The organism is Ureibacillus thermosphaericus (genome assembly GCF_012396605.1).
Classification (GTDB): Bacteria; Bacillota; Bacilli; order Bacillales_A; family Planococcaceae; genus Ureibacillus; species Ureibacillus thermosphaericus.
Genome location: NZ_JAAXPW010000002.1, coordinates 115,344 through 173,014, shown reverse-complemented (window position 1 = coordinate 173,014; position 57,671 = coordinate 115,344). Strand labels below are relative to the sequence as shown.

Below are 57,671 nucleotides of genomic sequence, written 5' to 3'. Positions count from 1 at the left end.
GGATGAAGCGACAAGTAGCATTGATACTGTAACGGAAAAGAAAATTCAAGAGGCATTAGAGGAGTTAATGAAAGGACGAACTAGCTTTGTCATCGCCCATCGATTAAATACCGTTCGTCATGCAGATATCGTGTTTGTGATGAAAGACGGAAGAATTGCAGAATCGGGGTCTCAGCAAGAATTAATCGAAAAAGATGGAATTTATGCAAATATGTTAAAACAATCAAAAGGAGGGGGTGTTTAGAAAGGTGTAACTTTCTAAACACCCTCACATCATTATCATAATCTTTTATCAATTTTTGATTCTGCGGTGTGTGAAATCAGTTTCCACCATGCTTGTCAGAATTTGTATAACCAGTTTTGGGTTAATTACAATTTAAAATCACACCCTAAACATGCTATATATGAACTTTTACTCAATTAAAATATTTCTCCCAAATCAATCGTAATTTGGTTAAGATAGATTACTTAAAGCTATATACAAATCCTACCTCACTCTTAGAATCTAAGGATAGTAAATTAATATGAAAGGGGATTATTGACATCAACTCTGCTCTAGCCTATGTTGATGAAAAAACGGCAATTGAAAATATGAAAGTGGCTATTAATACTATTCGTGAGGCTTATGATAACAGAGTTTCAACAATTGACAAAGCTTATTTAGAAAAATAGAAAGAGGTGAACGATATGGATAAGGAAATATATCCAAGATATGAGCTGGGTAAATTACTAAATATTACGTACCAAACTAAAATCCTCCCAAATTCCATCAATCTTTCTATAATTTGGTATCCACTCTGTTGCTTCAGATATAGTAAAAAATATCTGTGACAATAAAAATACTCCAATAGCAGATACTATTTTTAAAAAACGGAACCGATTTTTGATTATCAGCCTATCAATATCCCTCTCTGTATTAAATAACATTTAGGTTAATAAAACATAACTAACAATATCCTTATATAAGGATGTAACCTGATTTCAAACATTTCCATAATTTTATTTTCAGGACCTTTTAGATGTTACGTTAAATTTTAAAAATCCTTTTAACAATCGTCTCTAAAAAACTTTTCTACTATATATTCGAATCGAGAGTATCCACGAAAGAACATAAAGAAGCCCAACCGATAATATTATGCCAATATAAAACAAGGAATTATCCAAAGATAGTACCGTTTGGACTACCTCTCTTACTCTATCATTCAAATTAGGTATAAAGCTTAGGGTAACCATATAAACAACAAACACACCACCAAATCCAATCAATAAATATTTACTGTTAAATAGATAAGAAAATGGGAAAGCAAATGAAATTAAACCCATTACAATGCTCGTAATGAACAATAATACTTCCCATTGCATGATTTCTCTATGAATCATCCAATTTCCTATAAAAATAGTCAGCAGAGTAAGAAAAATAAAAATTAGCGCACCAATATACTTTGAACTGACAATTTCCTTTCGTGTATATGGTAAAGAATTTAAAAGCAGATTGGCTGACGATGTTTCATCCGTTTGAAAAGCATTCATGATGATTACAATACAAAAAACGATAGCCACCCAAGAAGTAGAAACATTTACAAATAAATAGATAAACAAAAATAACAACATGAATGGCAATGTTTTCTTCTGTAATATCATATCTTTACGAATAAGATTTAGCATCTCTCTCTTCTCCTTTCTTTGTATATAGCATAATATCCTCAAGTGTCGGTTTCTCTATAATGACCGTATCACCAAAAATATTTTTTGTACGTTGTTTATTCGCTGTCAATGCTCGGAATCCGTGATTAGTTTTATGAATTCCGATAAATTCTTGTTCTGTATCACGATCTAATAGATTCGTTCCTCCTTTTACTATTGCGAATTCCTCTTCGATTTTATAATACTCTTTTGTAAAGATATGTTGCCCATTATGAATAAAGGTTATATAATCTGCTATTCGATCTAAATCTGTCGTAATGTGCGTTGAAAAAAGGATTGTTCTTTCTCCATTCTGCATAAGGTTGTGTAGGATATTTAATAATTCACTGCGAATGATTGGATCTAATCCCGATGTAGGTTCATCCATGATAATTAACTCAGCATGGTGGGATAATGCGATGGTTAATGAGGCTTTCATCTTCATCCCTTTTGAAAAGGTTTTTAAATTTTTCTTTAAAGGCAGTTCAAACATATCTACATATTGATTAAATAAGGTATCATCCCATTTACGATAGGCAGGTTTAATAATTTTCTTCATTTCAGCCAATGTAATATTTTCATAAAAAATATTACTATCGAACACAAAGCCGATTCGTTGTTTTATTTCTTTTTCATTTTTTTTATAATCCATACCAAAAATAGAAATTGTTCCACTATCCGGTTTTAACAAATTCATTATCAGCTTGATGGTTGTGGATTTTCCTGCCCCATTACCACCAATAAACCCTGTAACAAAGCCTTTCTTAACTGAGATAGATAAGTCTTTCAATTCAAATCCTTTAAAAGCCTTATATACATGCTGTAATTCAATTACATTTTCCATCATGTATCCTCCTTATATAACAATGTAAGAAGTTCTTTTAATTCTTCTAATTCTATCCCTACTTCTTTACTATTTTGAATTGCAGATAAAAGTTGTTCTTCAATGACTTTCATTTTCCTTTCCAGAATCATTTCATTATTTTGTTCACATACAAACGATCCTTTTCCAACTATTGAGTAAATAAAGCCATCATTTTCAAGTTCTTCATATGCTCGCTTTGTTGTAATGACACTTATATTTAAATCCTTCGCTAATTGACGCATGGAAGGCAGGGACTCGCCAGGTTTTAGTTCATTCGTTAAAATTTGTTTCTTTATTTGAGCATAAATTTGCCTATAAATCGGTTCTTTAGATTGGTTCGAAATTATAACTTGCATGCAAAAACCTCTCTCGAAAAAAATGTATATATTATATATATACATTTTACACATTATTGAATTGGCAAACAATACCTTTTTAGGGTATTTCCTTATGAAAAAAATGGGTGAAATTCGTCCAAGCTATATATCTAAAGGGGAGTTGAAAAACGCCCGAAACTTTAACGGATACAACTGCACTCGGCTGTCTCAACATGACTTTTCAAACGGTTACTTTTAGAAATATTTGACGTTTTATTAACGAAGAATGGATGAAGCGATGAAACTTGAGAGAAAAGGTGAAAAAGAGCGAATGACGTAATTTATGGGAATGTGATGCAGCTTGTTGCAGTGGGCGAATGCTTTGTCTAAAATGTTAAAAGTAAAAGAAATAGATCGGAGTATTAAAGATGAACATTGCCTTTATGACCACATCGTTACCTATAGATGAAGAAACATATCAAGAAATTCAAAATTTATCTCGATTTGCAACAGAAGTGGACCAATGCCCTTATTCCTATGCTTTAAATCTACCTTTATTAAATAAAACATATAGCAGGGGATTTTGCATCCTTGCTTACGATGAAGAAACAAATGAGTTAGTTGGTCTTATTACGGCGGTAGATCGAATTGGTTTGGATACATATGAATGGACCATGCTAGTTGATCCTATGTACAGACAAACAGGCATAGATGATGCATTACTTAGTTTATTATCAAAAGCTTTTAAAGATCGACACGCTGTTGGAGAATTAGTAGTTGTCCTAGAAAATGACCTATACGGAAGAAAAATCATTGAAAAATACGGATATACATATAGCTTTTCGGAAGCGACTTTTGAAGCGGAAGCGGAAATGGTTGAAATGAATGATTCTATATATATAAGGCCGTATAACGAATCTACGGATTTGGAACCCCTTGTTGAAATATTTAGAGAAACATTTGGCGACCTCAGGGAAGAAACAATCGAACTCATTGAATTGAATACAAAAGTTCCAGGAAGAGTGATTTGGGTTGCAGAAAAGGATGGAGAAGTTGTCGGAACTGTAACTACTTCAAAGGAAGAAATGAACCAGTGGATTACTTCCTTAGCAGTACATCCCCTCCATCAACGAAAAGGGATTGCGACAGCTTTATTGAACTGGGTGAAAGACTTTGCTTATCGAAGCGGAGCAAAACAAATTTTCCTTGAAGTAGAGATGGAAAATGAACAAGCTTTATCAGTTTATCAAAAGGCTGGATTCCAGAAGACAATTCAAATAGATTTTTATGCGTATGGGGAATCTTGATTGCCTAATGAATATAAGTCCACAACAAAATTGTGGGCTTCTTTTCATGTCATTTCATAAGTACCTGTGAATCATTGGAATTTGTTATAATTGTTTTCATGAATGATAGAAAGAGGATGAAACCAGTTATGGAAAAGAATCACGAAATTTCATCATTAAAGCTTATGTGGCAGATGACTCGTCCACATACGTTAACGGCAACTTTTGCGCCGGTCATTTTAGGGACGGTAATGGCACTGTATGATACAAAGATCGATTGGTTGCTATTTCTGACGATGATGATTGCGTGTTTGGCACTTCAAATTGCGACAAATTTATTTAATGAATATTACGATTTCAAGCGAGGGCTGGATACGGAAGAATCGGTTGGCATTGGCGGAGGAATCGTTCGCCACGGCTTGAAGCCAAAAAATGTATTGGCGGTAGCGATTCTTTTATATGTTTTTGCTGGGATTGTTGGTGTTTATATTTGCTCGAATTCTAGTTGGTGGTTAGTAGTCATCGGATTGTTTGGAATGGCGGTAGGTTATTTATATACTGGTGGTCCGCTGCCGATTGCCTATACCCCTTTTGGTGAGTTATTTGCAGGAGCTTTAATGGGAACTGCTTTCGTGTTAATTGCCTATTTTATTCAAACAGGTGATGTCACGCTGCTTTCAGTACTCCTCTCCATTCCATCAGGGATATTAGTAGGCGGAATCAACATGGCTAACAATATTCGAGATATTGAGGAAGATAAAAGAGGCGGAAGAAAGACGCTTGCCATATTAATCGGTAGAACCAATGCAGTGAGATTACTAGCAATCGGTTTTATTATCTCCTATTTTTGGATTGTCGGATTAGTGGTGACGGGAAGCATCAGTCCTTGGGCGCTAGTAGTGCTGTTAAGCGTAAAAAAACCTATAGACGCTATTCGAGGCTTCCAAAAGGGCGAAAGCGAAATGCAGTTTATGCCTATTGCCATGAAATCAACAGCCATGACGAACACAATTTTCTGCTTTTTATTATCAGCTGGGTTGTTACTAGGATATATATTTTAGTAGGATAAATGAAGGTTTATGTTAAAATCTTGCCCATTCGAACGAATCGCTTCCTTTTGGAGGCGATATTTTATTTTAGTAAAACAATACTGTTAAGTTAATTTACAAAAATTATAACTGTTTGTTGGATAAAAAGATGATTAAATAGAAGTGAATAGGAGATGTAGGAAAGTAGTATTTTTTATTGCAATAAAGAAATGCTGAAATTTATTTGGTGTCGCTTGAATTAGATGGATTGTTCTTTAGTTTGAGGAAATACTGAATGTGAATGATGTGAAATGCTCGTTATTCTCGTGGGGGAATAATAGCCAAATCCATGACAATAATAGTCATTCTATAAAGCATAATAGTCAAATTTGTGAACATAATAGTCAATCAAACAAAAATTGCTCTTGAAATTTATGATAATAGTCAAAATCGAGTCAGTTATAGCCAAACTACAGAAGATAATAGTCACACTCTTCAACTTATTAGTCAATCATCTAAAATCGCCTCTTGGAGAATACGATAATAGTCAAAATTTAACCAATAATAGTCAAGCTACTAAGGATAATAGTCAAATCTAACAAAATAATAGCCAACAAAGAGTGAGTTAGAAAATTAACTTATCCGCTCTTTGTTGGCGTGCATATCCTCATATTATTTAAATAATTCATCAATTTCTTCAATTTTTTCTTTACTTAATGATACTTTGGCTGTTTTTAAATTGTTCAATACTTGCGCAGCACATTTTGCTCCTGGAATGATGGCAGTTACGGCTTCTCGTGTCAAATACCAAGCAAGAACAACATTTGCAACCTCTACATCCTTCGATTGGGCGATTGTGCGTAATCGTTCCACTTTTTCTACGATTTTCTCATACGTTTCTTTTTGGAAGAACTGAGATTTTTGACGATATTCAGGTATTTCAGTATCCTTTGTATATTTTCCTGTAAGCAAGCCAGAAGCCAAAGGAAAATATGGGATAAAAGCAATCTGGTTTTTTAGTGTGTATGGAAACATCTCTTTTTCAGCATCTCTATAAATTAAGTTATAGTGTTCTTGAACCACATCCACATAGCCATCTTTATTTGCTTCCTGTAATTGTTCTAATGAGAAGTTAGAAACACCGATTGCTCGAATTTTTCCTTCATCCTTCAATTCTTTCAATGCTCCAATCGCTTCATCCTTTGGTGTTTGCTCATCGGGAAAATGAATGTAAAGTAAATCAATATAGTCTGTTTTTAAGCGTTGCAAACTTTTTTCCACTTCTTCTTTTAAAAATGAAGGTGAGTTGTCCATTACTCTTTGGCCATCAACTATTTTAGCTCCGACTTTTGTTGCAATGATCAGTTCATCTCGGTTGCCCATTTCTTTTAAGACTTCTCCAATGAGTTCTTCTGAACGGCCTAATCCATACAAATATGCAGTATCAATGAAGTTGATTCCGTTTTTGATGGCAACACGAACAAGCTCTTTTCCTTCTGCTTCACTTAGATGAGGGTGAATATTGTGTCCACCGACTGCATTCGCTCCTAATCCAATAGGGTTCACATAAAGATCTGATTTTCCTAATCGCACATATTTCTCCACAAAAATCATGCCCCCTTATTACTTATTAATTTACTGGGAGCTGATATTAATTACAAGAAATTTACAAAACTAAGAGAAAATGAGTTGTAACACAAGGGACATTGGCTGCTGAACTAATGTGGATTTTGTCGATATAAGAATATACAATTTTTGGTTGTCGAATTATTGAGCGTCAGTAGATATTTGAATTAATAGAAATAGGTATATTGAGAATTCGATTTAAATTTATTGTAAACAAGGTTGTCAAAAGAGGTGGCAAGTTTGACGTTTCTTGTGAAAATTTGCGCATAATTTCTTATTGTGTAATAGATAAAGTCAAAATCGTGATAAAAAAACGAATTAGGCATACTATCTACTGATTTTTTGTAAACTAATGTTTACAAAAAGGAATAGTGCTGTCGAAAACGATAGAATGGGTATGTTTCAATACAAAAATAATAATCTTACAATCGTGATATTTAAATAAAATAGAAGGTAACATTAACAATAACCAAAATGAAATGAATATTTATGTCAACTAAGTTAACAATATATCTTTATTGAGATAAGGGGATGTCGAAATTTAAATGTTATTTCAAGAAAACATCTAAAATGAAAAGGTATGTAAAAATCAATTAATTTTTATATATTAATAAAACAATGTGTCGTATTATTTCGAGTAATCATTAGTACAAAATGTATGTGAATTAAATTGTCGAATATTAATTAATAAAATTATCAGCAAGGCTGTCAAAATTTAGAAGATAAGAAGGGAATGCGTGCTCTTTAATTGGCATTTCAAGAAGTTCGCCCTTCAACAACATGAAGAGTAGCCCAGTGAGGAGGGAGCCAATTGTCTATTCTTTCTTGTAAGTATTCGATCGGGACAAACAGCCAACTCTCATGTCTTACTGCTGCGTAGATAATTCCAATTACATTTCCATCTTCATTCATGATAGGGCTTCCACTGTTACCCGATATACAGGTGCATTTATCATGTATACATCCTCTTCCTATTCAGAAAGTAAAATGGGTTTCATTGACAATACCAGTGAAAAAAGCGGATTTCCAATAAAGCACAAAGTCCGTTAATTAACGCTTTATTGATTTCCGTATATATATGTTTCTAAAGCTTCCTTTTGTGCTTCTAATACGAGGTCCACTAATAGCACTCATCCTTTTCCTCTTTTTACATTTTGCCTTTCCTTTAAGGAATTCTGTTTATGTTAATAATGCTGCGTCTTACATTCATTCTTTAAGAAAAGCTTCGTTGACAAAATACCTACGGGGGTATATATTGTAATTAAATTAGTTCTTCTTTGAAAAATTATTGTTGATGCACAGAGGTTTTGGGGATGAAACAAAATACCATTCAGGGTATAAAGGAGTGCTTGATATGAAGAAAGTATTGGTAGTGGGAGGCGTAGCTGGTGGTGCAACAGCTGCTGTGAGAGTGCGCCGTTTGGATGAGAAAGCAGAAATTATTATGTTTGAGAAGGGGCCGCACGTGTCCTTTTCCAATTGTTCATTGCCGTATTATTTAGGGAGAGTTGTTGAGTCAAAAGAAAAATTAGTGTTGATGACGCCTGAGAGCTTTAAAACGAAATACAATATTGAAGCCCGTGTAAATCAAGAAGTAATTCGAATTCATCGGGAAGAAAAGACAGTAGAAATAAAAAATTTAGAAACAAATGAAGTGTATAAGGAAAGCTATGATGTTCTCATTCTTTCACCGGGGGCAAATCCTGTTGTGCCTCCTTTTGAAGGGGTGAACCTGCCTCATGTATTTACTGTAAGAAATGTAGCCGATATTGATCGATTACATCAATATGTGAATCAGTCGAATGTAGAAAGAATTGCTGTCATTGGCGGTGGATTCATCGGAGTAGAAGTGGCAGAAAACTTGAGAGAAGCTGGAAAAGTAGTCACATTGGTTGAGTACTCCCCGCAAATTATGGCACCGTTTGATGAAGATATGGTGCAGATTCTGCATAAAGAAATGCTTGACCATGGTATTCAATTAATTGTGGGAGATGGGCTGAAGAAAATAACAGAAAATGCAATTGAACTTAATTCAGGAAAACAAGTGGAAGCCCAAGCGGTTGTGCTGGCAATTGGGGTAAAGCCTGAAATCACTCTTGCGAAAGAAGCAGGACTTGAAATTGGCGAGTTGGGCGGCATTAAAGTCAATGCCAACTATCAAACGTCTGATCCATCCATTTATGCGGTAGGAGATGCCATCGAAGTGTACCACCGCTTAACGCACAAACCAACAAGACTTGCTTTAGCAGGACCAGCTGTGCGACAGGCAAGAGCGGCAGCAGACCATATATATGGTCAAAAAACAAATAATAAAGGAGTTATTGGTTCATCAAGCGTCAAAATTTTCGACTTAAATTGTGCCGTGACGGGATTAAATGAAAGAGCAGCAAAAGAGGCTAACATCAGATATGATAGTGTTTATGTGATTGCACCGGATAAAGTGGGACTCATGCCAAACAGCAATCCGCTTCATTTTAAACTCATTTTTGAAGTACCCACAGGTAGAATCCTTGGTGCTCAAGCCATTGGAAAAGGAAATGCAGATAAACGAATTGATGTGATTGCCGCTTTAATTACGATGGGGGGTACCCTTGAAGATTTAAAAGAGCTCGAATTAACCTATTCTCCAATGTATAGCACCGCTAGGGATGTTGTGAATATCGCTGCTCTTGTCGGATTAAATATTTTACATGCAGATTATAAGCAAGTTCACGTTTCCAAAGTGCGAAACTTAGTTGAACAAGGAGCAACATTTATTGATGTTCGGGAAAACCATGAATTTGAAAGTGGCCATTTAGTAAATGCTATTAACATTCCGTTGAGCGAATTGCGCGAGCGGGTAGATGAAATTCCTCGCGATAAACCGGTTTATATCCATTGCCGTTCAGGACAACGGAGCTACAATGCAGTAAAAATCTTACAACACTTAGGCTTTACAAATGTTTATAACGTTTCCGGTTCATTTTTAGGGATTTGTTTATATGAATACTTTACAGATGTGACAACGAGCAGAGAAAAAATCGTAACAGATTACAATTTCAAATAAACAGTTCGAATTTGCAACTTTCTTGCCAATATGGCACAATAATTATCAAATTAAACAAGAAAACAGTTTTCTAGGGTTCCGCTATTTGTAGGTCTGGTCCGAGAGAAAACGACGCATTTGCGTACACGGAAGGATAAAAGCCTGGGAGATAAATCTATCTCTTTAGGCTTTTTTTGTTGGAGGAGTGAATATGAACAAACAGTGGATGAAAGTCTATATCGCAGCTTTATTTGAAGTGCTTTGGGTTATTGGTCTTGCTCATGCAGGTACTTTCCTTGAATGGTTAGGAACGATCATCGCCATCATCTTAAGCAATTATTTATTAATCAATGCATCTCAATATTTGCCTGCAGGTACAGTATATTCGGTATTTGTTGGATTAGGGAGTATAGGGGCTGTCATCAGTGAAATTGTATTTTTTGGCGAGCCTTTTCATCTTTTAAAAATTTTATTCATATTGCTCATTTTAGCAGGTGTGATTGGATTGAAACTTGTGACTGATGAAGAGAAAAAGGATGTGAATAAGGAATGGCATGGGGAGCGTTAATTATAGCTGGATTATTGGAAACGTTAGTTGTTGCGGCGATGAATCAATATGCAGCTCGTAGCAGTTGGAGACCGATTGTGATATTTAGTGCAAGTTTTGTTGGAAGTTTGTTTCTATTGCAATTTGCGATGCAAACAATTCCAATGGGAACAGCTTATGCAGTTTGGACAGGAATAGGTGTTGTCGGTGGTACCCTAGTTGGTATGTTCTTTTACAAAGAATCACGTAATTGGAAAAGAATCATGTGTATTTTTATTATTCTACTAGCAGTGATCGGTTTAAAATTATTAGAGGGGTAAATACTATAATGAATTGTTAATTAGGAACGGGGGATTTTATTGGCAAAGCATCATTATTTTTTTGCAGTAAAATTACCGAAAGAAGCAAAAGATTTCTTATATGAATGGATTCAAGCGAGAAAAGGAGATTTCCCTTTTGCCCGGTGGGTTCATCCGGGAGATTACCACATCACCTTAGCTTTTTTAGGGTTTGCTGAAAAATCGATGCTAAATGAAGTCGTGGAAAAGGTAAAACCAATCTTAGAAAAAGAATCTTCTTTCACCTTGACGTTGAATTCCTTAGGGATTTTCGGTCCGAAAAAGGCTCCCACAATTTTTTGGGCAGATGTGGAATCATCAGAACAGCTCGATTCCATCCAAAAATCGGTATATAGGGAATGTGAAAAAACGGGTTTTCAATTGGATAAAAAACCTTTCCGTCCGCATATAACGTTAGCGAGAAAATGGAAGAGTGAGGATGCTTTTGAAGAAGGAACGTTATTACAAATTCGAGAGAAAGATGGAAAAACCTTTTCTTTCAATGTAACGGAAATTGTTCTTTACGAAACACATTTAGATCGAACGCCGAAATATCATGAGTATGTAAGCTTTCCTTTAGCAATTCCAGGCGGTTAAATTAAAATCCGTATCATAAGCTTACCCCTTCCTTAATAGGATAGTAGTAAGACAGATGAAGGGGTTGCTTATGAAATTAAGACAAGCTTTCGTATACTTAATACTTTTATTTGCTATTGCTTACTTTTTTATTTATGACCGTGAACCGCTGCAATCCGTTCAGTTTTCCATTATAATGTCTGGATTATTAATCATGATTCGTAGATGAAATAAAGCGATTCGTTCCTTGAATCGCTTTTATTATAGTTGACTTTATACCTATGAGGGTATAAACTGAAATTAGAATAAGCGTCAAGAAAGAAGGGATACATAATTGAAAAAATATGATGCGAAAACAAAAAATCGCATTAAACGTATTGAGGGGCAAATACGCGGAATACTGCGCATGATGGAAGAAGGAAAAGATTGTAAAGATGTTGTAACTCAACTAAGCGCTGTGCGTTCTGCAGTCGATCGAACAATTGGCGTTATTGTAAGCGAAAATTTAATTGAATGTATGAATAATAGTAAATCAGAAGATGTAGATGAATTAGTACAAGAAGCCATTAATTTAATCGTAAAGAGCCGTTAAAAGATAGCTGTATAAACAGCTATTTATTTAGCATAAAAATTATACCTATAAGGGTATAGGGGGGTAGAAATATGGAATGGATAGTGTTAGCAGTCATCATTGTGTTCATTGCATGGCGCTTAAAGCCGGTAAATGTGAATACTATTTCAACAAACGAATTGAAGAATATGTTAAATGACAAGGACAAAGTATTGATTGATGTACGAACTCCTGCAGAATATAAAGCCAATCATATTCGGCAATTTCAAAACTTGCCATTAGGTTCAGATTTTACAAAGCTTCCAAAGGATAAAGAAATCATTGTCATTTGTCAAAGCGGGATGAGAAGTAGCCAAGCTTGCAAACAATTAAAAAAGCTAGGTTATGAACGTGTCACAAATGTTCGTGGAGGCATGAATGCTTGGAAAAATTAAAAGGAGGATTTATGCATGAAAGAAATTAGTGCGAAAGAAGTGCAACAACGTTTAGAAGGTGGAGAGCGACTAAATATACTGGATGTTCGTGAAATAGAGGAATACCACGGAGGGCATATTCCGGGAGCAGTTAATATTCCATTAGGGTTACTTCCTATTCGCATGAATGAATTGTCAAAAGATAAACCGTATATTGTCGTTTGTTTAGCAGGTGGTCGCAGTGCCCTAGCAACAACGATTTTAGAAAATAATGGGTTTAATGCTACAAATATGATTGGTGGCATGAGTGCTTGGGAAGGGGAAGTTGAGTAGTCGTTTTGTTTAATAAATTATAGGGATTTCACGTTTAAAACAAGTTTTCTTGTGAAGAATACTTTTGTTCATCTCTAAATAAGATATACAAAAGGAGTTGTTTATTGTGAGAATCCCTGGATTACCAAAGCCTAGTGCACCAAAGAGAGAACGAGGACTATTTAAAGCATTTACGGAAGCTGCCTTGAAAAGAGTGAAGAAGAGAGGGTATGTTCGAGTACCTCCGAGAAAATAAAGCTGTTCTACTATTTAGGAACAGCTTTATTTTATGGTAAAATTTAACTGATTATTTTATGTAGTTTGAATAGGGGATGGAGAAATGCTGATAGAAGTCTTAAAGGGCATAGCTATATTATTTTATTGGACTTGGTTTGTTTGGCCGTTTGTTTTTGTATTTTCTCTCGTTTATTCGATTGCTTCATTTATAAAGGATCAACGAGCATCTACAAAGCCTATTTTTATTGCAGGTTTTGCATTACTAATCATGATTTCACCTATGGTCGCTGTATGGAATTAAGCAAGTGTTGTCAGGAAATACGATTCAAACCGTGCATCTTCTACTAGATGTACGGATTTTTTTATTTATTACATTCAAATAAATATTTGAATATTAACCTTTTACATCATATACTAATATTCAAATAAGTATTTGAATGATAGTGGGGAACGATATGCCAAAAGAACACGATGTTTGTGAAGTTACCTGTATCGATGAGGTAAAAGTAAAGAGAGTTCAGGAGCAACTTGCTCAACAAAAAACGCTGGAAGTGGCCAAGATTTTTAAAGCCCTTGCTGATGAAACACGCATAAAAATTGCATATGCATTAGCCGTGGAAGAAGAGTTATGCGTGTGTGATGTAGCTAATATTATCAATGCTTCAACTGCAACTGCTTCCCATCATTTAAGGCTGTTACGCAATTTGGGGCTAGCAAAATATAGGAAAGAGGGAAAACTTGTTTATTATTCTCTCGATGATGATTGCGTGAAGCAGCTCATAGAGATTGCTTTCAAGCACCAACAAGAGGTGACGAAAGTTGAAAGAAGTTGAGAAACAAATTTATCGTGTAGAAGGCTTTTCATGCGCAAATTGTGCGGGGAAATTTGAACGGAATGTGAAGGCATTGCCGGGAGTGGAGGATGCAAAAGTCAATTTTGGCGCATCTAAAATCACCGTATTTGGGCATGCGACAGTAGAAGAATTGGAACGAGCAGGGGCTTTTGAAAATTTGAAAGTATATCCGGATAAAGTGATTCGAAAATCCTCGACAAAAAAAGAGAATCAGCAAGAATCGACAGTTCCCTTTTATGAAAAATATCAAACGTTATTATTCTCTGGGTTACTGATTGTTCTCGGGTATATTTCAACCTTTGTAAATGGGGAAGATAATCTCATTACTGTGTTGCTCTTTATTTCTTCTATCATCATAGGAGGATATTCGCTGTTTAAAGTAGGGTTAAATAATTTAATCCATCTCGACTTTGATATGCGAACGCTCATGACAGTTGCAATTATTGGTGCGGTTATTATCGGTGAATGGGCGGAAGGTGCCATCGTCGTCATTTTGTTTGCCATTAGTGAAGCTTTAGAGCGATATTCAATGGATCAAGCGAGAAAATCCATTCGTTCGTTAATGGAACTTGCTCCGAATGAAGCATTGATTCGACGAGGCGGTGAAGAATTAATCCTTCCAGTTGAAGAGATAAAGATTGGGGATATGATGATTGTAAAACCTGGCCAGAAGATTGCAATGGATGGCGTTGTGGTGAAGGGGACATCAACTGTAAACGAAGCAGCAATTACCGGTGAATCGATTCCTGTTGAGAAAAAGGAGAAAGATGAAGTTTACGCTGGAACCCTCAATGAAGAAGGACTATTAGAGGTTCGAATTACAAAATATGTAGAAGATACAACCTTATCAAAAATCATTGAATTAGTTGAAGAAGCGCAGACAGAAAGAGCTCCTGCTCAAGCCTTCATCGACCGATTTGCTAAATACTATACGCCTATTATTATGATGATTGCTTTGCTTGTAGCAATTGTTCCACCATTATTTTTCGGTGGAGTTTGGTTAGAGTGGATTTATCAGGGATTAGCAGTATTAGTCGTTGGTTGTCCATGTGCCCTTGTAATTTCAACGCCAATTTCGATAGTTTCTGCTATTGGTTCTGCTGCGAAAAAGGGAGTGCTCATCAAAGGCGGTATTTATCTTGAAGAAATGGGTTCATTAAAAGCTATCGCCTTTGATAAAACAGGTACGCTGACGAAGGGATTACCTGTGGTGACAGATGTGAAGGTAATGGATGAAGCGTCAAATGAAAAAGAAATACTGGCGATCGCTTATGCATTAGAGAAAAGCTCCAGTCATCCGCTTGCATCGGCCATTGTGCGAAGGGCAGAAGAGGCAGGAGTGAATCATTCGGAATTGGAGATAGAGCAATTCAAATCCATCACTGGTAAGGGTATTCAAGCAACCATTGAAGGAGAGTCGTATTATATTGGAAGTCCCAATTTATTTATAGAGATTTTCCAAAATGGCTTGACGGAAGTTATCCAGAAGGAAACGGCGATACTCCAGAACGAGGGCAAAACGGTGATGTATTTAGGGACAAAAGAAAAAATTCTCGCAATCTTTGCCGTTAGAGATGAACTTCGCGAATCTAGCAAAGAAATGTTGGAAAAATTGCATGAGTTCGGCATTGAAAAAACGGTGTTATTGACAGGCGATAATGAAGCAACCGCAAAAGCCATAGGGAGTGAAGCAGGAATATTAGAAGTAAAAGCGGATTTAATGCCTGAAGACAAGTTAGAGTTTGTGAAAACGTTGCGAAAACAATATGGTAAAGTAGCGATGGTAGGGGATGGTGTAAACGATGCTCCCGCTTTAGCGGCCGCCACAGTTGGCATTGCTATGGGTGGTGCAGGAACAGATACAGCCCTTGAAACTGCTGATGTTGCGTTTATGTCCGATGACTTAAACAAACTACCCTTTACGATCAAATTAAGTCGCAAAGCATTAGCCGTTATTAAAACAAACATCGCCTTTGCTTTAGGGGTAAAACTTCTTGCGTTGCTACTTGTCGTTCCAGGATGGTTAACTCTCTGGATTGCCATTTTCTCCGATATGGGCGCAACGTTATTAGTTACATTAAATAGCATGCGGTTATTGAGAGTTAGAGAATGAAGTCATTCCATCAGCAATAATTTGATTTTTGCTGATGGAATTTTTTATTGGGGATAGGTAAATATTTGGGAAGAGGTTTTCAAAGTTACGACTAGACGTGACTTATAAGTTTGTTATGCCGCTCATACCAAAAGAAGATTGGTATAACACCGTCGATGATATTTCGATACTTGCCTTTTTCCAAGGCTATCCTTCCCAACTGGATACAGTGTTTTATCATAAGTATGCCTTTGTTGGTTCTCGCTTGAATTTTAAAGACCGTATTTTAGCAGGAGAAGTTGATGGATATAAGCGATTTTGGTATGAGTCATGCGAATTCCCTTATCAAGCAGATGAAATCTATTCATCTAAAAGGGATGCTGCCAAAAATGGATATAGCGAAATGGATTGTCTAAATAATTAGAAGGGGTGTTGCTTTATGGTGTCCTTATTAAAGGAAGAAACTCATTCACAACCGATTGGAAGTATCACTTGTACATTAGTCACTCCTTTATATCGAAAAGAGGGTGATAGATTAATTGAAAGCAAAGAATACTTAGATAAAGGAACCACGAAGTATTTATACCGTGTTGAAGGTAATATCGGCGAAATTGAAGGTGGTTTATACATTAAAGATATAGATAGGAAGCAATTCATTATTAGTCTCGGAGAACTTGAAGTATTAGGCGATCATGTTCGGACATGTTCAAGAAATGGCATCATCCTACGCAAGCTCAAAAAAGGAATGAAATACAGAGTTGTATCCATTCATCAAAAAGAAAACGGCGTTATGATATACGGAATAAATGACAAAGAATTTATTAGTAGCGACGAAGAAATTACTTTTCAGAAGTTTATTCCACAACTCCCTTTGACGAAGCATGTTTAAAAGCGTAACAACCGAGCGAAATTTGCGACTATCGACATATAAGGTAAAATAAAGGTATAGAAAGAAGTTTCTAGGAAGGGAGTCATGTATATGAAACTATGTAAGAAAAAGTCATTTATCGCAGCATCCGCATTAGCATTGGCTTTAACAGTACCAACTGTTTTCAATCCAATGGTGAATGAAGTAAATGCTGAAACATTACAACAAGAATTACGCACACCGGTTTATACGGTTGCGGCGGTAAAAACATTCAAAGACGTACCGACAACACATTCGTATTTTGAAATTATTAACGAGATGGTAAACAAAGGCATTATTACAGGCTATGAAGATGGCACATTCAAGCCGAATCAAATGATTAGCCGTCAACATGCAGCGGTCTTAGTTAGCCGCGCAACAGACCTAAAACCAACTGTACCATATCAACAATATCGGGATATTCCATCAACACATGTTTACCATGACCAAATTAAAGAACTTCAAATGGCGGGTATTTTTGATGTGGATAGTAGAAGATTCTTTAATCCAACTCAAAATATGACGCGCGGCGAAATGGCGAAAGCGTTAGCCATTGCTTTCAATTTGGATATTCCAGAAAAGGTAGCGAAAAGAACGTTCAAGGATATTTCAGAATTACACCAATACGCTCCATACATTGAAGCACTCTACAAAGCAGGTGTAACAACGGGGTATGAAGATGGTACGTTCAGAGCAGAAGAACCGCTTTCTCGTATGCACTATGCAGTATTCATGTACCGAGCAATGAATAATATCGGCTTACCAAATGAAGAGGAAGAAGTTAAAGAAGATGATTATTCAGACTTAATTGATCTAAATACTTCTAATGAAATTGCAGAAAAACTTATTTCAATTTATAAAGAAAATGAAGATGTGTTTACAGAAAGAAAACCATTTAATGTAAAATCGTTCCAATTAAATCCTATCAACTTAAAAATATATGAAGAGGGATTAGATGAATTACGGTCGTTAGGACTTAAAATACAGCCAATGTCTAATTATGCCTACACTTCTCAAATTCAAGTTACAAAGGAAGGGTACAAAAATCCGACACGTAGACTTACCAACAAATTGTTATATTTCAACGGTGATGGAGAGGACATGGGAAAAATCAACTTTGATTACCGAGAAAAAGAAGCAGAACAACTTGCTCAAGCATGGTTAAGAATTGCGTATCCAGAACATTTTGTAGAAATTTTAAGTCCAATGATTACACAAAAAGTGGCTGAAGCAAGACCAAACGCCAATAATGTTGAGTTCGATAATATGGAGTTAATTTATATTGATGGTTACGAAATACAAATAGGTGTAAACCAAGCGAGAGAGGAATTCACTCTTCATGTACGTGAACCACAATATAAATGCTTAGAGTTTGACGGATTAAGATGTAAAAAACGAGATTTAGCTAATCCATTATGGTAAGCCTCTACCCTTTTGGAAGGGGGTGAAAAATGATGAAAAAGGGTAGAGGACATAAAATTAGAATATGGTTTATGATTAGCTTTGTTTTTTTATCAACCTTCTTACCTTATATGCCGACATTACCAACTATTATTGCAAACGCAGCAATGATTACTCCGCCCGATTCATCGGTTGATGAAAACACGTTACTCACTCTTAATCCATCATTGGATGGAAAAACTCATTGGTATTATGACGGGTTAGTAACGGTTGTCAATCAAGATTCGGGAAATACATTAGGTAAAGTACGTCGTTATAGAGCGTCAGATGGTTCTATTACACGTTTAATGGTTAGTGGGGAACTGGCGGGTGACCAATGGGTAGATGTTCTTGCGGAGAGTCCGAATCAAGTTTTTGCGGAACTTCGAGATAACTATACTTATTATTGGTTTCAACCACCATATCCGAAAACAGGTTTCGGACAGTACAAATTCTCTGATTTACTAGATGTAGCAGGATATGAGTATTCAACGTCAGGGAATACAATCTATATTTCAAATACTTCAAATCCTAAAGTAACAAAATTCAACATAGTAGAACAACCAACTACAACGGGTTGTTATCCAAGTAGTTCTACAATAACGATTGAATTTGAAGTAGAAGAATATATGCCGATATCAAATAAACTTCACAATGTCCAAATTTTTGGATGGTGGGATGGAGCAGATAATCCGTTTTTAATCTATTCAAAATCAGATGTGAATGCGAGTGGAGGGCGATTTAGCGATAAAGTAACGGTCGAATTAGCTACACTTCCGGGAACTCTTAAATTATTTATGAGAGCTTCTGACGGTGCATATCGTGTAGACCAAGACAGTAAAGCACAAAACGTTTCGCTTCCTGTCGCTTATCCAATTGCGGAGAAGTTAGTAATTTGCTCAGAACTTGATACGCCATCTGATGGTGGAAGTATTCCGATGTATGATTGGACTGAAAATACTTTGTTAGATTCAGATGGATTAGGCCCAGATCCACTTGCTCGTTCCAATAGTCAAATGGCGAATCATCTAGGACAACGCCCGTGGTTCGGACCCTTACGCTATCCAACGATTTACCATGGTCATGTAGATGATGGTGCAACGCCCTTGCAAGATGTGAATAACTACCATAATGTAGAAGGGCGATTTGGGATGCATAAGGCTTTTATTTATAAAAAACCGTTCTACTATATTATGGGACCTGTTGACGTTGATTTTGCGACACCATACGGACCAGTGCATCCTAGTGTTGAAACCGAAACATATAACGTACAGTTAGTTTCAATGTTTAGCGAAAAAGACGTTGAAGATATGTTTAATGGAAATCCAGAGTATGTTTTGAATAAAACACCAACATATAATATTAAAACATATACAGAACAAGCACTCGGAACATATTACTACATTCGAGATTTAGCCGCTTATAGTGGGGGTGAAGCATCGAATAATTGTACTGATATTAACGATACGTGTCTAGAAATCTATCGGACAGATTACCCTGATATTACGACTTTTACTTTACGTAATACAAACGATTATTCCGCACCGAATAAACCCATATTTATGGATTTTGCTGGATTTGAGTATGTTGCAAATGACCGATTTGGCGAAATTCGAAATTGGGTTGATTACACGTTAGAGGTTGTAGAAGGACCTTCAATTGTTGGACAAAAGGTTGAAGGGCGACTCATAACGAATAAAGCGATTGACAATGCAGAAAAACCGCACATGAATCGCTATGATGGAAGTTACATCAGTCCAAGTGCCTTAACGAAAGTAACACCAACTGCGGAAGGAACATATAAGGTACAATTAACGATTACTGATGCGGTTATGCGTACAACAACTGCGACAATTACCTTCATGATTGGTCCGAATGGCGGGCCTGGTGCCCCAGATGGTGGTGGAGAATATGGTTCATGTGCAGTCAACATTACGACAAATGCAACTCAAACTATACAAAGCTCCCCAGCGGATATATCACCAGTATTTGAAATCTCTAGTATTATCTAGTAACAATCAATAAAAATACGCACCTTGTCTAACAAAGTACGCAAAAATTATCCTCATTTCTTCTCTTTTTTTGGAAAGATCACGTATGATAGACAGATGATGAAGTCTATAACCAATACAATAGTCCACAAATTTAAAACACGCATAAGTGGATCAATTTCTTCCCCAACATACCATATCATAAGGCCAAGGAGGCTACATCCAATGATATACGCTAAAAGATGGCGGCCCCACATCTTCATTTCATAAACAGCTTTAGCCTTGCCATATAATATTTTTTTCTTGGAAGGCTTCTTTAATATCCAACTTTGGAATTTGCTGTCCGCCCAGGCAATCATAGATTTTCCGTAAGCAATAGAAACTCCAATGTAAATAGCAGCAAGACCATGGGCAAAGCTTGCTGTGGCTCCGTTTTTCAAATCGATTGCAGTAAGTACTAGCAAAGCAAAATCTATAACGGGTGTAAGTAAGAAAAAGAAGATGCTGAGTCTATTTCGTTTCCATATATATCGTGTGAAAAGCCCTGCAATAATCACAATCCAGAAAGCAATTTCAGCGGCAATGATCCAAAAAAGCATTCAATAGCTCACCTCACATTTTTTTAATACATCTGTATTAAAATATTACTACGTTTTATTATTTAATACAACTGTATTAAATAATGTTATAATAAAATCATGCCAAAAATTGTTGACCATGAAGAAAGAAGAAAAATCATCGCGAAAGCAACTTGGAATGTAATTGCACGGGAGGGGTTAGGAGGTGCTTCAGTTCGTTCTATTGCAAAGGAGGCGAATCTTTCATTAGGAGCTGTTCGTCATTATTTTCAAACGCAAGAAGAACTGTTGGAGTTTGCGATGCAGCTCGTTCAAGAACAAGTAACAGAACGAATAATGGAGCACATCCAAAGCCATCTTCCTCCTAAAGACCAAGTGCTCAATATATTAATGGAGTTGATTCCTCCTGAAGAAAAGAAAATAGAAATGCAAGTATGGCTAGAGTATATCTCCTATAAAATTCGCAAAAAGGAGTTACAAAAAGAATCAGTGCATGAAGTTATTGTGGAGATTTTACACCGCTTGCAAAAAGCGGGTTTATTAAAAGAGGATATCCTTTTGGAAGAAGAGATTGTTTTGTTGCATGCGTTAATTGACGGAATTGCTTTACATATTTTAATGGGGCTGGTTCCAATTGAAAGAGGCCGCATACGCTATTTATTGGAGAAAGAGTTGAATCGAATTTTTGTGGAATAGTTAAACGAAGAGTGCAAGACAGCCTACATGAACAGAGTGAATCACATCTATGTGAAGGGAGTTACTTCATGCACATTTTTGCCCATAGAGGCTATTCATCAAAGTATCCTGAGAATACACTCGCAGCTTTTAAAGCGGCGGCAAAGCTGAAGATTACCGGTGTCGAGTTGGATGTTCATCTTACAAAGGACAGAAAAATTGTTGTCATTCACGATGAAAAAATTAATCGAACGTCCAATGGAAAAGGATACGTTAAAGACATGACGTTGGAAGAATTGCGGAAGTTTGATTTTGGTTCTTGGTTCCATCCAAAATTCCAGGGCGAAAAAATCCCTATATTAGCGGAAGTGCTTGATTTATTCAAAGATACTCATCATAAGATAAATATTGAATTGAAATCAGATAAATTTCTCTATCCAGGGTTGGAAGATCTTGTCTTACAAGAAGTAGATCAATTTCAATTAAGAGATCGGGTCATTATTTCTTCCTTCGATCACGAAGCTGTTAAGCGAATGGCAGAGCTAGCACCAGATATTGAAACGGCTCCGTTGTTTTCTTACAGCATATTAAACATGAAGTGGTACCGGACTTTATTTCCAGCAAATGCTCTTCATGTAGCATACAGGGCAGTGAGGCGACGTCCTGTATTGGAGGCTTTGAAAGTTGGGATACCTATTAGGGTATATACAATCAATGATAAAGAACAAGCGAAAATGTTACTGCATTTAGGAGTGGCAGGAATCATTACGGATTGTCCAGAAGAACTGTATGAAGTTCTAAAGAAATAATTAATAAAGCAAACCTCTTTGAAAGAGTCGAGATTCAAAGAGGTTTTTTCTATTTTCAAGATTGAAAAGGTAACTGGAAGAGAAAAATTGGTGAAATTGTGATGGAACAATTAGGTGGGAAGAGCAAGGTAAAAGTTTCCAATTCTATTTTGGCGAATGAAAATAAACAATTAATCATGTAAATTAAATGAAAAAAGAGCCTAACCGAAAAGTGCCAAACTTTTGGTCAGGCTCAAATTCTTTTATTCAATCTTTTCGTGCGGTGGTTTACATCGTTGCAATTGTTTTGTGAAAATACGTAAGCGTCAGTCAGTAGAAAAGCATCAACATAAGCTTTTAATTCACTTTTGTTACCACTTAGCAACGTGTTCCTCAATGCAGCCTAACATTTGTTGAATGATGAGGGTACTTCCATCTTCCAATTTGACTTTACCGTTATAATAGCCAACTAGCTGATGCACTTCTGATTGCACAAGCTTTAAATCCGTTTTTGCTACCCTTTCAAAAAATGGATGGAAGGTAAGCATGATGGAGTCGGTAAACTTTGTTGTAATGTACCAAGGTTTTTTGAAATTAGAGCGATCATATTCAAAAATGACGTCTTCATGGATTTTTGTCATTTTTCCATCTACGAATACAGCGTTTTCTGTCATACCTGTACCGTCCGTCCACTTACCTCCAAAATTTAACCCTACTCGCTTATTGCGAAGTCGCTGGGAAGCATTTGCCCAATTCCATATCACTTCCCGTGGCCAGACACCTCTTCCAAAATCCAATACGCTAAAACATTCTTCCTCATGAAACTCATATCGCTTATTTCCAAGTTTGATAAATCCTTTCGTCGGCAGTATGTGATGCTTTGCGGTAAATTGAAAAGTGTGGCGGTTCCATGGCACGACGACATTCAACGATTCGTCGCCAACAGGATGCAATATCTTCAAATTAACATTTAGGGGCTCGTTATCAAAGTTATCGCAACTGACCGCTAGCAATGTTTGATTTTGAAAATAAGAGATATTGACATTGATTTCGCTGTTTGTAAATCGAATTGGTTCAAGTACACGAGTTGGCATTTTTAATTTTTTTACAACGCCTAATGGAATTGTAACGGTTTTTTCAAAGAAACGTTGAGTTTCATATTCTAGAAAGTAAATAAAGCAAGAAACAGCGTAATCAAAATGACAGATCGTAACAGAAAATAATACATCTTCTCCGTAACAACACCAATAATTCCATTTCTTCTTTCGCATAAAATGTCCAGATAAATTACATTCGATAATTGGTTTTCTAGCATAACCAATAGCAGCAGGATTTAAATTTCCCTTTTTATCGCATAAACTAGTCCACTCAAAAATTTCTCTTTCAGCATGCTGCACCAATGTCAACATCCTCTCAATCCATAATTCAAAAGAATTCCCTAATAAATATATGATGAAATTTCAAAAATTTACCATGAAAATAATGTGGATACATAGATATTCATAAATAATATTGTATCAGAATTTTACAATTTTTTCTTGATTAGAACAATATGTAGGAAGTTCAGAAAACAGCGATTTATTCATAAGATGATGGAAAAAAGGAGGTAAGCAAATAGCAATTTATTACAATCGGCAAGCAGCTGTCGATTATGCAAGAACTTGGTGGGATTCGTTTAATCCAAATTATCCTATTTTTACAGTGGATTGTACAAATTTTGTATCACAAGCGCTGCGTGCAGGAGGAGCTCCGATGTCAGGTTATCCGAATCGAAACAAGGGTTGGTGGATTACGGATGGCTGGAAAGTTGGAGCGAGAGAATACTATTATCCAAATGAAACATGGAGTTATAGTTGGGCGGTTGCTCATAGTTTAAGATGGTATTTGGAGAGTTCTAAAGCAGGGTTAACGGCTAAGCGTGTTTATACTCCTTCCGAATTAGAACCTGGAGATGTAATTTTTTATGACTTTCAAGGGAATGGAGTCATCGATCATAGCACTATTGTGACAAGCGTGATTGATGGTGTTCCTTACGTTCATGCCCATACAGGACCTAGTGCGGACCGACACTATGATTATTCCAATTCATATGCCTATACGCCAAATATACAATATTATTTCTTTAAAATAGATGATATATTCTATTAACGTTTTCGACCGAATAGGAAGTGTGTTATATAATAAAGAATAGAGGCTCTAATAATGGATATTTAAATTCAACAAGTTTTGTGATAAGGTTGTTTGGAGATAAACGTAATAAAGTTCAACCTATATTTTTAAGGAGAGTAATGAACGAATGAATGAACAAGCGTTAACGGTAAGAGAAGCCATTATCGGAAGACGATCGATTAAAAAATTCAACGGACAGCCTGTAGATCGAGCGGATTTATTGCAAATTATAGATGATGCCGTTTGGGCGCCAAATCATCAAAACCGTGAACCTTGGCGACTTGTCGTGGCATGTGGTAAAGAACTGTTCCAACTTCATGATTTACTGCGCAATACAACGATTCCGGATTGGAGAACGCTTTCGGAGGAAGAAGTAGAAAAACGCATGCAAAAATTCACAACACCAGGTGGTTATGTGTTTGTGATTGTTCCAGAAGACCCTCGCCAAAAGGAACGATTAGAAGACTTTGCAGCAGCATGTGCACTCATTCAAAATATGATGCTTCTAGCATGGGATTACGGCATTGGATCTTGTTGGAAAACTCCGGAATTTTTAGATAAACCAGATTTTCGTAAAGCACTAGGAGTAAAGCCTGGAGAACGAATTGTAGGCATGGTGCAATTTGGTTATTTTGATGAACTGCCAAAAGGAAAAGATCGTAAAAAATCTGACGAGATTGTGACAATTTTTGGTGAGAACGAAGAAGAGCATAAAGAAGAATAGATGCAATGATTAAAATACGAAAAAAATGCGCCTCCGATTTGGTTAATGCAAGCAAAACAATTCGGAGGCGCTGATTTTTTAATCAACCTGACGACTTAAGGTTAAGTGGGTCAAGCTTCGATTTTCTGTTTTTCTAAACAATTGCATAAAAATTCATCTAACCGTCTTTGCATAAGACGCAAATTGCGATGAGAAACTTGGCATATACCGCCATTTGTCATAATGACAATGCGATCTTTTTTATTTATTTCTTTTACATGCTGTAAATTGATGACGTAACTTTTGTGGCATCGGAAAAAGCGGTCATCAATTTTCTCAATTTCTTTTAGTTTCCCATAATACTCATAACAGCCATTTTTTTCATAGAGCATGATTTTATGAATGATATGGGATGTTTCAAAATAGTAAATATCGTCCAATAAAATATTTTTAATTTTTTCTCCTATTTTAATTTGGAAAATGGGTTCTTCCTTCGATTCACCCAGTTGTTTATAACGCTCGAAGGCCACTTTTAAAGCATCGATAATTTGTTTTGATAGTAGAGTGGGGCTATCTTTTACGATAAAGTCCAATGCAGCGATTTTATACGAAAAAGTAAGTTGAAGTTGATCTGCGTGTTGTGTAATAAAAATAATGTTGGTCAATGGATCTTTTTTGCGTATTGCAGCAGCTAACTCTAAACCCCTCATCTTTTCATTATTTAGCTCAATGTCGAGAAAATAACAATCCCCTCGTTGCTCTTCAATAAAACTTAACACATCCTCGGCATGCCCTGTAGATAATACAATTTCTATACTAGGTTCATGAAAAGTTGAATATTTTAAAATTTGAGATTGAATAAATTGTCGATGTTCATAGTTATCTTCACAAATTACAATATTCACACTCGGCACCTCCGTCTAGCGAAATTCTAATTCTTGGATAAACCATCCATTTTCGATGCGAGTATTCATAGTTGCATTCGGGTATTTATGCAATAGTTTTCTTACATTGACAAGTCCGATTCCGCGTCCTTCCCCTTTTGTAGAATAATATCCTTTAAATAATAGATTCATATCCGGCATTTCATCAAAAGTATTTTTTATGACAATTAACATTGATGAAGGAGTTTGAATGAATCCAATTTGAATTTGTTTAGTAGATGCTTTTTCACTTGCTTCAATTGCGTTATCAATTAAGATTCCAATGATTCGTGATAAGTCAATCATATCAGCGGGAGCTGTATGGACCTCTTCCGGAATTTCTAGATGAACATTTATCCCTAATTGTTCAGCAATGAGCAGTTTTGAAGCGATTAACCCCTTTAACTCCATGAGTTTTAAGTTTTTAATTTGGCAAAATGCTTTGTTGGTTAGGAGTGTTTGCTGTTCTACTTTTAAGATTCGAGATTGGAAATAATGTTTTAATCCTTGTATGTCTTCTGTTTCGATAAATGTTTGCAGTGTAAAGAGGATATTAGCATAATCATGGCGAAAATGCTTCATATCTTCATTAATTGTTTCAAGCGCAACAATATAATTTGACAACTGATTCTGTTTCACCATTTCCATCTTTAAATGCTGATTTTTGTGGAATTGACGTTGCAACAAATACAGCACGGTCAATAGAATAACGAGATACAGAAATTGTGTAAAAAAATAAACATATATCCAAAAACTATCTACCATTAATGTGCTAAAAAAAATGTTTATCAGAAACACTATGAATGAGGAACATAAAATAAAAAAAATAAATAATTGCATATTCATAGTGAAATTAGTAAATTCAATTCCTTTATTTAATCGCTTGAAGAAAATATATACAAAGATTACATTTAATAGAATCATAAAAACATGCTCTAGCCAAGCGAAAGCGTTTAACTCAATTGGCAACATGAAAATTTTCGTTAGAGAGTATGAAATCATTTGTCCAATAATTAGTAATAACACATGATAGAGAGCTTTAGTTGTTCTCGTAATATAGAAAAATACAACACAAATCGTAATGAATGATATAAAAATCCCAACCCAAACAGGAAAAAAATAATATGAGATGAGGGAGGGAAGCACAATCAAAAGCATGATATAAAATACATTTTTTAATGAAAAACTAATGTTTAACGTGTAATGAAGGGCAATAATCGTGTATAGAGTCCCAATCAGCCCTAAACTATATTGGATAATATGAATCTTCCTCTCTAAAGGAAAAAGTAAATTTCCTAGAGTATCTATCAAAATATCTATTTTTCGGAATTTTATAATTTCATAATTTTGCAATTTTTATGGGATAAATATACTATCAAAATAATGATAACAAATATAAAAAGATATTCATAAGAAAACTCATAATCGTTCTATTTAACCTCATTAACGTTATTGATAATCAGTTGAAAATCAACGAGATTAGAGAGTTTATCTATATTGGAATAATAATGAAGGAAAATATAAACGATCCAAAAAAGTAGTGAAAAAGAACTATGATTATTATTTCGGAAAAGATAATTTTATATGGATGAAAGACTTGATTATATTGTTTGTATCTTAAAAAAGAACATTAGAAAAGAAACCATAGTAATTTTGATTTATTATTTTTATATGAGGATAGTATTAATCGATAGAACAATGATAAGGGTGGTCAAATTGATTACGATGATAAAAAAAGGATTACAAACGATTTCACCCCACGAAAAAATTCAAGAAATTCATCCAGTATCCGGCGGCGATATTAATAAAGCATATTATGTGCTAACAAATCAACATGAATATTTTGTAAAGCTGAATCAACAAATGAATATCGGCTTTTTCCAATTTGAAGAGCGCGGGCTGAAGATGATTCAGGGGACCGGTACAATCAATGTACCAAATGTATTAGGTTGCTTAGAAATAGAAGGCATTCCCATGCTTTGGCTAGAGTGGATTGAAGGGAAAAAGACTTATGAAACGGATGCGCTATTAGGAGAACGTCTAGCAACACTTCACCTTGCCGATGCAAAAGGATATGGTTTAGAAGGGGAAAGTTATATTGGAAAGTTGCCGCAACAAAATCGATTGATGGATGATTGGGTGGAATATTATAGGGACGTGCGTTTAGTTGGCCAATGGAAGCGGGGAAAAGCTTCAGGTACAATGGGACAGACACGCGAAAAAAGGCTTGTAAAACTGATGGAGAGATTAGATGAGTGGATTCCGAGAACACCAAAGTCTTGCTTATTGCATGGGGATTTGTGGGGAGGTAATTGGATGACGGGTCCGGAAGGGGTTCCGTATTTAATTGACCCTGCAATCCTATTCGGAGATCATGAAATGGAACTTGCTTTTACGGAATTATTCGGTGGTTTTTCTCGACGATTTTACGAGGCATATCAATCGGTATTCCCGCTTTCACCAGAATATGAAGAGCGCAAAGAATTGTATCAACTCTATTATTTATTAGTACATTTAAATATGTTTGGGGAATCATATGGTCCATCGGTGGATCGCATATTACGCCGATATGTAGGATAAAAGCATATTATAGGGGTGTCTAGAAAGTCGTATAACTTTCTAGACACCCCCACTTGTCCAATAATCTTTTACTCTTTGCTTCTGCGGTTGTCGAGACAAGATTCCGCAATCTTCGCTGTCTCAAAATGAATTTGTTATGAATGATTTTTATGTTTTTTCATTCGATCAACAAGGAAACCGCCTTTAAAGGATTTCGGTTCATAGGAAATAATGAATGCTTTTGGCTCGATGGAGTTAACGAGTTCAAAGAGCTCTTTCTCACGATTTCGTTTTGCTAAAATTTCATATTTGTAACGTTCGCTGTCTCGTCCTTCACCAACGTAGGTTGTAACAGCAAAACCGTTGGAGCGGAGTGTATTGATTAATTCATGGTTTTTCGTTTGAGTATTGATGGTTACATACACGTAACCAATCGCTAATTTATTTTCAATTTTCGTTCCTAAAAAGATCCCTAATCCAAAGCCGACTGCATATACAATCATTGCAAGAAAACTTTGATCCCCGCTGAATACGAGGGAAAGCCCAAAGACGTAAATGAGCATTTCTAACGTTCCAATCATTGCTGCTAGGAACGTTAAGTTTTTGACTAAAAAGATTGTGCGCAATGTAAGCAATGGAACATAAATCAACTGTAAAACTAAGATGAGGAGAATATTTGTCATCCTTAATCCCTTTCTTTAGCGATTGTCGCTTTTAGTATTGTACTAATAACTAGGCATTGTCTAAGATACTTATATCCATTGTAGCTAAAATGCAAAGAATTTCCTGATTGTGTCAATAATTTGAGTGAAAGTGTTTCTTCAGTGAATGATTTTAATCCGTTTCCGGTAATGCTATGCAATAATATTGATATTAACAGAAGATAAAATGTTTTGTAAGAAAAGAGTGATAATAAATGAGTAAATTTGAATGGAGAAAACATTTAAAAGAACTTTACTTGCCCGGTACACAACCAACCACTATTCATGTGCCATCGATGAAATTTTTTACGATTGATGGCAAGGGAAATCCGAACGAGAAACCATTTCAAGAGCATATCGAAATTCTTTATGCTTTATCCTATGCGATTCGAATGATGCCGAAAAAGGGGATTACGCCGGAAGGGTATTATGAATATACCGTGTTTCCATTGGAAGGGCATTGGGATTTGGATGAAGAGGGGAGAACGAAAGATTATTTGGATAAAAATCATCTCGTGTATAAATTAATGATTCGGCAACCGGATTTTGTAACGGAAGAATTGTTTCAATATGCACGGGATACGGTGAAGAAGAAAAAGCCGGATTTGGATGTCAACCAAGTTCAATTTGAAACGATTTCGGAAGGGTTATGTGTACAAGCGATGCATATCGGCAGTTTCGATGATGAATGGGAAACTTTCGAACGGATGGAACAGTATTGTGCAGAAAATAACTTAAAGCGGGCAGAAAAAACCCATAAAGAAATCTATATTTCAGATCCGAGAAAAACGGCACCGGAAAAATTAAAAACAGTGTTAAGGTTTAAAGTGGAAGAAATGAAATAGGGGTTTATCAGTTATTGTAGCTTAGGATAAAATGGTGGGTCTCCGTGCAAGGATATTTTGATTACTTTCACTGGCTGATTAGCAGAATGTTAGAGGGGCATAGCAGAAAGTAAATGAAACTGCTATGCCCATTGATTTTATTTGGCATGAAAAAGAAATATTTTTATTTATTTAATGAAGTTTCCAACGAGCCAGCCTCCATCTTCCTGCTGCTAGTCCAGTTCACTAAGAAGATTCCAGTAAATATGCAAAGACCTCCGATGGTCACATACCAATTAATCGTTTCATCTAATATTAACCATCCAGAAAGAACCCCGAAAAATGGTGCCAAGAACAAAAAGGCGCTTGTTTTGCCGGGATCGCCTTTTTGAAGCAAATAAAACCAGCCTGCAAATTGGACGATGGATGCCATAATGGCGAGCCACAATACGATAGAAATGGATGTGCCGGTTATTCGGAAGTAGGGATTTTCTAAAATCAGACTTCCAATTAACAATATGATGCCGCCAAATAACATTTGGTAGGCCGTCAATACCCATGTATTAAATTCATTTCCCCATTTTTTTATGAGCAATGTGCCAATTGCCCATGAAACTGCAGATAGAAATGCGAGGATCGACCCGATTTCAAAACTTAACTTCGCCCCAAGGGTTATGAATACTCCAATAAAACCTAATATCACACCTGTCCATTGGCGTAGGTTATACGATAATTTCATAAAAATCGTTCCAAAGATAACGACTAAAAGTGGGTTCATAAATGTTAATATGGAAGATTGCCCCGCTGAAATTGTCCTTAAGCTGAGAAAGATACATGACATAACGCCAGCTGTTTGAAAGGAACCGATGACAGCGATTTTGATCCATTGGAAAAAGGCTTTAGGATGAGGGATTCTTAATAATCGAACAGCGATGGCCATAATCACTCCTGCTAAAGAAAAACGTATGCCGACTAATAAAAGCGGTGTTGTATATGAAAGGCCAATCTTACCGATAGCAAAAGATGAACCCATTAAAAAGGTTGTTAAGATGACTAACATGCTAAAAAGCCATTTGTTCATTTAAAATCCCTCCCCATAGATTGATCCATCATTAAGCAATAATAGGATATAAATTTAGAAGATTATTAATATTCGATAAATTAAAATCAAGAGATAGACTATCATTACATATTCGTATTAGTCAACTAGTAGACATTGAGAAATATGAACAGAGGGGGATAAAATAGTATGGTTTCTACGTTTCTATAGATATTTGGTAAATTGTAGAGGGCAGATTAGCGAACGAAAGCAAAATAAAAAGCGTTGCAAAAACGAACGCCTTTAGAACACATCAGTCCAAATAAATAACCCCATCATCGACAATAGTTTATTTCAACAGAACAACACGCATGCTTTGAAGAATATAACTACCTTAATTCTTGAATCTCCTTTAGAGATAGCCCAGTGATTTTTGAAATGGATTGGATATCCATTTGTTCAGCAAGCATTTTTTTTGCAATTTCCATTTGCAGCTTTTTTGCTCCTTTTTCAAAGGCTTCATCTTCACGACGTTTTGCTTCCCGCACTTCCACCTCCTCTTCAAGTGTTTGCTTCAAGCGTTCCTCATAGACTTCCATTTCATCTTTTGACTGGCTTAACTCTTTCCAACGATTCAACGCTGCTCGAATGTGGTCATCCCTTAAAGAGATTAGATCTAACTCTTTATAAATGTCGTTATATACATTTCCATTGCGATGGTCAACGATTGCGAGCAGTAAAAGCCATCTTGCCTTTGCGTCGTTCCAAGGATCGATTTTTTTCGCTTCAAAATCCCGTATTATTTTTGGATATTCGATGAAATGCAATTCGAATACATCGGGGAGGGGAGTGCCAGTATGTTGCTCTTGCAAAAGATAAACCGCATGAAAGTTTTCGGTTTGATTGAATAATTCATAGCTTAAAAGGTTGATGAAAATAACAGGTTGCAAGTCGTTTTCACTTTGTTCTGCATAGGCTTTCGTTGCGTAATAAAGAGAGCGTTTTACAATATCGAAACGATTAAAAAAGTTAATTAATATATGCAGTTTTTTGCTGTCTTTTGTAATACCGATAAAATGGACGGGTGCTAGTATATTTTCTTCATAAAAGTAATTGGATGGAACGGTGATGCGTTGAATCTTTTGTCTCGGCTCTCGGTTCAGGATCTCATTTAAAAAAGTGAGCGTCACGTTATGATGCTGTTCCCAGCCAATCACCTTTTGGAAGGCAACATCAATTTTCAAATCCATCAATTTTTGAAGAGCTGCTTTTTTATAGTTGCTCAAACTCATCACCTCGTAGGAATCAGGAATTCTCTTACACTACTTTATCGTTTAATGATTGGTGCTATGACAGCGGTCGGCGGCAGATATAAATAAATCCAGATGTCCTTTGGTAGTTGTGTTTATCAAGGTTTACAGGATGAAACCGTAATTGGATATAAGTCGAAATGGGAATGTGAATTTCAAGCTTTCTTTGAGAGGTTTGATGTACTTTGGTGCAGTCGTTACGAAAGAACAAGTGAGGGGGTTGCCTTTTATTTTAAAGCTACATCCATTGTAATGATATGGATGTTTCCACAGTATAAAATAAAAAAGCGTGGTTTCAACGGCCACGCTTTTTTGTAGTTTTAACTTTGTTTCGCTTGAACTTTTTTCTTCCGCCAAGGTTTTAAGTACGAAATAACGAAGATGAAAATGGTTACGGTGATTTGGAAGAACACTGCAGATTGCATGACTTTATGGTTTTGAACGAAAGTTGGATTGCTGATTGCCATTTCTTTTTGCGCTTCCAACAATTCCATATTTCTCACCATTAATTCGTCAACAATAAAAATACCGACGATTGTTTGGATGATATATAGAACAAATTTAACGCCAACCCATCGATGCTTAAAAAATCCCCAATTGGTGAAAAAACCGTAAACAAATCCGATTAATAAAGTCCCTACAGCACCCAATCGAACGATATAATCGCTAAGGATAATCATATTTTTATAGCCGAGATAGGATTCATCATATTTTGTGAAATCAATATGTAAATTTAATACAATCGAACTTAAAATGCCTCCGAAAAAGACTACTACTAGAAACACATGGATGATCTTTAACCACTTCATGCCTTTTGGGCCGATTTTTTTCATATTATTAAACCTCCGAGTTGCTTAATGGATGGATGATTATTAACACAAGAATGATTATAGTAGGAACATAATAAGCTTTTAATGAGCGGCAGGTGTATTTTTCTCTACATCTATGGTCTTACGCAAGAGTGGAGTCATGACTATATCAATCAATGAACTTATACATTCTGTTAAATAAATTCATTTTGTTGTTTACTATCTGTCCATTACATTTTCATTCCGTTTCCATTACAGTTATGGGTAACAGGACAACAGCTGGACATATTTGGAGGAAGAGAATATTTAAATTAAACAATACAAGGGGTGTATAATATGGCAGTTGAACAAAAAATTCGTGAGTTACAACATTTTATAAATGGTTCGTTAGTGCCTGGAACAAGTGGTCGTTTTTCGAATGTGTACAATCCGTGCACAGGAGAAGTTATTGCACGCGTACCACTTGCGACTCGAGAAGAAGTTCGACATGCGATTGAAGTGGCGAAAAATGCTTTTCCAAAATGGAAGGCGATGTCTGGCGGAAAAAGATCTGAGATTGTGCAAAGATTCCGCCAACTGATTGCAGAAAACCAAGAAGAATTAATCGAAATTATTTGTGAGGAAAGCGGTAAGACGAAAGAAGACGCTCGTGGAGAAATTCAGCGCGGTTTAGAATCAGTAGATTTAGCGATTAATGCTCCACACATGGTAAAAGGGGAGTATTCCGTAAATGTAGGTGGCGATATTAATGCATTCTCCCGCAAAGATCCTCTTGGAGTTGTGGCAGCTATTTCACCGTTTAACTTCCCAGTTATGGTGCCGCTTGCTCAAACAAGTATGGCGGTTGCCGTAGGAAATGCCGTTATTTTAAAACCATCAGAAAAAGTGCCGATTTCTGCGCTATATATTTCAAACCTTTGGAAAGAAGCAGGATTACCAGATGGTGTATGGACGGTTATTAATGGAGATAAAGAGGCGGTAAATGAATTGCTAGAAAACGATACAGTACAAGCGATTCACTTTGTAGGTTCAACACCAATTGCAGAGTATATTTATCACACTGGAACGAAATATAATAAGCGGGTAGCGGCGCTTGGTGGCGGTAAAAACTTTATGATTGTCATGCCAGATGCGGATTTAGAAAAGGCGGCAAATGCATTTATTGGAGCGGCTTATGGTGCAGCTTCCCAGCGTTGTATGGCATTATCAGGAGTAATTCCGGTAGGGAAAGAAACGGCAGATAAACTCGTTGCCATCTTAAAAGAAAAAATCGAGAAATTAAAAGTAGGTCCATATACAGACGATAATGTAGACTTCGGTCCGGTTATTTCGAAAGAATCAAAAGAAACGATTCTTGGCTATCTTGAGCGAAGCCTAAAAGAAGGAGCAAAACTTGTAACAGATGGCAGAAATCCTGAAATCTTGAAAACTTTAAATGGTTTCTATTTAGGTCCAACTTTACTAGATGAAGTGACGCCAGATATGGAAATCTTTAAATATGAGGTATTCGGCCCTGTACGAATTGTGGTGAGAGCAGATTCTTTACAAGAAGCAATTGATATCATTAATTCCCATGAACTTGGTAATGGTGTAACAATCTTTACGAACAATGGTGCAGCTGCTCGCAAGTTCCAAGACGAAATCGAAGTAGGAATGGTTGGTGTCAACGTGCCAATCCCAATTCCAGTAGGATATCACAACTTCGCTGGTTGGAAACGTTCAAATTTCGGTACAGGTGTAATGTTCGGTCCAGATCAAGCGAACTTCTACACGAAGAGAAAAACAATTTCTGAAAAATGGCTTGATGTGGATACAGAATCAAAAGTTACATTTGCATTCCCTAGCAATGACAATACAAAATAATTCTTCATTTGGGGTAATAGGTTCTTTGCTTTCCTAAGTAAAAATATAAAAATCCCCCTTATGAGGCTGTCTAGAGAGGGTATTTCCTTTCTAGGCGGCTTTTTTTATGAGATGATGTAGGTTTTCATTGCAGAGAACAATGCGGCCTAGTTTTAAAGAATGCCGCGTCCATTAATATCGATAAATTATCTTAATATAGAGAAGATAGGTAGAAAATCCATTGTTCAATGCAGATTCATAAAAAATGAATACAATAGTGAAATATTTTATGAATGACAATTTCGAGCATTCATGGGAAAATCTTAGAGTAACCGTTTCATACTAGATCGTTATAAAAAGGGGATTAGTTATGAAAATAAGAGATTTTACGCTAACAACCGTATTTTTAGCAATCATTTTATTATTTGCGCTTACACCCATTGGATTTATTCATTTAGGTGTGATTAAAGCTACAATTATTCATATTCCAATCATTATTGCTTCTATTATTTTAGGACCAAGAATTGGGGCTTTTCTCGGACTTGCCTTTGGAATTTCAAGTGTTATTACGAATACAATTGCACCAACCTTATTATCTTTCGCTTTTTCACCAGCTATCCCTGTGTTAGGGACAAGCCAAGGCAGTTTATGGGCGCTATTTATTGCCATTGTGCCAAGGGTGATAGTCGGTATTCTTCCATATTTTCTTTATAAGTTCCTTCAAAAAGTTTTGGCAAAGATGAAATCCAATCTGAAAGTGTCTTTATTTTTAACGGGACTATTGACTACGGTTTTACATACGTTTTTGATTATGGGGTCTATTGCTTTAGTGTTCCATGACGCTTATGCGCAAGCAATGAAAGTGGATAGCGTGCTTGGCGTTATAGCTGCCGTGTTAACGGTGTTTTTCACCAATGGCATTGCCGAAGCCACGCTGGCAGCAGTAGCTACAGCAGTGGTGGTGCCGCCGTTGCTAAAAATCGCGAAGAAATAAGAACGAAAATATTCGGTATTACATGCTACTAAAATTCCGCCGGTTTAATAAATTTGCAGCTAACAAAAGACAGTAGAAAGAGAGCCATCTAGAAAGTTGGGGTTTTTCTAGATGGCCAATTCTTGATTGATTGTTTTCTTTATGGAATTTTTCATTGGCGGTAAAGTTGCTGGATTTGGCAATTCTCAGCTACTTAGACGATGCTTTAAAAAGAAAAAGAGCAAATCAGAAACCCTTTGCTCTCTTCATTTTCTCTTTTTCATATAATAGACACCAGCCCCAATCATCCCAATGACAATCAATGCGATAAACAGCTTATTCGTCAAAATGTTCATGGGATGAAAAGGGGCTTTCTCCATATAAACGGCCTTTACCCAATGTCCGTCATGTTCTACTGCAATGGCTGTTGAAGTGGGAATGCCTTTTATTTCAAAATATTTCGTTCCCTTTTTAAAAAAGTTTGAAGCATCTCCATAATATTCACCTGTCATATCATCCGCTTCAACTTTTACTTTTCCTATAACTTTTCAAATATCCCATTCCTCCACTTTTTCCTCAAGCATTACTTCGTAAATTTTTCCATCCCAAACAACAAAAGGGTATGCCCAATTTAAAGCATGAACAGAAGAAGCGATAAAAAATATAAAGAATAATGTTAAAACCGCAGCTTTTCTCATAACTCATCTCCAATTATGAAATGAAATTACTGGAAGACTGATAGAAAAATAGCATTCCCCAATGGAGAATGCTAATGGTATTTTTATTGATTTTTCGAAGCTGATGAATATTTTGATAAATAGTGATCGTGAAGGGAAAGTAAAGTTTGCAACAATACGTTGGCACCTTTATAACAATCTTCGTAGTAAGTTAACTCTTCTTCACAGTGGCTGCGTCCACCTACACTCGGTACAAAAATCATCGCTGTTGGAACAATGCTTGCAATAAACTGCGCATCGTGGCCAGCCCCGCTGTACATTCTTCTAGTAGAATATCCTAATGATTTGCTTACGGATTCAATTGTATTTACAATCGTTTCATCAAATGGAACTGTATCACGGCCCCAAAGCTTCTCAAAGCTAACGGTACATCCATTCGACTCGGTAGGGAGTGAGTGAATGATTGTTTCCACTTGTTTAATGACGTTCGGATCTTTATGGCGAGATTCTAGCGTAAATTTCACTAGATTTGGCACCACTGTATGAATGTTTGGATGCACATTGACTCGCCCCATTGTATACACGAGTTCTTCATCAAGTTTTCCGAGTTCTTGTTTTAAATGCGTAATTAAATCAGCCGCTAAGAAGAGGGCATCCTTTCGATGTTTCATTGGGAAAGTACCGGCATGGTTGGATTCACCTTTCACTGTAATTTCGTAGCACACCATTCCAACGACGCCTTCAACCACTCCAATTTCTTTCTGTTCGGACTCAAGGACAGGACCTTGTTCAATATGAAGTTCGATAAAGGCTGTTCCTTCTTTCAAACGGTTTTGCTCATCACCTTTAAATCCGCTATTTTCGAGAGCTTCTCCAAAAGTAATGCCGTTTTTATCTGTGGATTTCAGCATTTTTTCTTTATCAAATTTCCCTGTCAGTACGCCAGAACTCATCATCGCTGGGTCAAAGCGGGCGCCCTCTTCATTCGTGAAGTTCACAAGTGTAATTGGAAATTCTAGTTCTATGTTTAAATCTTTCAAAGTGCGAACGACTTCTAACGGTGTCACCACTCCTAAAACTCCATCGAAACGACCGCCTTTTTCAACAGAATCTAGATGCGAACCCATAAGGATAGGAGGAAGATCCTTTTTACCTGGCAGTGTGGCATAAATATTGGCCATGTCATCAATTTTTATGGACATTCCTAACTCTTCACAGCATTTAATAAAATATTTTCGTGCTTCAATATCTTCTTTAGAGAGGGATAGGCGCGTTACACCATTATTTTTCGTTTTCCCAATCTCTGCAAAAGCTTCAATCGTTTCACGAAGTCGATTTGCATTACAAACTTTCATATTCCATTCCTCCAATCAAATTATTTTGTGATAGATGTTTCCTCTAGTTGTGCAGGGCTTTGTTGCAATACCGCTTCTTCCTCTTTTTCCTTCACCAAACTTTTCGTTAGCAAACTCACGCAAATGGCAACAATGAAGTTCAGGATTAGAGCAAGCATGCCTGTACTAATGTCGTTAATAAATGTTGGAACGTTAGGGAAGAAGGTTGCAATCTTAGCTCCTGTTAAACTCATGTAGAAAATCACTGCAACCGCAGCTAAGATCCCTGCAATAACCCCGTACTTATTCAACAATGGTTTCTTTGAGAAGCTAAACAACAGTCCAGGTGCTAATTGCGTAATAATCGCATACGATAAAATGTTTAACATCGCTAGAGCATCACTACCATTTACAGCGAAGTAAAGGGCGATGATGACGATAACAACGATAAGTATTTTGGATAGGAGCAATTGCTTTCGTTCGCTAGCATTTGGATTAATGACACGGTAAATTCCTGTTGTAAGACCAATGGAAGCGGAATTTAACATAACGGAAGCAGGAACTAACGCTGTTAATAATCCAGCTGCACCAACGACTCCAATTACCCAAGGGTCAAAAGTTTGAATGGATAAACGCAATAACGACAAATCTCCTTCAGAACCTTGCAATCCAGGTATTTGCACGATTGCCGCAAAGCCGATGAAAAAGGCGAACAATAATAATAATGTATAGAGTGGCAATGTAATCGCATTCTTCCGTAATGCTTTTTCACTGTTAGCCGTTAACGCGACAGAGAACGAGTTTGGAAGCAAATAAAAGCCGAGTGCGTTTAATAACACAGTTGAAATAAACCAAGAAATACTAAAACCGGAATCTGCAAGTGTTAATTTTTCTGGCTGTGTAGCTTGTACAGCTTCAAACAATGGTCGGATTCCACCGAAGTAATGATAAGGAATATATAGCCCTAAGAAGATAATCACGGCTAGAATCATTATATCTTTCACAACGGCTGTCCAAGCAGAACCGTGCATACCTGAAATAATGACGTACGTTGTTACAATAACCGCTCCAATTGTACTTGCGATAGCAGGGGAGATTGCGCCATAAGATGCCTCTGATACAATAATCCCTAAACCTTTTAATTGAATCATAATATAAGGAACGAGAGCGGCTGTTCCGAGAATCGCAACGATAATCCCTAAAGCTGTACTTTTATAAAAGGATGCAAAATAGCTTGGCTGAGAAATAATGTGATGATCTTTTGAATATCGCCAAACTTTTGGAATGAGCCAATAGGATAACACGTACGCCAAGCAAATATAAGCAGGGACATAAAAGGCTGCTGCACCATTAGAATATGCCCAACCACTACCTCCTAAGAACGTAAATGTTGTATAAACTTCCCCAGCAATTAACAAGAACACAAATAGCGTTCCGAAACCTTTATTACCGACAGCAAATTCATCTAAATTAATATCTTTCCCGCGAGATGAACGAATCCCTAAATACAAAGCGAATAGGGCAAAGGCAAAAATAATGATTAATGAAGTATTCATTCAGCTTCACCTTCCTTATTATCTGGATCAAATCGATAAATAATGGCCATGATGACTGATGAAAGAATCATCCAAAACACAATCCAAAATAATAAAAAAGGCAAGCCAAATACATAAGGTTCAATGCGATTCACCATTGGGAGACAGACAATCATCCCAATAAAAGGAATAATCAGCAACAATTTAATGTACTTCATAGAATCCTACCTCCTTTGAATCCTTTCTCTGATAAAGAATGTTTCCATCAATCATTGTTAAATCCACTTGTAAATCTTTAATGTGATGAGGATGAATATTCAAAATGCTATCATTTAGCACAACGAGATCAGCAAGTTTTCCTGGTTCGATGCTACCTTTTATGTGCTCTTCAAAGGAGGCATAAGCACCGTTGTAAGTATACATTCTGATTGCTTCTAAAACGTTGATGGATTGATTTTCTCCAATCGGCGTCCCTTCGCTCGTTTTACGATTCACTGCTGTATGAATTCCAATTAAAGGATTGTAGTCTGTAACAGGGGAGTCTGAACCAGCTGCTGCCAGAATGCCTTGATCAATGAAATCTCGAGCGGGGTACATGTAACGAACTCGCTCTCCGTAATTGTGGATATACGATTCACCAAACTCATAATGGAATGGCGGATTTGGAACAGGAATCAAGCCTAGTTCCTTTATTCGCTTTTGCAAATCTGGAGTCGAAATGCCAGCATGTTCAATACGATGGCGATGATCTTTTCGCGGGTGTTCTTTCAATGCTCGCTCAACAACATTCAAATACATTTCAATTGCCTTATCTCCTTGAGCATGTACGGTAATTTGATACCCCAGTTTATGAGCATGTCCTAAAATGTTATAAATCTCTTCTTCAGAGTAATAGAGAATGCCATGATTTGCTGGATCACTTGTATATCCTTCACGCGTTGCAATGGTTGGGCCAGTGCTGCTACCATCCAAAAATAATTTAACGGGTCCTAATTTGAACCATTCATTGCCTGTCCCAGTGAGCGTTCCAGAGGCTATGATTTTCTTTAGAAAGTCTTTTGAATCAACTAATGAACCTAATAATGCATATATTCGTAATTGCAACAAGCCTTGTTGACTCGCAATTTGGAGTGCTCGAAAACTATCCGCATTAAACGCTCCAGCTTCACCAACACTTGTTATGCCAGCTGCTAAAAAATCCCGATTGGCAATTTCAATCGCTTTTAACAACTCTTCTTCCGTATAGCTGGCAACTTGATTCATTTCCATATTTGCTGCTTCAATAAGTCGACCAGTAAAATGGCCGTTTTGATCTTTTTCAATGATACCTCCTTGAGGATTAGGTGTGTGTTGATCAATATTTGCAAGTTTCAATGCTTTGCTATTGACAACGGAAATGTGGCCACATGTTCTAGTAATGATAATAGGGTGTTCTGTTGAGATGGCATCTAATTCCTCCAGTGTAGGGTAGCGCTGTTCTGTTACTTTTCTTTCATTAAATCCCCATGCTCGAATCCATCTTCCGGGGGGAGTGCTTTTCGCCTTTTCTGATAAGGCATGAAGAATGGCTTCTAAGGAGTCCATTCCAGATTCTTTGCAATTGATGGCTAGTTGATTTACTCCATATAAAACAAGATGTAAATGGGCATCATTAAACCCTGGAAGAAGAGATCTTCCATTTAAACGAATCCGTTTTGTATTTGGACCTATCAAGTGTTGGAGAGAATTGTATTCACCTGTTGCAAGAATTTTTCTTCCTTTTACACAAACACAATCAACGACTGAATCAAACCGATCTACTGTGATTACTTCTCCATCATAAAATACATAATCTGCAAAAAACATACATTCACCCCTTATACAAAAAATACCTATACACCTAGAAAGGGATTAGTGTATAGGTATAATAAATTTAACATTTATAAAATTCAGAAAAATATAGACACTTTGTTAAATACTTTCAAGTATGATTATACATATCGTAACTACAAAAAGTTATATTATTTCTCTATTATACTGAAAATTTGTTAGTTTTGTTCTATCAGACAATGTATTAACAATATAAATAAATAAGGAGGGATAGCGATTGAATCATTATTCCATGCAAGTTCAAGATATTTTGCACAACAAACATTTTCAAAAGGCGGAAGTGATTGCAGGAAGATTGGGTTTACACAATGTCATAAAGTGGGTACATATTATAGAAATTGTCAATGTTGAAAACTTTGTAAAAGGCAATGAGCTTGTATTAACAACTGGACTGGGCATCCAAAATGATGTAGATAAATTTTTACATTTTGTAAAAGGGCTAATTGAATCCAATTGCGCGGCTCTTTGTATTGAATATGGGCAATATATTCAACAAGTGCCTTATGAAGTGGTTCAACTTGCAGATAAGCATGCCTTTCCTATCATTGTTTTTAAAGAAGAAGTGGCCTTTATAGAAATTACTCAAGAACTGCATTCCCTCATTATTAATAGGCAATATGCGATGGTTTCAAAGCTAGAGAGCTATTCCGAAATGTTGAATAAAGAAACATTGTACGCACAGCAACCGGAAGAAATCTTAAAAATTACTTATAAATATTTAGAAAAACCACTTGTCTTGAAAATCGATGGACAAGAACCCATTTTATATCCAAACACTTCAAAAAAACAAAAAGCTTGTTTGTTACAAAAGCTAGAAGAAGAATCATATGTTCAAAAACTACTCGTGCAACCTATCCATCTATTTGAACATAAATATGCAGAAGTGATGTTAGTAGAAGAGAAAGCTTCTATAACTGAATTTGAAACACTCATTTTGGACAGAACAGCGACTGCCCTTGGCCAACTTTTTATTCGAAAATTATATGTGGAAGAGAAAAAGGGAATGGAAGACGCTCACTGGATAGAGGGATGGATTGAAGGGAAGCATTCAAAGGATGAAATTCATCACTACCTATTTTCGCAATGGCCAAGCCTTTCTTTACAAGGCGGAGCGGTATTTATCACCCAATTTAATGAATCTTTCTCACAGCAGAAACTTGATATTACTTACTACAAATTGTTAGGGCGGTCTATTTTCGAACAGTACGGATTTTTAACATTAATTATAGAAAAGAAAAAGTATATTATTTTTATCTTGTTAAATAAAAGAGAAGTTTCAATGAAAGATCGAATGAAAGAAGCCCTGAGCAAACTGGGAAATTCTGAAGTGTTAGCGAAAATTCATCCATCTTCTTTCCAATTTGCTGTAGGAAAAATCACCAATGATCTACATTGCATGCATGATAGCTTTCAGACGGCGTTGGATACGTTATATATTAAAAGAAAAGTAGGGACACCTGCTCAATTTTATGATGATTTGCATTTATTCCGATTGATTTATAATTTGCAAAAACATGTAGATTTAGAGCAAATGGTAGAAGATTATTTGCAACCGTTAATTGAGTTTGATGAAAAGAACAATGGCCAATTGCTTGAAACGTTAGAAGTGTATTTGCAAACGAATGGTTCGAAACAGGAAACCGCAAGAAGGTTATATATAGTACGGCAAACGTTGTATCACCGCATTCGAAAGATAGAAAGTTTACTAGGGGAAGATTTTATGAATGGTGAAAAAAGGCTTGCATTAGAATTTATGCTGCTTGCAAGAAAGTTTTTAGTGCCGATGAAGAAAGGGAGCGCATGAAAAGTCATTTTGATGGGTCTCTTTTATGGCTCGCTCTGCTTTCGTCGCAGATATATTGCGACGAGTGTGACCATTGGTGGGAGAGATTAAAAAAGATATTTATTGATAAGATTTGAGCCTGACCAAAAAGTTTTACATTTTTTGGTCGGCTTTTTACATTTTTTGAAAAGCCTTTTACGACAAGAGCGGAGGGGAGTTATTTTTACGTTTTGTACAATATTTTGAATTTTATTTAACGTTTTGTTCAATGAAAAACACCTACTTCCCATTCATAATATACATACAACAAGTGCCTTTCTAGCTAGCATTCTATTGATTTTTGAAAAGGGTTTCTTTTGTAAGCGGAATGATGAAAGTAATGAATAGGAGCGTGATGAAATGTTAAGTACAAATGCTGGGAAAGAGTTGTTGGCAAAAGATGAAAAATATGTGTGGCACTCCATGAAACCATACAACCCTAATGCAACCTTTGTAATTGAAAAATCAACGGGCGCAAGAGTTGTTGATGTGGACGGAAAAGAGTATATCGATGCGATGGCAGGGCTTTGGTGTGTGAATGTTGGATATGGTCGGGAAGAGTTAGCGAAAGCAGCATATGATCAAATGATAAAAAATGCGTACACGCCACTATCCTTTTCCCATGCACCAGCTATTGAGTTAGCAGAAAAAATTAATGAGCTGTTAGGCGATGACTATGTCATTTTCTTCTCCAATAGTGGTTCTGAGGCAAATGAAACAGCCTTTAAAATCGCAAGACAATATCACCATCAAAAAGGCGAGTCATCCCGCTGGAAAATCGTCTCCCGCTACCGTGCCTATCATGGGAACTCTATGGGCTCACTGGCAGCAACTGGCCAAGCAGAACGAAAATACCGTTACGAGCCTTTAGCACCGGGATTCATACATGTAACACCGCCTGATTCTTATCGCAACAATGAAGATCATTATACAGACCCACTTGAAATTCCAAGTGTAAAAGAAGTCGACAAAGTCATGACTTGGGAGTTTAGCGAAACAATTGCGGCAATGATTTTAGAGCCAATTATTACAGGGGGCGGCATCCTCATTCCTCCAGAAAACTATTTAAAAGGAATCGAAGCAGTATGTAAAAAGCACGGAGCATTAATGATTGTTGATGAAGTGATTTGCGGATTCGGCCGCACTGGAAAACCATTTGGCTTTATGAACTACGGCGTTAAACCAGATATCATTACGATGGCAAAAGGTATTACGAGTGCTTATCTACCTTTATCAGCAACTGCGGTGAAACGGGAAATTTATGAAGCCTTTAAAGATAGTGGAGAATATGATTTCTTCCGCCATGTGAATACGTTCGGCGGAAATCCAGCAGCATGTGCAGTAGCGATTAAAAATATTGATATTATGCTAGAAGAAAATCTATTCGAACGTTCAGCGGTAAAAGGTGCTGAAATGTTGAAAGCATTCCAAGATGAGTTGAAAAATGCACCGTATGTTGGCAATGTGCGAGGAAAAGGATTGCTGATTGGAATTGAACTTGTGAAAGATCAAGCTACAAAAGAGCCGCTTGATGTAAAACTAGTGAATGAAGTCATTGCGAAAAGTAAAGAGAACGGAGTCATTATTAATAAGAACGGCGTAACAGTGGCAGGCTATAATAACGTATTAACAATCGCACCACCATTAAATATTTCAGATGAAGATATTGAAACAGTTGTGAAAGTCGTTTCTAAAGCAATTAAAGAGTTGAAATAAAGTTACGTACACACATACCTTTAAAATAATCTTGTAATAAAGTGAACGACATTGTACGAATTCAAAGTGGACACTTGATGGTTCTATCAAATGAATCCCTAAAAATTGAAGGTTGCATATGTTGCGTTTTGGCGATAATTGCATAAAGTGCATGATGTAAGAAACTCAATTGAATCTCTTTTGAATGTGAAAGTTGAAGCACATCCCTATGAAGAAACCGGCGAAACTACTTTCGTCCGTCCCCCTTGTTTTAAAGAACGTGTTAATTCAAATAAATTTTTATGAATTTATGATAATTACTTTGAAAGTTGAAGCGAATCTATTAAAATATTTAATTGCGTGTGGTTATGAATGAAGGAATAGATTGCATGGACCAGTCGAATTTTAGTTTCGACTGGTCTATCTTTTTGTAGATATAAATGTAGAAAACGGAAGATAATTAATCGTTAGAAAAGATGAAATGTTGCATTATTTCCCGAGAAATGTCTTATTTTGGGAGGGGAATTTCCTTGAATGTCGAAGATTTGGTACATGAAACAGAAGGTGTTGAATTCTATCTGAAAGACAACTAAATATGATTTTCTATTGGAATAAAAACTTTTTTGGAGGGAAGGAACTTTTTCGTAGCGACAAATCGTTATCCCCGTTAAGTGGCTATTCCTTTATTATCTGACGAGGGGAAGTAGGTGTTGGACGAAAGTTTATTATTTGAAAATCTCGACTTCATTTCGCCTTCGTGAAGAAAAAGCCGCTTACTTTTGCTATTGTAAATAAGGCATTAAATGACCCTTTAATATTGAGAAAAACGAGGAGAAGTCCCCTCGTTGTTGATAAGTTGAGATTAAACCCGTATCTATTCATCAATTTAACTCTAGTGCAATGGTTTCTGTTTTGCCATCCCATTCTATTATAGCTTCAATTTCCGATTCTTTACTCACATTAGAACATCCAAAAGGTAAACTGAATACTCCTTCAGGTTCTAGTGAAACATCTCCTTCTAAATTATCAATGGAGAACTTTATACTTTCGGGAACTGGCTCATTGCCTATATATTTAATAGCTCCACTTGATTTTCCGCAAACTTCACTTTTATTCACTTCATAACGTACACTCCAATAATCGCTTTCCCCAGTAAATAAAAGAATTTCTTGTATACATGCTGTCAAGGGAAGAATACAAATAAGCAAAATCATTAACATACGGACTTTTTTCAAAATTTAACACCTCCCGCTTAGTAACTAAATAACTTTACTAGAATTGCGATTCGACATTATTAATATATTACTCATGAATTTCAAAAAATCCTTGCAGTTTGTCGATAAATTAACTAAAGGTTTAAACTATTTGGGCAAATCTCCTTCTTTTTGAAGAAATCAAAAATAAAAACTGTAAACTCTTTACATTTTCAATTTACAGAATAAAATGAAGATTATGTAGATTGATTGATGGATTATACAGGGGGGAAGGGGAATGGTTCAATATAGAGCAACGACAATGGCAATGAAAGGGATGGTGACGTCGCCACACTACTTAGCATCACAGGCAGGCCTTTCTGTGTTAAAAGAGGGAGGGAATGCAATTGAAGCTGCTATTGCAATGGCTTCAACCATTGCCGTTGTTTATCCTCACATGAATGGCATTGGTGGAGATAACTTTTGGCTCATTTATAACGCAAACAACGGGGTAATCACAGCGATTAATGGAAGTGGTCGTTCCGGCGAAAGGGCAAGCATTGAATTTTATCGCTCCAAAGGATACGAAACAATTCCTGCGCGCGGTCCACTTGCGGCTATTACGGTACCCGGTGCAGTTCGGGGATGGAATGTAGCATATCAATACGGACAAGATGAAATGGGAAGTACCATGCCATGGCATAAGCTCCTTGAACAAGCGATTGCCTATGCAAAGGAAGGATTTCCTGTGACTCCAAGCCAACACACATGGACGAAAGTAAATTTGGATGAAAAAGATCAAACGTTTCGTGCATTAAATCGTTTTGAAGAGTTTTCTCGCATCTTTCTAAAGGATGGCAAGCCTTACAAAGTGGGAGATATCTTCATTCAAGAAGATTTGGCACACACATTGGAACTCATTGCACAAAACGGCGCGGACTATTTTTATGATAGTGAATTGACGGAACGTATGGTGGAAGACTTGCAGAAACACGGAGGCATTTTGACAAAAGAGGATTTCCAAAAACATACGAGCGATTTAGTGGAGCCCATTTCAGTGCCTTATCGTAACTTTGTGGCTTATAATCTTCCTCCAAATACACAAGGATTGGCGTCTTTATCCATATTGAATATTTTAAATCAATTGAATTTAGCGGAGATTGAAGAAGGCTCTGCACAGTATTATCACCTATTAGCAGAAGCCATCAAACATGCCTTCCGAGACCGTGACAAGTATTTAACTGATCCAACATACAACCATATTCCGCTGAACGAATTGCTCAGTAAAGAGCGGGGAGTTGGCTTTGCTGAAAAGATAAAAGAAAGTTGCCATGCGACGGCATTGCCTGCCATGGATCCAAAGGGGGATACGGTTTGGTTTGCGGTGGTGGATGAAAAAGGAAATGCTGTTTCCTGCATTCAAAGCATTTATCATGAATTTGGTTCCGCCTTTATTCCAAAAGGAACAGGGGTATTATTGCAAAATCGAGGCAGCTTCTTCTCTTTAGATGACAAACACGTAAATTCCTTACAACCGAGAAAACGCTCCTTCCATACGCTCAATTCTGCCATGCTGATGAAGGATAATCGCCCAGTCTTGATTTACGGAACTATGGGGGGAGAAGGTCAGCCACAAACGCAAACGCTCCTTGCAACACGCATTATCGATTACGGTATGAATGTACAGGAAGCTATCGAAGCTCCGCGATTTTTATACGGCAGGACTTGGGGAGCAACCACTAATACATTAAAAGTGGAAAGTCGTATTCCGAAAAATGTGCAAAAGGAGTTGAAACGATTTGGGCATGAGGTGGAAGTGGTAGAAGAATTTTCGGATTTAATGGGACACGCAGGAGCGATATATATCGATGAAAAGGGAGTGAAGTATGGAGGAGCAGATCCTCGTGGTGATGGTATAGCCATTGGGTATTAAAAAATTTTCTAATTCCTCTCGTTCGTAATATAACAATTGATTCACAAAATATGAAATTTTTGTAAAATATATAGAGAGAAAGATATAAAGTATATAAAAAATATAAATACTATTCTATAAGAATTTTACCTACATTACGATAAAGGGGGATAAAGTATGGCAAGGCAGAGAGATATATTTATTGCCTTTTTCCGTTCTGGCATGTTGGGATTTGGTGGAGGGCCATCAACTATCCCTCTTGTTCAAAAAGAAGTAGTGGATACCTTTCAAATGATGACCGATGAAGAATTTGCGGATGTGTTAGCAATAGGCAATACTTTACCTGGCCCCATTATTACAAAAATGGCTGGATATATTGGTTATCGAGTAGGTGGATGGCTAGGTTTAATCAATGCTTTAATCGCTGCTATTCTCCCATCGGTTATATTAATGATTCTTTTCCTTGCCACACTCAAACAATTTAAAGATTTTGATTTTGTAAAAGGAATGTCGAATGGAGTTATTCCAATTGTAGCCGTAATGCTTGGAGTACTCACTTGGGATTTTCTTAAAAAATCTCATAAGTCTCTTGGGTGGAAAGTCGGAGGCATTATTTTGTGCGTTTCAATCGTTGGAATGCTGATTCTGAAGCTTCATCCAGGCATCATCATCGCAGGATTGCTTCTGATTGCACTACTTCTCCCAATCAAAAAAGAGGAGAGAAAAGAATGATTTATATACAATTATTTCTGGCCTTCTTCTACCCAGGGATTTTAGGATATGGAGGGGGGCCTGCTTCCATTCCGTTAATTGAATATGAAGTTGTTGATAAGTATGGATGGATGAATACATCAGAGTTCAGCGAAGTATTGGCGTTAGGAAATTCATTGCCTGGACCGATTGCGATTAAAATGGCAGGATACATTGGCTATGAGGTCGGGGGCGTTTTGGGGGCGATTGTAGCATTGTTTGCAACAGTAGGGCCTTCATTAGTTGCCATGTTGATTTTACTTAACATTTTATATCGCTATCGGCAATCCCCGAAAGTCAAAAGATTGTCTAGTTTCGTTTTACCAGCAGTTGTTGTATTGCTTGCAGAATTGACCTTTGATTTTTTGATAACGTCTTATGATACAATGGGAATAATTTATACGATTATACTCATCGTAGGCGCATACATAGCTCTTGAAAAATTAAAAATTCATCCTGTTTTTGTTGTGATGATGGGCCTTATAATTGGTGGGATATTTCTTTAATAAAAGTTGTTATGATAGGCAAAATGAGGCATTCTTTGGGGTGTCACTATTTTGCCTTCTATCTTTGTGTCATGAAAATACTTTTCAACTATGAAATATAGGTGGTTAGATGAAATATAATTTAAGGGTCAAATTGATTGTAAGTATCGTAATATTAGCGATTATGAGTTGCACTTTTCTAGCAATCGTTTCTTTTATTCAGTTGAAGAAACAAACGGAGACGGAAAATGAATTTGTTTTTAAACGGATAGAAGACTCAATCAAAGAGTCTTTAAAATCCTATGAAAAGGCGATTCTACTGCTAGATGATAACAGCGCTGAAAAAATGAAAGAATATACGAAGATGTTAATAGAGAAGTATAATGAAAATCCAAACTTTGATGAATGGGATTTCCAAGGCTTGAATCAAGCATTAGGGATGCATATATACATAATCAACAAAGAAAATGTGATTACTCATAGTAGTTTTGAACAAGATATTGGTCTAGATTTTACGAAATGTTGTAAAAAACTAACCACCCTATTAAATGAAAGAAGAGCGACTGGAGAGTTTTATCATGATGCGTTAGATATAGAGCAACAAACAGGGGAATTAAAAAAGTTTAGTTACATGGCTACACCAGATAAAAAGTATGTGATTGAATTGAGCTACTCTTTAAATGAAAATAATATTTTCAAGGCGTTTAACTTTTTTAATCACATCCAAGAATTAAAAGAATTATATCCATTTATTTATGACATTCATATTTTAAACATTGGAGGATTAACGCTTGGCAAATCTACTAATGAAAGGCGCTTAACGGAAAAAGAAAAGGAAGCCTTTGACAGAACGTTATCATCGAAACAACCGACAGAAATAGATTATTATTGGAATGGTACACCTGCTACTTTCCGTTACATGTTTTATGAATCAGAATTTGATCGAGACTTTGCTCAAAACAAAGTAATTGAAATCATCTATGATGAAAAACTATGGAATGCCAATCTGCATCAAATAAAAAAAATGTTTGTCATTCAATTAATCATTATTTTTAGCTTCGTACTAGTGCTATCTTTTGTGATTGCAAGACCAATGTATTTAGCTTACCATGACCGCTTAACGGGACTTGCGAACCGCTCTGCATTTGATGAATTTATAACGGCAATCAAAACAAAAAAAGGGAAGAAAACAGCCTTTTTCATGATTGATTTAGATCATTTTAAGGAAGTTAATGATGTGTTAGGACATCAATCAGGAGATGTGCTGTTAAAAAAGGTGGCTCAAATTATTCGCACCCTCATCCCGAAAAATGGGGAGGCTTATCGTTATGGTGGAGATGAATTTATTGTTGTTCTGAATTCAACAACGACCGAAGAAGCGAAAGAATTGGCACAGAAAATCATTACGGAAATTAATCAACTTGTTAAACAAAATACAGACATTGATAATCTTGGGGTTTCTGCAAGTATTGGCATTTCTTTTTATCCTGACGATGGGGATAATAAGTATTTGCTTTATAAAAAAGCGGATGTGGCTTTATATACAGCAAAAGAAAAGGGAAAAGGCCAATATTCTATTTTCAAAACAGAGTATTAAAATCTAGATAAAATCATGGCGTCTTGATATGAAAAAGACGCCTATTTTGTTAACATGTTGCACTAATCAAACCATTAATGAAAATAAAGAAGAATCGAGGTAGCAATCATGGATTTACGACAACAAATAAAAAACTATACGCCATATAACGCACAAGAGGCAAAGGATCAAGAACTTATCTTACGTTATATGGATACTTTTGATAACTTATTGACACGTGGCAATGAATTTGCCCATTTTACTGCATCTGCTTGGCTTGTGAATAAAGACCGTACAAAAGTGTTAATGGTCTACCATAATATTTATCAATCATGGTCATGGGTAGGGGGGCATGCTGATGGAGATGCCGACTTATTAGGAGTAGCTATGAAAGAGGCGAAGGAAGAAACGGGTTTAAAACAAGTAACCCCTGTATTGAAAGATATATTTTCAATCGAAATTTTAGGTGTAGCAGCCCATGAAAAAAAAGGTAGACATGTGGCGACTCATTTGCATCTGAATGCTACTTTCTTACTGGAAGCAAATGAACACGAATTATTGCATATTAAACCAGATGAAAACAGCGATATCAAGTGGTTTTTATTAGATGAAGCAGTGGAAGCAAGTACGGAAAGGGAGTTACAAGTAGTGTATAAAAAATTAAATGAAAAGTTGCGTTTATTACAAGGAAAATGAACCATTTAGGGGTGATTCTTCCATATCTTAATGGTTAATAATATGAATATTTATGCATACGAAGAATTTTTCTATTTTAAACTAGCATGGAAGCCGGCAATACCGGCTTTTTTGCATGTTTGAGGGAATGTGGAATGAGAATATTGTCATAAAGAACAATTGAATATGGAAATATATAATTCTATCATCTATAAATATAAAAAGGAATATGTTAATTTGCAATAAGAAGAAAAAATTGCATCGAACAGTTAAAAAATTGTTTTTTAATATAAAATAAAAAGAACCGCGGAATGATTAGCGGTTCTTTTAAAATGGAGCATACCGGGCTCGAACCGGTGACCTCTACGCTGCCAGCGTAGCGCACTCCCAACTGTGCTAATGCCCCGATTAATCAATATTATACCTATTTTTATAAAGTTATCAATCCTTTAAGAAAAGTTTGAAAAAGCAATTATTTCTATATAATGATAGTTTTTTTCTATTATAATCATAGAAATCTTTTATTAGACGAATATATGGTTCATATTTACAATAAAATTTAAAGGTAAGTGAAAAAATATACACTTTTTTTAGGCTTCGTATTGGAAAAATTGTGCTTTATTTAAAAATTTTTCATATATTTAATACTAAATTATCATTAATACGAGGTGACATGTTAATGGAAAAGGATTTAAGCCAAGTTATTCGACACAAAGCTTTCTTAGACAAAATTGTTTCTGCTGAGGAAGCGGCTTCTTGGATTGAAGATGGAATGAACCTTGGTATGAGTGGTTTCACACTTTTCGGTGAGCCAAAAGAGTTCCCAAGAGCGCTTTCAGAACGTGGCAAAAAGGAAAACTTTAAAGTGAATGTTTATACTGGTGCTTCACTTGGACCAGCTGCTGACCAAGCTATGGCTGAAGCAGGAATCATTAATTTACGTGTTCCTTATCAAGGAAATGCGGTAATGCGTAAAAAAATCAATAGTGGCGAAATGTACTATATCGATCAACATTTGTCTCATACGGCTGAAGAAGTAAGAAAAGGTACTTTAGGAAAAATTGATTATGCGATTATTGAAGCGGCAGCAATCACTGAAGATGGCTTAATTATCCCAACTGGTTCTGTAGGAAACTCCCCAATTTTTGTTGAGAAAGCTGAAAACGTTATCATCGAAGTAAACTTAACTGCACCTAGAGCATATGAAGGTCTTCACGATATTTATGTACAAAAAGAACAAGGTGAACGTCGAGAAATCCCAATTTACAACGTTTCTGACCGCATTGGTGAAATTGGAATCAAAGTTGATCCTGCAAAAGTAAAAGGTGTTATTTTATCTGAACAACCTGATATTCCTTCTCCTTTATTTGAACCAAATGAAGAAACACAAGCAATTGCAGACCACTTAATCGACTTCTTAAATAAAGAAGTAGAAGAGGGAAGATTACCAATTTCTTTAGCTCCACTACAATCTGGAGTAGGTTCTGTTGCTAACGCAGTTCTTAAAAATATGAAAGATGCTCAATTCAGAGATGTAGAAGTTCACTCTGAAGTATTACAAGATGGAATCTTTGACTTAATTGATGCAGGGATTGTTAAATTCGCATCTGGTACTGCGTTCTCGCTTTCTAAGAAACGCGTTGATTCATTAGCGGAAGACTTGGAAAAATACAAAGGCAAAATCATGTTCAGACCTCAAGAAATTTCAAATAACCCAGAAGTTATTCGCCGATTAGGAGTTATTTCATTTAACACAGCTTTAGAAGTTGACATTTACGGTAACGTAAACTCAACACACGTAAGCGGTACTAATATCATGAACGGTATTGGTGGATCTGGTGACTTTGCACGTAATGCTCGCATTACTATCTTCGTAACGCCTTCATTAGCAAAAGGTGGAGCAATTTCAGCAATCGTACCATTCGTATCGCATGTTGACCATACAGAGCACGATGTAGACGTAATTATTACTGAACAAGGATATGCAGATCTTCGCGGACTTCCACCAGTGAAGAGAGCAGAAAAAATTATCGAAATTGCACATCCTATGTACAGACCACAATTACGTGCATACTTTGAAGAAGCAAAAGCTAAAGTGGGTGGACAAACACCACACATCCTTGAAAAAGCCTTCTCCTTCCATACAAACTTAAAAGAAAAAGGTACTATGCTTTTTGAAGGAGCAGAAGTAAAATAATGTAATATAAAAAGGGTTACGTTCTCCAACACGTAACCCTTTTTTAATAACCTAATAAGGAGCGTGTAGAAAATGGATGTACGTTACCCGATTGGAGAATTGAAAGTTCCCGAAAAAGTGACTTTGGAACAAGTTCAGAAATGGTTAAAGGACATCGAAACATTTCCGGTTCGCTTGAGAGAAACGGTAGGCGTATTGAATGATGAGGGGTTGAATAAAACATATCGTGAAGGTGCGTGGACTGTTCGCCAGCTGGTTCATCATATTGCAGATGCCCAAGTGAACATGTATATTCGATTAAAGTTAGCGCTAACAGATGACAATGCGAAAGTATCTGTATTTGATGAAAACTTATGGGCAGTGTTACCGGATACAAATCTTCCAGTTGAAAGTTCTGTGAAAATGATAGAAGGCATCAACGAGCGGATCGTTTCTTTAGGACAAACTTTAACGGAAGAACAATTATATCGAACATATAACCATCAAATCAACGGTAAAACGACGGTAGCATCAGAACTTACAAAACTCCATTGGCATGCAGAACATCATTTAGCTCAAATTCAAATCGCTCTATCCAAATAACATATAATCGGTTTTCTGAAAGTTGGTAGGCTGGTAAAAATATCTTTCCTTAGTAGCAAAAAAAATTTAGAATGTTTGCCTTATCAGAAGAGAAATGTATAAGAAAAAGTCGATTTGAATCCGCTTACAGATTCAAATCGACTTTTTGTCTACAAATAGATTATAAGAAAATATCGGTAATTAAGAATAGAATGGTAGGACACAACAAACAGCCTAAACCTGTATAGAATGTGGCAGTTACAGCGCCATATGGTACTAATTTTGGATCAGTCGCTGCTAAACCACCCGTTACGCCGGAAGTTGTCCCCATTAATCCGCCATAAACCATGGCAGACGTTGGATTATTTAAGCCTATGAATCTAGCAATAAATGGAGTACCAACCATCACTAATACGGCTTTTACTAAACCTGCTGCAATACTGATGGCAATCACTTCTGAACTTGCATTTAATGCGGCACCTGTCACCGGACCAACAATATACGTAACGGTTCCAGCACCAATGGTTGTAATGCTCACCGCATCTCGGTAGCCGAATACAAATGCGAAGATTACCCCTACAATAAAGGACAACACGACGCCGATAAATAGGGAGATGACACCTTTAAAACCGGCTTTTTTAATTTCATCAAAGTTTGCACCAAAAGAAGTAGCGACGATGGCGAAGTCTCTTAACATACTGCCGCCTAAAAAGCCCATTCCTGCTAAAAAACTCACATCTGCTATTCCTTTCGTGCCACCAGTTGCTACTCCACCAAAGTAAGCTAATACTAAACCAATCACAATGGCAATAGCAGAGCCATGAATCCTACCTTTTGTGAATTTATCAGATATGAAATAAGCTAACCACATCGTTAATCCGACTACAACAAATGCAGTAATCAATCCATTATTTACGAAAACATTTTTGATTAAATCAAGCATCCGTTTCCCCCCTCACGATGGCTTCATGAAATGTTGATTCAGAATGTTTTTTTCCGCTGAGCAGGGGAACACATGCCCAACTAATTACAACAACGCCGATTCCAGCAAGAATGGCTAATGGACCGCCTGTTAACGCTCCCAATACGTTTTGACTGGCTGCCATAGCAATGACAACAGGAATATACATCTGATTCCAAAAACTTAAACCATCTAAAGAAGGTTTAGAAATTTTCCCTGCTTTTATCAACTTATCAACAATAATGATTAAAAGCAGCATGGCAATTCCTACGCCACCAACATTTGAATCTACTCCCATCAAAGCCCCAATGAATTCACCGACAATTGAACCAACCAAAAAACACCCAGCTAAAATTGCAACCCCGTAGATGACCAACATTTAACACCCCTTTTCACAAATTGAAAGAATATTCAGTCGACTGTATATTTGTAAGATATCATATTTCACAGAATGAAATAAATCAAGAACAAAATTGAAATAAATAGAAAAAAATTGAATTTTCGATTGAAAATATGCATTTCCTATATTATGATTTATGTACACAGTCGACTGTATATTCTAAAAAGAGAAAAAATACAGAATATAGAATATAGAATAGAGAAGTGATGAACATGGAATTTTTTATTAATTATCCATCAGATAACGCATTATCAAGAATGGTTGCAGAAAAAATCATCGAGCAAATATTAAAAGGGGAACTAAAACCGGGGGATAAAATTGTTGAAAGCACTTATGCCGAATTGTTTAACATCAGCCGCTCTCCAGTTAGAGAAGCGATTTATTTGCTCACAACAGAAGGATTAATTGAAAGAATTCCAAGAAAAGGTGCTTTTGTCAAAGGGTATACACTATCTGAAATACAAGATTTATTAGATATTCGAAATAATATCGAGCTATTATCAGCGAAAAAAATTCGAGATCCACATAAAAAACAAGATTTATTAAAAGAATTGAAGCTTATTTTGGATGAAATGGATGACTGTTGCAACCGACTGCAATACGTATATCTTAACTACGCATATCACTATACGCTCATCAAATTTAGCGAAAGTTCCGTATTAGAAGAAGTGTATAGTAAAATCAGCCTTCCTCTTATTCGAATTCAAAGCATTCACTTTTCATTAACGGAAGCAGTAGAAAACTCGAAAAATGAGCATCAAAAAATGTATGAATTTTTGAAAGAAAATAGAGTAGAAGAATTTATTTCACTGCTTCGCAAACATACGGAAGATGTAATTACCAATGTTAGTAAAATTTTATTCTAGAGAGGAGGCTTATATTGAAAAGTGCTTTTCTCTTTCCAGGGCAAGGTTCTCAATACGAAGGAATGCTCTATGATTTACCTGAAGATCCAGCCGTAAAAGAAATCTTAAAAGAAAGCGAAGAAATATTAAATATTTCAATTGATTCATTGCATACAAAAGAAGCTCTCTCATCAACTAAGGCGGTGCAACAATGTTTATTAATTGCTTCTGTCAGTGCATTGAAAGTGTTTGAAAAAAATGGGTTAATCCCTGATTTTGTTGCGGGCCATTCTGTTGGCGCATTTGGAGCTGCTGTAGCTTCAGGTGTTATTTCATTTGAAACAGCATTAAAGTTAGTCACAAAACGAGGCGAACTCATGGAAAAAGCCTATGATTTGGGATACGGAATGGCTGTTGTATTAGGATTAGATGAATATAAACTATCCGAAATCGTTAACGAGCTATTCGATGAAAAAGAACCGGTATATGTCTCTAACCGAAATGCGCCAACCCAAATCACCCTGTCTGGTTCTATCAAGGGTTTAGAACGAGTCATCGAATATGTGAAAGCCAATGGTGCCACATCAGCACATCTGCTAAATGTATCGACTCCTTCACACTGTCCGTTGTTTCAACAGGTAAGTGAAGAGCTAAAAAAGGAACTGGATAATTGTGAGCTAAAAAATCCGAAAATTCCGATTTCTAGCAATATCAATTCAAGATTATTAACGACGGCTGATGCGGTAAAAGAAGACTTAGCAAAAAGCATTTGTTATCCGGTTCGATGGCATGATGCTGTCAACTTGCTATATGAGATGGGAGCAAAATGTATGATTGAAATGCCACCAGGAAATGTTTTATCGAAGTTAGCCCAACAAGCATTTCCTCTCGTTCAAACGATGTCTGTCACAATGAATGGAATAGACGATTGTTTATACGTCATGTCAAATCAATAAAGGGGTGTTCATAATGGTGATTTCAAAGGTGGAAATGGAAAGGAAATCTTGGACTACAAGAGTCGAAGCGAAAAAGAAAACCATCGAAAGCGTCCAAGGTCTGGTTGACGGAGTGATTATTCCGACCAAGCGTATTGTGGAAGTATTGGAGCGGTTAATAAAACCTGGCGATCGAGTTGTACTGGAAGGAAATAACCAAAAACAAGCTTCGTTTTTATCGAAATCTT

Annotated in this window: 62 protein-coding genes, 1 tRNA gene and 1 riboswitch (2 of these 64 cut by a window edge); of the genes, 39 read left to right on the top strand and 24 right to left on the bottom strand. The window is 36.4% G+C overall.

Features of this window, described 5'->3' with window-relative positions; genetic code table 11:
- Window positions 1–244, top strand: the 3' end of a protein-coding gene (locus HF990_RS02185; RefSeq protein ID WP_016837679.1) for an ABC transporter ATP-binding protein. It extends 1,589 nt beyond the left edge of the window; only the last 244 of its 1,833 coding nucleotides appear in the window; its start codon lies beyond the left edge, outside the window; it ends in the stop codon at window positions 242–244.
- A 485-nt stretch (window positions 245–729) separates the two neighbouring features.
- On the opposite strand, the gene HF990_RS02180 is transcribed toward HF990_RS02185, so the two are convergent.
- From HF990_RS02180 to HF990_RS02165, 4 genes are all read right to left on the bottom strand, one after another.
- Entirely contained in the window at window positions 730–927 is a 198-nt protein-coding gene (locus HF990_RS02180) for a YfzA family protein (protein WP_157782645.1), read from the bottom strand.
- A gap of 132 nt (window positions 928–1,059) precedes the next feature.
- Window positions 1,060–1,665: an ABC-2 transporter permease gene (locus HF990_RS02175; RefSeq protein ID WP_168411902.1), complete on the bottom strand. Its 606-nt coding sequence runs from the start codon at window positions 1,663–1,665 to the stop codon at window positions 1,060–1,062.
- Window positions 1,646–2,527: an ABC transporter ATP-binding protein gene (locus tag HF990_RS02170; RefSeq protein WP_168411901.1), complete on the bottom strand. Its 882-nt coding sequence runs from the start codon at window positions 2,525–2,527 to the stop codon at window positions 1,646–1,648. The genes HF990_RS02175 and HF990_RS02170 overlap by 20 nt, the downstream gene beginning before the upstream one ends.
- Window positions 2,527–2,904, bottom strand: a complete 378-nt coding sequence (locus HF990_RS02165; protein WP_016837682.1) for a GntR family transcriptional regulator — start codon at window positions 2,902–2,904, stop codon at window positions 2,527–2,529. Before HF990_RS02165 ends, HF990_RS02170 begins: the two co-directional genes overlap by 1 nt.
- Window positions 2,905–3,293: 389 nt before the next feature.
- Between HF990_RS02165 and HF990_RS02160 the strand changes: the two genes are divergently transcribed.
- Complete coding sequence (locus tag HF990_RS02160; protein ID WP_016837683.1) at window positions 3,294–4,172, top strand: GNAT family N-acetyltransferase; 879 nt, start codon at window positions 3,294–3,296, stop codon at window positions 4,170–4,172.
- A gap of 116 nt (window positions 4,173–4,288) precedes the next feature.
- A complete protein-coding gene (locus tag HF990_RS02155; protein WP_408056482.1) occupies window positions 4,289–5,212 on the top strand; it encodes a 1,4-dihydroxy-2-naphthoate polyprenyltransferase in 924 nt (307 codons plus the stop codon).
- Between the two features lie 639 nt (window positions 5,213–5,851).
- Here the strand turns inward: HF990_RS02155 and HF990_RS02150 are convergent.
- Together HF990_RS02150 and HF990_RS15335 are read right to left on the bottom strand one after the other, a co-directional pair.
- Entirely contained in the window at window positions 5,852–6,784 is a 933-nt protein-coding gene (locus HF990_RS02150; RefSeq protein ID WP_168411900.1) for an aldo/keto reductase, read from the bottom strand.
- A 777-nt stretch (window positions 6,785–7,561) separates the two neighbouring features.
- A complete protein-coding gene (locus HF990_RS15335) occupies window positions 7,562–7,765 on the bottom strand; it encodes a hypothetical protein (RefSeq protein WP_311733625.1) in 204 nt (67 codons plus the stop codon).
- 394 nt (window positions 7,766–8,159) lie between these two features.
- On the opposite strand from HF990_RS15335, the gene HF990_RS02140 reads away from it, so the two are divergent.
- The 16 genes from HF990_RS02140 to HF990_RS02070 all read left to right on the top strand — a co-directional run bounded on the left by HF990_RS02140 (window position 8,160) and on the right by HF990_RS02070 (window position 20,129).
- Window positions 8,160–9,851, top strand: coding sequence for an FAD-dependent oxidoreductase (locus HF990_RS02140; RefSeq protein ID WP_168411899.1), 1,692 nt, complete (start codon window positions 8,160–8,162; stop codon window positions 9,849–9,851).
- 59 nt (window positions 9,852–9,910) lie between these two features.
- A riboswitch (guanidine-I (ykkC/yxkD leader) is annotated at window positions 9,911–10,001 on the top strand.
- 40 nt (window positions 10,002–10,041) lie between these two features.
- On the top strand, window positions 10,042–10,398 hold the full coding sequence (locus HF990_RS02135; protein WP_016837688.1) for a DMT family transporter: 357 nt from the start codon (window positions 10,042–10,044) through the stop codon (window positions 10,396–10,398).
- Window positions 10,380–10,697 (top strand): DMT family transporter, encoded by a 318-nt coding sequence (locus tag HF990_RS02130; RefSeq protein ID WP_168411898.1) that lies wholly within the window; start codon window positions 10,380–10,382, stop codon window positions 10,695–10,697. Before HF990_RS02135 ends, HF990_RS02130 begins: the two co-directional genes overlap by 19 nt.
- A gap of 39 nt (window positions 10,698–10,736) precedes the next feature.
- Window positions 10,737–11,312, top strand: coding sequence for an RNA 2',3'-cyclic phosphodiesterase (gene thpR / locus HF990_RS02125; protein WP_168411897.1), 576 nt, complete (start codon window positions 10,737–10,739; stop codon window positions 11,310–11,312).
- A gap of 70 nt (window positions 11,313–11,382) precedes the next feature.
- The gene (locus HF990_RS02120) at window positions 11,383–11,520 is read left to right on the top strand and encodes a hypothetical protein (protein WP_016837691.1); all 138 of its coding nucleotides are present in this window, start codon (window positions 11,383–11,385) and stop codon (window positions 11,518–11,520) included.
- A 105-nt stretch (window positions 11,521–11,625) separates the two neighbouring features.
- Window positions 11,626–11,883, top strand: a complete 258-nt coding sequence (locus HF990_RS02115; protein ID WP_016837692.1) for a metal-sensitive transcriptional regulator — start codon at window positions 11,626–11,628, stop codon at window positions 11,881–11,883.
- A 71-nt stretch (window positions 11,884–11,954) separates the two neighbouring features.
- On the top strand, window positions 11,955–12,296 hold the full coding sequence (locus HF990_RS02110) for a rhodanese-like domain-containing protein (RefSeq protein WP_168411896.1): 342 nt from the start codon (window positions 11,955–11,957) through the stop codon (window positions 12,294–12,296).
- 15 nt (window positions 12,297–12,311) lie between these two features.
- Window positions 12,312–12,608 (top strand): rhodanese-like domain-containing protein, encoded by a 297-nt coding sequence (locus HF990_RS02105; protein ID WP_168411895.1) that lies wholly within the window; start codon window positions 12,312–12,314, stop codon window positions 12,606–12,608.
- Between the two features lie 106 nt (window positions 12,609–12,714).
- Window positions 12,715–12,843: a hypothetical protein gene (locus HF990_RS15175; protein WP_016837695.1), complete on the top strand. Its 129-nt coding sequence runs from the start codon at window positions 12,715–12,717 to the stop codon at window positions 12,841–12,843.
- A gap of 84 nt (window positions 12,844–12,927) precedes the next feature.
- Window positions 12,928–13,125 (top strand): hypothetical protein, encoded by a 198-nt coding sequence (locus HF990_RS02100; RefSeq protein ID WP_168411894.1) that lies wholly within the window; start codon window positions 12,928–12,930, stop codon window positions 13,123–13,125.
- Window positions 13,126–13,279: 154 nt separating this feature from the next.
- Window positions 13,280–13,657, top strand: a complete 378-nt coding sequence (locus tag HF990_RS02095; protein WP_096550173.1) for an ArsR/SmtB family transcription factor — start codon at window positions 13,280–13,282, stop codon at window positions 13,655–13,657.
- On the top strand, window positions 13,644–15,791 hold the full coding sequence (locus HF990_RS02090; protein ID WP_168411893.1) for a heavy metal translocating P-type ATPase: 2,148 nt from the start codon (window positions 13,644–13,646) through the stop codon (window positions 15,789–15,791). Before HF990_RS02095 ends, HF990_RS02090 begins: the two co-directional genes overlap by 14 nt.
- A gap of 97 nt (window positions 15,792–15,888) precedes the next feature.
- Window positions 15,889–16,194 carry a hypothetical protein gene (locus HF990_RS02085; protein ID WP_016838776.1) on the top strand — a complete coding sequence of 102 codons (306 nt, stop codon included), beginning with the start codon at window positions 15,889–15,891 and terminating at the stop codon, window positions 16,192–16,194.
- 15 nt (window positions 16,195–16,209) lie between these two features.
- Entirely contained in the window at window positions 16,210–16,659 is a 450-nt protein-coding gene (locus HF990_RS02080) for a hypothetical protein (protein ID WP_168411892.1), read from the top strand.
- A 90-nt stretch (window positions 16,660–16,749) separates the two neighbouring features.
- Window positions 16,750–18,099 (top strand): S-layer homology domain-containing protein, encoded by a 1,350-nt coding sequence (locus HF990_RS02075; RefSeq protein ID WP_168411891.1) that lies wholly within the window; start codon window positions 16,750–16,752, stop codon window positions 18,097–18,099.
- Window positions 18,100–18,128: 29 nt separating this feature from the next.
- Window positions 18,129–20,129, top strand: coding sequence for a hypothetical protein (locus HF990_RS02070; RefSeq protein WP_168411890.1), 2,001 nt, complete (start codon window positions 18,129–18,131; stop codon window positions 20,127–20,129).
- A gap of 53 nt (window positions 20,130–20,182) precedes the next feature.
- Here HF990_RS02070 and HF990_RS02065 read toward each other — a convergent pair whose 3' ends face one another.
- A complete protein-coding gene (locus HF990_RS02065; protein WP_168411889.1) occupies window positions 20,183–20,707 on the bottom strand; it encodes a hypothetical protein in 525 nt (174 codons plus the stop codon).
- Between the two features lie 99 nt (window positions 20,708–20,806).
- Between HF990_RS02065 and HF990_RS02060 the strand changes: the two genes are divergently transcribed.
- On the top strand, window positions 20,807–21,382 hold the full coding sequence (locus tag HF990_RS02060; protein WP_168411888.1) for a TetR/AcrR family transcriptional regulator: 576 nt from the start codon (window positions 20,807–20,809) through the stop codon (window positions 21,380–21,382).
- Window positions 21,383–21,450: 68 nt separating this feature from the next.
- Window positions 21,451–22,170, top strand: a complete 720-nt coding sequence (locus HF990_RS02055; RefSeq protein ID WP_168411887.1) for a glycerophosphodiester phosphodiesterase — start codon at window positions 21,451–21,453, stop codon at window positions 22,168–22,170.
- Between the two features lie 350 nt (window positions 22,171–22,520).
- Here HF990_RS02055 and HF990_RS02050 read toward each other — a convergent pair whose 3' ends face one another.
- Window positions 22,521–23,549: a DUF2804 domain-containing protein gene (locus HF990_RS02050; RefSeq protein WP_168411886.1), complete on the bottom strand. Its 1,029-nt coding sequence runs from the start codon at window positions 23,547–23,549 to the stop codon at window positions 22,521–22,523.
- A gap of 214 nt (window positions 23,550–23,763) precedes the next feature.
- On the opposite strand from HF990_RS02050, the gene HF990_RS02045 reads away from it, so the two are divergent.
- On the top strand, window positions 23,764–24,297 hold the full coding sequence (locus HF990_RS02045; RefSeq protein WP_096550180.1) for an amidase domain-containing protein: 534 nt from the start codon (window positions 23,764–23,766) through the stop codon (window positions 24,295–24,297).
- A gap of 148 nt (window positions 24,298–24,445) precedes the next feature.
- Window positions 24,446–25,042 carry a nitroreductase family protein gene (locus tag HF990_RS02040; RefSeq protein WP_016838786.1) on the top strand — a complete coding sequence of 199 codons (597 nt, stop codon included), beginning with the start codon at window positions 24,446–24,448 and terminating at the stop codon, window positions 25,040–25,042.
- A 110-nt stretch (window positions 25,043–25,152) separates the two neighbouring features.
- On the opposite strand, the gene HF990_RS02035 is transcribed toward HF990_RS02040, so the two are convergent.
- Together HF990_RS02035 and HF990_RS15280 are read right to left on the bottom strand one after the other, a co-directional pair.
- Window positions 25,153–25,926: a LytR/AlgR family response regulator transcription factor gene (locus HF990_RS02035; protein ID WP_168411885.1), complete on the bottom strand. Its 774-nt coding sequence runs from the start codon at window positions 25,924–25,926 to the stop codon at window positions 25,153–25,155.
- Between the two features lie 15 nt (window positions 25,927–25,941).
- Complete coding sequence (locus HF990_RS15280; protein ID WP_157782654.1) at window positions 25,942–26,583, bottom strand: sensor histidine kinase; 642 nt, start codon at window positions 26,581–26,583, stop codon at window positions 25,942–25,944.
- A 1,086-nt stretch (window positions 26,584–27,669) separates the two neighbouring features.
- Here HF990_RS15280 and HF990_RS02025 point away from each other — a divergent pair.
- Complete coding sequence (locus HF990_RS02025) at window positions 27,670–28,524, top strand: fructosamine kinase family protein (protein ID WP_184656208.1); 855 nt, start codon at window positions 27,670–27,672, stop codon at window positions 28,522–28,524.
- Between the two features lie 134 nt (window positions 28,525–28,658).
- Here the strand turns inward: HF990_RS02025 and HF990_RS02020 are convergent, their stop codons facing one another.
- Complete coding sequence (locus HF990_RS02020) at window positions 28,659–29,186, bottom strand: DUF2179 domain-containing protein (RefSeq protein ID WP_016838790.1); 528 nt, start codon at window positions 29,184–29,186, stop codon at window positions 28,659–28,661.
- A 233-nt stretch (window positions 29,187–29,419) separates the two neighbouring features.
- Here HF990_RS02020 and HF990_RS02015 point away from each other — a divergent pair, with 233 nt between their 5' ends.
- Complete coding sequence (locus HF990_RS02015) at window positions 29,420–30,049, top strand: GyrI-like domain-containing protein (RefSeq protein ID WP_016838791.1); 630 nt, start codon at window positions 29,420–29,422, stop codon at window positions 30,047–30,049.
- 163 nt (window positions 30,050–30,212) lie between these two features.
- Here the strand turns inward: HF990_RS02015 and HF990_RS02010 are convergent, their stop codons facing one another.
- From HF990_RS02010 to HF990_RS02000, 3 genes are all read right to left on the bottom strand, one after another.
- Complete coding sequence (locus HF990_RS02010) at window positions 30,213–31,109, bottom strand: DMT family transporter (RefSeq protein WP_016838792.1); 897 nt, start codon at window positions 31,107–31,109, stop codon at window positions 30,213–30,215.
- A 347-nt stretch (window positions 31,110–31,456) separates the two neighbouring features.
- Window positions 31,457–32,353, bottom strand: coding sequence for an Rpn family recombination-promoting nuclease/putative transposase (locus HF990_RS02005; protein WP_016838793.1), 897 nt, complete (start codon window positions 32,351–32,353; stop codon window positions 31,457–31,459).
- 344 nt (window positions 32,354–32,697) lie between these two features.
- Window positions 32,698–33,210 carry a DUF2269 family protein gene (locus tag HF990_RS02000; protein WP_168411882.1) on the bottom strand — a complete coding sequence of 171 codons (513 nt, stop codon included), beginning with the start codon at window positions 33,208–33,210 and terminating at the stop codon, window positions 32,698–32,700.
- Between the two features lie 312 nt (window positions 33,211–33,522).
- Here HF990_RS02000 and HF990_RS01995 point away from each other — a divergent pair, with 312 nt between their 5' ends.
- Entirely contained in the window at window positions 33,523–35,049 is a 1,527-nt protein-coding gene (locus HF990_RS01995; RefSeq protein ID WP_016838796.1) for a CoA-acylating methylmalonate-semialdehyde dehydrogenase, read from the top strand.
- 349 nt (window positions 35,050–35,398) lie between these two features.
- Window positions 35,399–36,022 carry an ECF transporter S component gene (locus HF990_RS01990; protein WP_016838797.1) on the top strand — a complete coding sequence of 208 codons (624 nt, stop codon included), beginning with the start codon at window positions 35,399–35,401 and terminating at the stop codon, window positions 36,020–36,022.
- Window positions 36,023–36,267: 245 nt separating this feature from the next.
- Here HF990_RS01990 and HF990_RS15020 read toward each other — a convergent pair whose 3' ends face one another.
- The 6 genes from HF990_RS15020 to HF990_RS01965 form a co-directional block, all read right to left on the bottom strand.
- Window positions 36,268–36,513 (bottom strand): hypothetical protein, encoded by a 246-nt coding sequence (locus tag HF990_RS15020; protein WP_247595796.1) that lies wholly within the window; start codon window positions 36,511–36,513, stop codon window positions 36,268–36,270.
- A gap of 36 nt (window positions 36,514–36,549) precedes the next feature.
- Window positions 36,550–36,699, bottom strand: a complete 150-nt coding sequence (locus tag HF990_RS15015; protein WP_247595795.1) for a hypothetical protein — start codon at window positions 36,697–36,699, stop codon at window positions 36,550–36,552.
- 83 nt (window positions 36,700–36,782) lie between these two features.
- Complete coding sequence (locus HF990_RS01980; protein WP_016838799.1) at window positions 36,783–38,033, bottom strand: Zn-dependent hydrolase; 1,251 nt, start codon at window positions 38,031–38,033, stop codon at window positions 36,783–36,785.
- A gap of 20 nt (window positions 38,034–38,053) precedes the next feature.
- A complete protein-coding gene (locus tag HF990_RS01975; RefSeq protein ID WP_016838800.1) occupies window positions 38,054–39,568 on the bottom strand; it encodes a sodium:solute symporter family protein in 1,515 nt (504 codons plus the stop codon).
- Window positions 39,565–39,765: a DUF3311 domain-containing protein gene (locus HF990_RS01970; RefSeq protein ID WP_016838801.1), complete on the bottom strand. Its 201-nt coding sequence runs from the start codon at window positions 39,763–39,765 to the stop codon at window positions 39,565–39,567. Before HF990_RS01970 ends, HF990_RS01975 begins: the two co-directional genes overlap by 4 nt.
- On the bottom strand, window positions 39,752–41,392 hold the full coding sequence (locus tag HF990_RS01965; protein ID WP_016838802.1) for an amidohydrolase: 1,641 nt from the start codon (window positions 41,390–41,392) through the stop codon (window positions 39,752–39,754). The genes HF990_RS01970 and HF990_RS01965 overlap by 14 nt, the downstream gene beginning before the upstream one ends.
- 241 nt (window positions 41,393–41,633) lie before the next feature.
- On the opposite strand from HF990_RS01965, the gene HF990_RS01960 reads away from it, so the two are divergent.
- Both HF990_RS01960 and HF990_RS01955 read left to right on the top strand, forming a co-directional pair.
- Entirely contained in the window at window positions 41,634–43,220 is a 1,587-nt protein-coding gene (locus HF990_RS01960) for a PucR family transcriptional regulator (protein ID WP_168411881.1), read from the top strand.
- A gap of 378 nt (window positions 43,221–43,598) precedes the next feature.
- Entirely contained in the window at window positions 43,599–44,954 is a 1,356-nt protein-coding gene (locus tag HF990_RS01955; protein ID WP_168411880.1) for an aspartate aminotransferase family protein, read from the top strand.
- Between the two features lie 860 nt (window positions 44,955–45,814).
- Here the strand turns inward: HF990_RS01955 and HF990_RS01950 are convergent.
- Complete coding sequence (locus tag HF990_RS01950; RefSeq protein ID WP_168411879.1) at window positions 45,815–46,168, bottom strand: hypothetical protein; 354 nt, start codon at window positions 46,166–46,168, stop codon at window positions 45,815–45,817.
- A gap of 256 nt (window positions 46,169–46,424) precedes the next feature.
- On the opposite strand from HF990_RS01950, the gene ggt reads away from it, so the two are divergent.
- The 5 genes from ggt to HF990_RS01925 all read left to right on the top strand — a co-directional run bounded on the left by ggt (window position 46,425) and on the right by HF990_RS01925 (window position 51,545).
- Entirely contained in the window at window positions 46,425–48,059 is a 1,635-nt protein-coding gene (ggt, locus tag HF990_RS01945) for a gamma-glutamyltransferase (protein WP_168411878.1), read from the top strand.
- Window positions 48,060–48,215: 156 nt separating this feature from the next.
- Window positions 48,216–48,770, top strand: a complete 555-nt coding sequence (locus tag HF990_RS01940) for a chromate transporter (RefSeq protein WP_168411877.1) — start codon at window positions 48,216–48,218, stop codon at window positions 48,768–48,770.
- On the top strand, window positions 48,767–49,294 hold the full coding sequence (locus HF990_RS01935) for a chromate transporter (RefSeq protein WP_168411876.1): 528 nt from the start codon (window positions 48,767–48,769) through the stop codon (window positions 49,292–49,294). The genes HF990_RS01940 and HF990_RS01935 overlap by 4 nt, the downstream gene beginning before the upstream one ends.
- A 109-nt stretch (window positions 49,295–49,403) precedes the next feature.
- Window positions 49,404–50,870, top strand: a complete 1,467-nt coding sequence (locus HF990_RS01930) for a GGDEF domain-containing protein (protein WP_168411875.1) — start codon at window positions 49,404–49,406, stop codon at window positions 50,868–50,870.
- 108 nt (window positions 50,871–50,978) lie between these two features.
- A complete protein-coding gene (locus HF990_RS01925) occupies window positions 50,979–51,545 on the top strand; it encodes an NUDIX hydrolase (RefSeq protein WP_168411873.1) in 567 nt (188 codons plus the stop codon).
- A gap of 312 nt (window positions 51,546–51,857) precedes the next feature.
- Here HF990_RS01925 and HF990_RS01920 read toward each other — a convergent pair.
- Window positions 51,858–51,930, bottom strand: a tRNA-Ala gene (locus HF990_RS01920).
- Window positions 51,931–52,203: 273 nt separating this feature from the next.
- On the opposite strand from HF990_RS01920, the gene HF990_RS01915 reads away from it, so the two are divergent.
- Window positions 52,204–53,721: a succinate CoA transferase gene (locus HF990_RS01915; protein WP_168411871.1), complete on the top strand. Its 1,518-nt coding sequence runs from the start codon at window positions 52,204–52,206 to the stop codon at window positions 53,719–53,721.
- Between the two features lie 72 nt (window positions 53,722–53,793).
- Window positions 53,794–54,303, top strand: a complete 510-nt coding sequence (locus HF990_RS01910; RefSeq protein ID WP_016838812.1) for a YfiT family bacillithiol transferase — start codon at window positions 53,794–53,796, stop codon at window positions 54,301–54,303.
- A gap of 160 nt (window positions 54,304–54,463) precedes the next feature.
- On the opposite strand, the gene madM is transcribed toward HF990_RS01910, so the two are convergent.
- Window positions 54,464–55,225, bottom strand: coding sequence for a malonate transporter subunit MadM (gene madM, locus HF990_RS01905; RefSeq protein ID WP_016838813.1), 762 nt, complete (start codon window positions 55,223–55,225; stop codon window positions 54,464–54,466).
- The gene (gene madL, locus HF990_RS01900) at window positions 55,218–55,619 is read right to left on the bottom strand and encodes a malonate transporter subunit MadL (RefSeq protein ID WP_096552413.1); all 402 of its coding nucleotides are present in this window, start codon (window positions 55,617–55,619) and stop codon (window positions 55,218–55,220) included. Before madL ends, madM begins: the two co-directional genes overlap by 8 nt.
- Window positions 55,620–55,855: 236 nt before the next feature.
- Here madL and HF990_RS01895 point away from each other — a divergent pair, with 236 nt between their 5' ends.
- The 3 genes in view from HF990_RS01895 to mdcA are tightly spaced (at most 14 nt apart) and all read left to right on the top strand, a layout consistent with a single transcriptional unit that may run on beyond the window.
- Complete coding sequence (locus HF990_RS01895; RefSeq protein ID WP_168411869.1) at window positions 55,856–56,509, top strand: GntR family transcriptional regulator; 654 nt, start codon at window positions 55,856–55,858, stop codon at window positions 56,507–56,509.
- Between the two features lie 14 nt (window positions 56,510–56,523).
- Complete coding sequence (gene mdcH / locus HF990_RS01890; protein WP_016838816.1) at window positions 56,524–57,444, top strand: malonate decarboxylase subunit epsilon; 921 nt, start codon at window positions 56,524–56,526, stop codon at window positions 57,442–57,444.
- Between the two features lie 13 nt (window positions 57,445–57,457).
- Window positions 57,458–57,671, top strand: partial view of a malonate decarboxylase subunit alpha gene (gene mdcA / locus HF990_RS01885; RefSeq protein WP_016838817.1) — the beginning only. It continues 1,445 nt past the right edge of the window; only the first 214 of its 1,659 coding nucleotides appear in the window; the start codon lies at window positions 57,458–57,460; its stop codon lies beyond the right edge, outside the window.

Coding starts and splice junctions, on each gene's coding strand:
- HF990_RS02180 (WP_157782645.1), bottom strand. CDS start 927: ATGTTATTTAATACAGAGAGGGATATTGATAGGCTGATAATCAAAAAT.
- HF990_RS02175 (WP_168411902.1), bottom strand. CDS start 1,665: ATGCTAAATCTTATTCGTAAAGATATGATATTACAGAAGAAAACATTG.
- HF990_RS02170 (WP_168411901.1), bottom strand. CDS start 2,527: ATGGAAAATGTAATTGAATTACAGCATGTATATAAGGCTTTTAAAGGA.
- HF990_RS02165 (WP_016837682.1), bottom strand. CDS start 2,904: ATGCAAGTTATAATTTCGAACCAATCTAAAGAACCGATTTATAGGCAA.
- HF990_RS02160 (WP_016837683.1), top strand. CDS start 3,294: ATGAACATTGCCTTTATGACCACATCGTTACCTATAGATGAAGAAACA.
- HF990_RS02155 (WP_408056482.1), top strand. CDS start 4,289: ATGAAACCAGTTATGGAAAAGAATCACGAAATTTCATCATTAAAGCTT.
- HF990_RS02140 (WP_168411899.1), top strand. CDS start 8,160: ATGAAGAAAGTATTGGTAGTGGGAGGCGTAGCTGGTGGTGCAACAGCT.
- HF990_RS02135 (WP_016837688.1), top strand. CDS start 10,042: ATGAACAAACAGTGGATGAAAGTCTATATCGCAGCTTTATTTGAAGTG.
- HF990_RS02130 (WP_168411898.1), top strand. CDS start 10,380: ATGGCATGGGGAGCGTTAATTATAGCTGGATTATTGGAAACGTTAGTT.
- HF990_RS02120 (WP_016837691.1), top strand. CDS start 11,383: ATGAAATTAAGACAAGCTTTCGTATACTTAATACTTTTATTTGCTATT.
- HF990_RS02110 (WP_168411896.1), top strand. CDS start 11,955: ATGGAATGGATAGTGTTAGCAGTCATCATTGTGTTCATTGCATGGCGC.
- HF990_RS02105 (WP_168411895.1), top strand. CDS start 12,312: ATGAAAGAAATTAGTGCGAAAGAAGTGCAACAACGTTTAGAAGGTGGA.
- HF990_RS02100 (WP_168411894.1), top strand. CDS start 12,928: ATGCTGATAGAAGTCTTAAAGGGCATAGCTATATTATTTTATTGGACT.
- HF990_RS02095 (WP_096550173.1), top strand. CDS start 13,280: ATGCCAAAAGAACACGATGTTTGTGAAGTTACCTGTATCGATGAGGTA.
- HF990_RS02080 (WP_168411892.1), top strand. CDS start 16,210: ATGGTGTCCTTATTAAAGGAAGAAACTCATTCACAACCGATTGGAAGT.
- HF990_RS02075 (WP_168411891.1), top strand. CDS start 16,750: ATGAAACTATGTAAGAAAAAGTCATTTATCGCAGCATCCGCATTAGCA.
- HF990_RS02070 (WP_168411890.1), top strand. CDS start 18,129: ATGATGAAAAAGGGTAGAGGACATAAAATTAGAATATGGTTTATGATT.
- HF990_RS02065 (WP_168411889.1), bottom strand. CDS start 20,707: ATGCTTTTTTGGATCATTGCCGCTGAAATTGCTTTCTGGATTGTGATT.
- HF990_RS02060 (WP_168411888.1), top strand. CDS start 20,807: ATGCCAAAAATTGTTGACCATGAAGAAAGAAGAAAAATCATCGCGAAA.
- HF990_RS02055 (WP_168411887.1), top strand. CDS start 21,451: ATGCACATTTTTGCCCATAGAGGCTATTCATCAAAGTATCCTGAGAAT.
- HF990_RS02040 (WP_016838786.1), top strand. CDS start 24,446: ATGAATGAACAAGCGTTAACGGTAAGAGAAGCCATTATCGGAAGACGA.
- HF990_RS02025 (WP_184656208.1), top strand. CDS start 27,670: ATGATAAAAAAAGGATTACAAACGATTTCACCCCACGAAAAAATTCAA.
- HF990_RS02020 (WP_016838790.1), bottom strand. CDS start 29,186: ATGACAAATATTCTCCTCATCTTAGTTTTACAGTTGATTTATGTTCCA.
- HF990_RS02015 (WP_016838791.1), top strand. CDS start 29,420: ATGAGTAAATTTGAATGGAGAAAACATTTAAAAGAACTTTACTTGCCC.
- HF990_RS02010 (WP_016838792.1), bottom strand. CDS start 31,109: ATGAACAAATGGCTTTTTAGCATGTTAGTCATCTTAACAACCTTTTTA.
- HF990_RS02000 (WP_168411882.1), bottom strand. CDS start 33,210: ATGAAAAAAATCGGCCCAAAAGGCATGAAGTGGTTAAAGATCATCCAT.
- HF990_RS01995 (WP_016838796.1), top strand. CDS start 33,523: ATGGCAGTTGAACAAAAAATTCGTGAGTTACAACATTTTATAAATGGT.
- HF990_RS01990 (WP_016838797.1), top strand. CDS start 35,399: ATGAAAATAAGAGATTTTACGCTAACAACCGTATTTTTAGCAATCATT.
- HF990_RS15020 (WP_247595796.1), bottom strand. CDS start 36,513: ATGACAGGTGAATATTATGGAGATGCTTCAAACTTTTTTAAAAAGGGA.
- HF990_RS15015 (WP_247595795.1), bottom strand. CDS start 36,699: ATGAGAAAAGCTGCGGTTTTAACATTATTCTTTATATTTTTTATCGCT.
- HF990_RS01980 (WP_016838799.1), bottom strand. CDS start 38,033: ATGAAAGTTTGTAATGCAAATCGACTTCGTGAAACGATTGAAGCTTTT.
- HF990_RS01975 (WP_016838800.1), bottom strand. CDS start 39,568: ATGAATACTTCATTAATCATTATTTTTGCCTTTGCCCTATTCGCTTTG.
- HF990_RS01970 (WP_016838801.1), bottom strand. CDS start 39,765: ATGAAGTACATTAAATTGTTGCTGATTATTCCTTTTATTGGGATGATT.
- HF990_RS01965 (WP_016838802.1), bottom strand. CDS start 41,392: ATGTTTTTTGCAGATTATGTATTTTATGATGGAGAAGTAATCACAGTA.
- HF990_RS01955 (WP_168411880.1), top strand. CDS start 43,599: ATGTTAAGTACAAATGCTGGGAAAGAGTTGTTGGCAAAAGATGAAAAA.
- ggt (WP_168411878.1), top strand. CDS start 46,425: ATGGTTCAATATAGAGCAACGACAATGGCAATGAAAGGGATGGTGACG.
- HF990_RS01940 (WP_168411877.1), top strand. CDS start 48,216: ATGGCAAGGCAGAGAGATATATTTATTGCCTTTTTCCGTTCTGGCATG.
- HF990_RS01935 (WP_168411876.1), top strand. CDS start 48,767: ATGATTTATATACAATTATTTCTGGCCTTCTTCTACCCAGGGATTTTA.
- HF990_RS01930 (WP_168411875.1), top strand. CDS start 49,404: ATGAAATATAATTTAAGGGTCAAATTGATTGTAAGTATCGTAATATTA.
- HF990_RS01925 (WP_168411873.1), top strand. CDS start 50,979: ATGGATTTACGACAACAAATAAAAAACTATACGCCATATAACGCACAA.
- HF990_RS01915 (WP_168411871.1), top strand. CDS start 52,204: ATGGAAAAGGATTTAAGCCAAGTTATTCGACACAAAGCTTTCTTAGAC.
- HF990_RS01910 (WP_016838812.1), top strand. CDS start 53,794: ATGGATGTACGTTACCCGATTGGAGAATTGAAAGTTCCCGAAAAAGTG.
- madM (WP_016838813.1), bottom strand. CDS start 55,225: ATGCTTGATTTAATCAAAAATGTTTTCGTAAATAATGGATTGATTACT.
- HF990_RS01895 (WP_168411869.1), top strand. CDS start 55,856: ATGGAATTTTTTATTAATTATCCATCAGATAACGCATTATCAAGAATG.